Annotated in this window: 50 protein-coding genes and 2 pseudogenes (1 of these 52 running past the window's edge); 23 read left to right on the forward strand and 29 right to left on the reverse strand. The window is 71.5% G+C overall.

Annotated features, from left to right (window positions below; translation table 11 throughout):
• Positions 1-104 precede the first annotated feature (104 nt).
• From ABZU43_RS16330 to ABZU43_RS16340, 3 genes are all read right to left on the reverse strand, one after another.
• The gene (locus ABZU43_RS16330) at positions 105-497 is read right to left on the reverse strand and encodes an SCO5389 family protein (RefSeq protein ID WP_355007333.1); all 393 of its coding nucleotides are present in this window, start codon (positions 495-497) and stop codon (positions 105-107) included.
• A gap of 139 nt (positions 498-636) precedes the next feature.
• Positions 637-1,128 (reverse strand): SsrA-binding protein SmpB, encoded by a 492-nt coding sequence (gene smpB, locus ABZU43_RS16335; protein ID WP_355007334.1) that lies wholly within the window; start codon positions 1,126-1,128, stop codon positions 637-639.
• Between the two features lie 43 nt (positions 1,129-1,171).
• The gene (locus ABZU43_RS16340; protein WP_355007335.1) at positions 1,172-3,409 is read right to left on the reverse strand and encodes a hypothetical protein; all 2,238 of its coding nucleotides are present in this window, start codon (positions 3,407-3,409) and stop codon (positions 1,172-1,174) included.
• 151 nt (positions 3,410-3,560) lie between these two features.
• On the opposite strand from ABZU43_RS16340, the gene ABZU43_RS16345 reads away from it, so the two are divergent.
• The 3 genes from ABZU43_RS16345 (at position 3,561) to ABZU43_RS16355 (ending at position 8,724) form a co-directional block, all read left to right on the forward strand.
• Positions 3,561-5,219 (forward strand): FAD-dependent oxidoreductase, encoded by a 1,659-nt coding sequence (locus ABZU43_RS16345; RefSeq protein ID WP_355007336.1) that lies wholly within the window; start codon positions 3,561-3,563, stop codon positions 5,217-5,219.
• 28 nt (positions 5,220-5,247) lie between these two features.
• Positions 5,248-6,693 carry an ATP-binding protein gene (locus ABZU43_RS16350; protein ID WP_355007337.1) on the forward strand — a complete coding sequence of 482 codons (1,446 nt, stop codon included), beginning with the start codon at positions 5,248-5,250 and terminating at the stop codon, positions 6,691-6,693.
• Between the two features lie 75 nt (positions 6,694-6,768).
• Positions 6,769-8,724 (forward strand): ABC transporter ATP-binding protein, encoded by a 1,956-nt coding sequence (locus ABZU43_RS16355; RefSeq protein ID WP_355007576.1) that lies wholly within the window; start codon positions 6,769-6,771, stop codon positions 8,722-8,724.
• A 49-nt stretch (positions 8,725-8,773) separates the two neighbouring features.
• Here ABZU43_RS16355 and ABZU43_RS16360 read toward each other — a convergent pair whose 3' ends face one another.
• The 7 genes from ABZU43_RS16360 to ABZU43_RS16390 all read right to left on the reverse strand — a co-directional run bounded on the left by ABZU43_RS16360 (position 8,774) and on the right by ABZU43_RS16390 (position 14,864).
• Positions 8,774-9,583 carry an SAM-dependent methyltransferase gene (locus ABZU43_RS16360; protein WP_355007338.1) on the reverse strand — a complete coding sequence of 270 codons (810 nt, stop codon included), beginning with the start codon at positions 9,581-9,583 and terminating at the stop codon, positions 8,774-8,776.
• Between the two features lie 112 nt (positions 9,584-9,695).
• Positions 9,696-10,205, reverse strand: coding sequence for an NUDIX domain-containing protein (locus ABZU43_RS16365; RefSeq protein WP_355007339.1), 510 nt, complete (start codon positions 10,203-10,205; stop codon positions 9,696-9,698).
• Between the two features lie 59 nt (positions 10,206-10,264).
• Positions 10,265-10,906, reverse strand: coding sequence for an SRPBCC family protein (locus ABZU43_RS16370; protein WP_355007340.1), 642 nt, complete (start codon positions 10,904-10,906; stop codon positions 10,265-10,267).
• Positions 10,906-11,271, reverse strand: coding sequence for a metalloregulator ArsR/SmtB family transcription factor (locus tag ABZU43_RS16375; protein WP_355007341.1), 366 nt, complete (start codon positions 11,269-11,271; stop codon positions 10,906-10,908). Before ABZU43_RS16375 ends, ABZU43_RS16370 begins: the two co-directional genes overlap by 1 nt.
• A 28-nt stretch (positions 11,272-11,299) precedes the next feature.
• Positions 11,300-13,390: a xanthine dehydrogenase family protein molybdopterin-binding subunit gene (locus ABZU43_RS16380; RefSeq protein WP_355007342.1), complete on the reverse strand. Its 2,091-nt coding sequence runs from the start codon at positions 13,388-13,390 to the stop codon at positions 11,300-11,302.
• Entirely contained in the window at positions 13,387-14,424 is a 1,038-nt protein-coding gene (locus ABZU43_RS16385; protein ID WP_355007343.1) for a xanthine dehydrogenase family protein subunit M, read from the reverse strand. Before ABZU43_RS16385 ends, ABZU43_RS16380 begins: the two co-directional genes overlap by 4 nt.
• Complete coding sequence (locus tag ABZU43_RS16390) at positions 14,367-14,864, reverse strand: 2Fe-2S iron-sulfur cluster-binding protein (RefSeq protein WP_355007577.1); 498 nt, start codon at positions 14,862-14,864, stop codon at positions 14,367-14,369. Before ABZU43_RS16390 ends, ABZU43_RS16385 begins: the two co-directional genes overlap by 58 nt.
• 127 nt (positions 14,865-14,991) lie before the next feature.
• Here ABZU43_RS16390 and ABZU43_RS16395 point away from each other — a divergent pair, with 127 nt between their 5' ends.
• On the forward strand, positions 14,992-15,555 hold the full coding sequence (locus ABZU43_RS16395; protein ID WP_355007344.1) for a nucleotidyltransferase family protein: 564 nt from the start codon (positions 14,992-14,994) through the stop codon (positions 15,553-15,555).
• Between the two features lie 58 nt (positions 15,556-15,613).
• Here the strand turns inward: ABZU43_RS16395 and ABZU43_RS16400 are convergent, their stop codons facing one another.
• The 4 genes from ABZU43_RS16400 to ABZU43_RS16415 all read right to left on the reverse strand — a co-directional run bounded on the left by ABZU43_RS16400 (position 15,614) and on the right by ABZU43_RS16415 (position 20,213).
• Entirely contained in the window at positions 15,614-16,990 is a 1,377-nt protein-coding gene (locus ABZU43_RS16400) for a GH1 family beta-glucosidase (RefSeq protein WP_355007345.1), read from the reverse strand.
• A gap of 29 nt (positions 16,991-17,019) precedes the next feature.
• On the reverse strand, positions 17,020-17,859 hold the full coding sequence (locus ABZU43_RS16405; RefSeq protein ID WP_355007346.1) for a carbohydrate ABC transporter permease: 840 nt from the start codon (positions 17,857-17,859) through the stop codon (positions 17,020-17,022).
• The gene (locus ABZU43_RS16410; RefSeq protein ID WP_355007347.1) at positions 17,852-18,844 is read right to left on the reverse strand and encodes a sugar ABC transporter permease; all 993 of its coding nucleotides are present in this window, start codon (positions 18,842-18,844) and stop codon (positions 17,852-17,854) included. The genes ABZU43_RS16405 and ABZU43_RS16410 overlap by 8 nt, the downstream gene beginning before the upstream one ends.
• A gap of 70 nt (positions 18,845-18,914) precedes the next feature.
• On the reverse strand, positions 18,915-20,213 hold the full coding sequence (locus ABZU43_RS16415) for a sugar ABC transporter substrate-binding protein (RefSeq protein WP_355007348.1): 1,299 nt from the start codon (positions 20,211-20,213) through the stop codon (positions 18,915-18,917).
• Between the two features lie 235 nt (positions 20,214-20,448).
• On the opposite strand from ABZU43_RS16415, the gene ABZU43_RS16420 reads away from it, so the two are divergent.
• Complete coding sequence (locus tag ABZU43_RS16420) at positions 20,449-21,648, forward strand: ROK family transcriptional regulator (protein WP_355007349.1); 1,200 nt, start codon at positions 20,449-20,451, stop codon at positions 21,646-21,648.
• Positions 21,649-21,875: 227 nt separating this feature from the next.
• Entirely contained in the window at positions 21,876-24,101 is a 2,226-nt protein-coding gene (locus ABZU43_RS16425; RefSeq protein WP_355007350.1) for a discoidin domain-containing protein, read from the forward strand.
• A gap of 109 nt (positions 24,102-24,210) precedes the next feature.
• Here the strand turns inward: ABZU43_RS16425 and ABZU43_RS16430 are convergent, their stop codons facing one another.
• A complete protein-coding gene (locus ABZU43_RS16430; protein WP_355007351.1) occupies positions 24,211-25,533 on the reverse strand; it encodes an FAD-dependent oxidoreductase in 1,323 nt (440 codons plus the stop codon).
• 275 nt (positions 25,534-25,808) lie between these two features.
• On the opposite strand from ABZU43_RS16430, the gene ABZU43_RS16435 reads away from it, so the two are divergent.
• The 3 genes from ABZU43_RS16435 (at position 25,809) to ABZU43_RS16445 (ending at position 28,577) form a co-directional block, all read left to right on the forward strand.
• Positions 25,809-26,165, forward strand: coding sequence for a YciI family protein (locus ABZU43_RS16435; RefSeq protein ID WP_355007352.1), 357 nt, complete (start codon positions 25,809-25,811; stop codon positions 26,163-26,165).
• A gap of 2 nt (positions 26,166-26,167) precedes the next feature.
• A complete protein-coding gene (locus ABZU43_RS16440; protein WP_355007353.1) occupies positions 26,168-27,376 on the forward strand; it encodes an RNA polymerase sigma factor in 1,209 nt (402 codons plus the stop codon).
• 67 nt (positions 27,377-27,443) lie between these two features.
• Positions 27,444-28,577, forward strand: coding sequence for a glutamate--cysteine ligase (locus tag ABZU43_RS16445; RefSeq protein ID WP_355007354.1), 1,134 nt, complete (start codon positions 27,444-27,446; stop codon positions 28,575-28,577).
• A 27-nt stretch (positions 28,578-28,604) separates the two neighbouring features.
• Here the strand turns inward: ABZU43_RS16445 and ABZU43_RS16450 are convergent, their stop codons facing one another.
• Complete coding sequence (locus tag ABZU43_RS16450) at positions 28,605-30,389, reverse strand: N-acetylglutaminylglutamine amidotransferase (RefSeq protein ID WP_355007355.1); 1,785 nt, start codon at positions 30,387-30,389, stop codon at positions 28,605-28,607.
• 135 nt (positions 30,390-30,524) lie between these two features.
• Positions 30,525-30,956: a MarR family winged helix-turn-helix transcriptional regulator gene (locus ABZU43_RS16455; protein WP_355007356.1), complete on the reverse strand. Its 432-nt coding sequence runs from the start codon at positions 30,954-30,956 to the stop codon at positions 30,525-30,527.
• Positions 30,957-31,053: 97 nt separating this feature from the next.
• On the opposite strand from ABZU43_RS16455, the gene ABZU43_RS16460 reads away from it, so the two are divergent.
• Positions 31,054-32,832, forward strand: a complete 1,779-nt coding sequence (locus ABZU43_RS16460) for an ABC transporter ATP-binding protein (RefSeq protein ID WP_355007357.1) — start codon at positions 31,054-31,056, stop codon at positions 32,830-32,832.
• A gap of 44 nt (positions 32,833-32,876) precedes the next feature.
• Here ABZU43_RS16460 and ABZU43_RS16465 read toward each other — a convergent pair whose 3' ends face one another.
• Positions 32,877-33,782, reverse strand: coding sequence for a TetR family transcriptional regulator (locus ABZU43_RS16465; RefSeq protein WP_355007358.1), 906 nt, complete (start codon positions 33,780-33,782; stop codon positions 32,877-32,879).
• Between the two features lie 109 nt (positions 33,783-33,891).
• Between ABZU43_RS16465 and ABZU43_RS16470 the strand changes: the two are divergent.
• From ABZU43_RS16470 to ABZU43_RS16490, 5 genes and pseudogenes are all read left to right on the forward strand, one after another.
• Positions 33,892-34,797: pseudogene (locus tag ABZU43_RS16470) on the forward strand (ABC transporter ATP-binding protein); the annotation flags it as partial.
• 137 nt (positions 34,798-34,934) lie between these two features.
• Complete coding sequence (locus ABZU43_RS16475; protein WP_355007359.1) at positions 34,935-36,560, forward strand: anibiotic ABC transporter; 1,626 nt, start codon at positions 34,935-34,937, stop codon at positions 36,558-36,560.
• A 99-nt stretch (positions 36,561-36,659) separates the two neighbouring features.
• Positions 36,660-37,232 (forward strand): hypothetical protein, encoded by a 573-nt coding sequence (locus ABZU43_RS16480; RefSeq protein ID WP_355007360.1) that lies wholly within the window; start codon positions 36,660-36,662, stop codon positions 37,230-37,232.
• A 290-nt stretch (positions 37,233-37,522) separates the two neighbouring features.
• Entirely contained in the window at positions 37,523-37,780 is a 258-nt protein-coding gene (locus ABZU43_RS16485; protein WP_355007361.1) for a hypothetical protein, read from the forward strand.
• A gap of 309 nt (positions 37,781-38,089) precedes the next feature.
• Complete coding sequence (locus tag ABZU43_RS16490; protein WP_355007362.1) at positions 38,090-38,650, forward strand: peroxidase; 561 nt, start codon at positions 38,090-38,092, stop codon at positions 38,648-38,650.
• A 485-nt stretch (positions 38,651-39,135) separates the two neighbouring features.
• On the opposite strand, the gene ABZU43_RS16495 is transcribed toward ABZU43_RS16490, so the two are convergent.
• Together ABZU43_RS16495 and ABZU43_RS16500 are read right to left on the reverse strand one after the other, a co-directional pair.
• Positions 39,136-39,390 carry a hypothetical protein gene (locus ABZU43_RS16495; RefSeq protein ID WP_355007363.1) on the reverse strand — a complete coding sequence of 85 codons (255 nt, stop codon included), beginning with the start codon at positions 39,388-39,390 and terminating at the stop codon, positions 39,136-39,138.
• A pseudogene (locus ABZU43_RS16500) lies at positions 39,342-39,542 on the reverse strand (hypothetical protein); the annotation flags it as partial. The gene ABZU43_RS16495 and the pseudogene ABZU43_RS16500, both read right to left, overlap by 49 nt.
• A 23-nt stretch (positions 39,543-39,565) precedes the next feature.
• On the opposite strand from ABZU43_RS16500, the gene ABZU43_RS16505 reads away from it, so the two are divergent.
• Entirely contained in the window at positions 39,566-39,883 is a 318-nt protein-coding gene (locus tag ABZU43_RS16505; protein ID WP_355007364.1) for a hypothetical protein, read from the forward strand.
• Between the two features lie 229 nt (positions 39,884-40,112).
• A complete protein-coding gene (locus ABZU43_RS16510) occupies positions 40,113-41,063 on the forward strand; it encodes a DUF559 domain-containing protein (protein WP_355007365.1) in 951 nt (316 codons plus the stop codon).
• A 38-nt stretch (positions 41,064-41,101) separates the two neighbouring features.
• On the opposite strand, the gene ABZU43_RS16515 is transcribed toward ABZU43_RS16510, so the two are convergent.
• Positions 41,102-41,923, reverse strand: coding sequence for a hypothetical protein (locus ABZU43_RS16515; protein ID WP_355007366.1), 822 nt, complete (start codon positions 41,921-41,923; stop codon positions 41,102-41,104).
• A 288-nt stretch (positions 41,924-42,211) separates the two neighbouring features.
• Between ABZU43_RS16515 and ABZU43_RS16520 the strand changes: the two genes are divergently transcribed.
• Complete coding sequence (locus tag ABZU43_RS16520; RefSeq protein ID WP_355007367.1) at positions 42,212-42,649, forward strand: ribonuclease domain-containing protein; 438 nt, start codon at positions 42,212-42,214, stop codon at positions 42,647-42,649.
• A 97-nt stretch (positions 42,650-42,746) separates the two neighbouring features.
• The gene (locus tag ABZU43_RS16525) at positions 42,747-43,112 is read left to right on the forward strand and encodes a barstar family protein (protein WP_355007368.1); all 366 of its coding nucleotides are present in this window, start codon (positions 42,747-42,749) and stop codon (positions 43,110-43,112) included.
• Positions 43,113-43,268: 156 nt separating this feature from the next.
• Here the strand turns inward: ABZU43_RS16525 and ABZU43_RS16530 are convergent, their stop codons facing one another.
• The 8 genes from ABZU43_RS16530 to ABZU43_RS16565 all read right to left on the reverse strand — a co-directional run bounded on the left by ABZU43_RS16530 (position 43,269) and on the right by ABZU43_RS16565 (position 53,888).
• Positions 43,269-44,762, reverse strand: coding sequence for an FAD-binding oxidoreductase (locus tag ABZU43_RS16530; protein WP_355007369.1), 1,494 nt, complete (start codon positions 44,760-44,762; stop codon positions 43,269-43,271).
• Between the two features lie 150 nt (positions 44,763-44,912).
• Entirely contained in the window at positions 44,913-45,638 is a 726-nt protein-coding gene (locus ABZU43_RS16535; protein ID WP_091398550.1) for an HD domain-containing protein, read from the reverse strand.
• A gap of 82 nt (positions 45,639-45,720) precedes the next feature.
• The gene (locus tag ABZU43_RS16540; RefSeq protein WP_355007370.1) at positions 45,721-47,076 is read right to left on the reverse strand and encodes a pectate lyase; all 1,356 of its coding nucleotides are present in this window, start codon (positions 47,074-47,076) and stop codon (positions 45,721-45,723) included.
• 35 nt (positions 47,077-47,111) lie between these two features.
• Positions 47,112-48,326: a Gfo/Idh/MocA family oxidoreductase gene (locus ABZU43_RS16545; protein WP_355007371.1), complete on the reverse strand. Its 1,215-nt coding sequence runs from the start codon at positions 48,324-48,326 to the stop codon at positions 47,112-47,114.
• Positions 48,316-49,809, reverse strand: coding sequence for a mannitol dehydrogenase family protein (locus ABZU43_RS16550; protein ID WP_355007372.1), 1,494 nt, complete (start codon positions 49,807-49,809; stop codon positions 48,316-48,318). Before ABZU43_RS16550 ends, ABZU43_RS16545 begins: the two co-directional genes overlap by 11 nt.
• Positions 49,800-51,104: an enolase C-terminal domain-like protein gene (locus ABZU43_RS16555; RefSeq protein ID WP_355007373.1), complete on the reverse strand. Its 1,305-nt coding sequence runs from the start codon at positions 51,102-51,104 to the stop codon at positions 49,800-49,802. Before ABZU43_RS16555 ends, ABZU43_RS16550 begins: the two co-directional genes overlap by 10 nt.
• On the reverse strand, positions 51,101-52,534 hold the full coding sequence (gene uxaC / locus ABZU43_RS16560; RefSeq protein WP_355007374.1) for a glucuronate isomerase: 1,434 nt from the start codon (positions 52,532-52,534) through the stop codon (positions 51,101-51,103). The genes ABZU43_RS16555 and uxaC overlap by 4 nt, the downstream gene beginning before the upstream one ends.
• A gap of 25 nt (positions 52,535-52,559) precedes the next feature.
• On the reverse strand, positions 52,560-53,888 hold the full coding sequence (locus ABZU43_RS16565) for a Gfo/Idh/MocA family oxidoreductase (RefSeq protein ID WP_355007375.1): 1,329 nt from the start codon (positions 53,886-53,888) through the stop codon (positions 52,560-52,562).
• A 237-nt stretch (positions 53,889-54,125) separates the two neighbouring features.
• Here ABZU43_RS16565 and ABZU43_RS16570 point away from each other — a divergent pair, with 237 nt between their 5' ends.
• The 4 genes in view from ABZU43_RS16570 to ABZU43_RS16585 are tightly spaced (at most 31 nt apart) and all read left to right on the forward strand, a layout consistent with a single transcriptional unit that may run on beyond the window.
• Entirely contained in the window at positions 54,126-55,256 is a 1,131-nt protein-coding gene (locus ABZU43_RS16570; RefSeq protein WP_355007376.1) for a LacI family DNA-binding transcriptional regulator, read from the forward strand.
• Positions 55,257-55,275: 19 nt separating this feature from the next.
• Entirely contained in the window at positions 55,276-56,625 is a 1,350-nt protein-coding gene (locus tag ABZU43_RS16575) for an extracellular solute-binding protein (protein ID WP_355007377.1), read from the forward strand.
• A 31-nt stretch (positions 56,626-56,656) separates the two neighbouring features.
• The gene (locus ABZU43_RS16580) at positions 56,657-57,640 is read left to right on the forward strand and encodes a sugar ABC transporter permease (protein ID WP_355007378.1); all 984 of its coding nucleotides are present in this window, start codon (positions 56,657-56,659) and stop codon (positions 57,638-57,640) included.
• A protein-coding gene (locus ABZU43_RS16585; RefSeq protein WP_355007379.1) for a carbohydrate ABC transporter permease crosses the window boundary here: on the forward strand, positions 57,640-57,671 show its beginning. 856 nt of this gene lie beyond the right edge of the window; 32 of the gene's 888 nt are visible here — the first part of the coding sequence; it begins with the start codon at positions 57,640-57,642; the stop codon falls past the right edge of the window. Before ABZU43_RS16580 ends, ABZU43_RS16585 begins: the two co-directional genes overlap by 1 nt.

The raw sequence follows: 57,671 nt of genomic DNA on the forward strand, positions 1-57,671 counted from the left end.
ATCTCTTTATTTTGGGGTGTTTTTGGGGGGGGGGGGGGGGGGGGGGGGGGGGGGGGGGGGGCGGGGGGGGGGGGGGCCGGGGGGCCCCCCCCCCGCCACGGCGGTCAGCAGTTGCGGAGTTCGGGGGACTGGTTGAGCAGTTGGCCGCGGGTCGACACGAAGCGGCGGTAGCGCTCGCCGTCGACGGCCGATGGGCGGAACGCGGCGACGCGGTGGCAGTTCTGGAAGGCCAGGCGTACGCCGAAGTGTCGCTCCAGGCCACTGCGGATGGCGTCGCTGGCCAGTGCGCGGAGCAGTTGACCCCGGTCGGCGTCGGTGGGCGGCGGAACGACGTTGTCGGCCAGGTCGTCGTCGCCGGCCTCCAGTTCGGCGACCACCCGGCTGACGGTGGCCCAGGCGTACGGCAGCGAGTCACGGACGCAGGCGATGAACGCCTCGTCGTCGATAGGGCCGCGTTCGGCGGCGTCCAGCAGTGCGGGCGGGACAGTGAGCGACATGGTTCTCCTCCGTTACAGCTAATGATTACCGTTTTCAACAACGGCGCCGACTGAGCAGACCACGTCTCTCGCAGGACGTCAACGATGGCCCGGCGCGCCACGCCGCGACCCACCCCATGTCCTGGGACGAGCGGCGGCGTCAGGGCCGGCGGGGGTGGCCCTTGAGGTGCCGGCCCAGTTCGCGGGCGATCTCCCGGTTGGCGTCGCGCTCGGCCAGCGTCTGCCGCTTGTCGTAGGAGCGCTTGCCCTTGGCGAGGGCCAGTTCGACCTTGGCGAAGCCGTTCTCGAAGTACATCGACAGCGGAACGAGGGTCACCCCGCCCTCGCGGACCTTGTCCAGGATCCGGTCGATCTCGGCGCGGTGCAGCAGCAGCTTGCGGTTGCGGCGCGGGGCGTGGTTGGTCCACGTGCCGTAGGCGTACTCGGCGATGTGGAGGCCGTACAGCACGATCTCGCCGTCGCGCTCGTGCGCGAACGCGTCCACCAGCGAGGCCCGCCCCTCGCGTAGCGACTTGACCTCGGTGCCGACCAGCACGATGCCCGCCTCGTACGTGCGCAGCACGGTGTACTCGTGCCGGGCCTTCTTGTTGGAGGCGATCAACCGGCGGGTGGGTGGCTTGGACGGGGTCACCAGGCGACGATATCCGGCCGTCGGAGCAGTCGTACCGGCCGGCTCAGTCGGGTGCCGGGCGCGCGGGGCGTAGTCGCGCGGTGAGGTCCCGCACCGCGTCCCCGAACGCCTCCTGCGACTCGCACGGCCAGTGTCCGAGGATCGGTGGCGGAACGCTGTCGCTGGGTGCCGGCACCACGTCCTGCGGGTCGGTCAACCGCCGGTCCACCGTCGCCGGCGGACCGGTCAGCGTCTCGGCCTCCCCGGGACGGTGGGAGGCGAAGATCCATCCGCCGATCGGGTCGGTGTCGCGCCACAGGTTGATCCAGCGCCAGCCGACCCGTTCGCCGATCTCCCGCAGCGCCGGGTCGTCGGCGTACGCCGGGAAGAGCCGGGAGTAGAGCCGGCCCAGCGGTGATCCGTAGGTGAGCAGGGCGACCCGGTCGGTGATCCGGGTGGGCAGTTGCAGGACCGCGGCGGCGAGCAGTACCGAGCCGTGGCTGTGTCCGGCCAGCAGCACGCCCTGCCCCTGTTCCACCAGGTAGGTGATCCGCTTGGCCAACTCCGGCACGGCCCGCTCGGCGTAGCAGGGCGGCGCGAACGGGTGTGCCGCGCGGGGCCAGAAGGTGCCCAGATCCCAGAGCACCCCCACGTACCGACGGAACTGCGGTGTCCGGTACGCGAAGATGCCGCCCACCACCAGGCCGAGCAGGATCGCGGCGATCACGTAGCTACCGGACCCGATCAGGAAGTTGACCATGCCCTCGGGCACTCCGACGTAGCGCTGCGCCACGTCCCCGGGTAGGAGTTGGAGCAGGCCGAGCACGCTGGTGGCCAGGCCGAGCGCCGCCAGGCCGGCGTACACCACGGAGAGCGGCTCCAACCGTTCGGTGAAGCGGGCGCGGGCCACCGCCTGCTCGACCCGCCGCAGCCGGGCCGCCGCGTGCGGCGGCGCGTCCGGGAAGTCGGCGGCCACGATCGCCCGCGCGGCCCGCCGCCGCCCGCGCCGGGTCATCCTGGTGAGCAGGGCAGCCACCAGCAGGGCGGTCACCACGGCCAGGAAAAACCCGAAGATCGCCCATTTGTACGCCAGCGGAGGGCTGGTCTCCAGGCCGTCAGCGGTCGTCCCGTTGCGGTCGAGCAGGTCCGCCACCCGGTAGACCAGCTCGGCCGAGAACGCCACGGCGAGCCCGGCCGAGATCGTCATGAAGACCGGCGCTCCCAACGCGCGGATGGGTGACCCGCGCTGCCCGCCACCCCGCCGCCAGATCACCAGCACGGCGAGCGCGACCACCAGCACCGTCTGGCTGACGAACAGCCAGGCCACGATCGCGCCGTAACCGGGCAGCGCACCCCCTTGCGGCCACGGCGCCGGGCTTATGACGACGTGCACGATCACCAGCATCGTCACGCCGCAGGCGATGGTGCGCAGCCCGCGGAAGACCCCGTCCACCCGGGGTGACGGGTCGGTGCGGTCGATGCTCCGCACCACCGTGACCAGGACCAGGCAGCTCAGCAGGACCAACCCGGTGGCCGTCAGCAGGATCACCATCACCCACGAGCGGTGCTGGCTGGCTCGCGCGGCCAGCAGGCTGCCGCTCAGCGTGGCGAACGCCGCCGCGACGTGCACCGAGCGCAGTCGACCCACCAGCGGCTCACCGTCCCACTGGCCGACGGCGCTCAACTGGTGTTTCGACGTCGGAGTCGACGGCGTCCGGAACGCGTCGAACGAATGGCCCGGGCGAGCGCCTAACCACCAGAGGAGCCCGATGGCGGCGACCGGCACGAGCGCCAGCACACCCAGGCGCAGCCCGGTCGGACGCCCGCCGAGCCAGGACAGCCAGGTCCGACCGGCCAGGCACGACGGGGTGCCCATGCAGCGCCACGCGATCAGGTCAAGCGCCACCCCGACGATGGAGAGCACGTAGAGCATGGTGAGGGTGAGGGCGAGCACCCGGCACAGCGCCATGAAGCCGCGCTTCGAGACGGTGTTCGCCGGGCGCATCCACAGCGCCACGTTGCAGAGCATGAACGGCAGCAGGAAGACCAGCGACAGCGTCCGCACGGCCGTGCCGGACGGCAGGTCACTCCAGCGGTACGCCTCCAGCGTCACCCCGTCCGTCCCGGTGGAGTCCGGATAGCCGGGGCGCGGTCGGTAGAAACCTCCGCTGCGGTCCCCGGCGACCTGGTGCACGTACGGCCGGTCCAACACCTGGTCCGCGCCCGCGCCGGAGACACCGTGCACCCGCAGCTCCACGATCCCGCCCGCTGTCGGCGGTCCGGTCGGTGTCGCGTCGGCCATGGGCCCCCCGAGGTGTGCGCAGCAACCGGGCGGGTCGTCGATGTCCGGCCACCCGCGCGGCTCCCCGGCTTACCCGTCTGCGGGGCGGTCAACCGTGGGCCGGGCCTCGGCGATGGTGCGGTCGACCCTCGACAGGTGATTTCATGGCGCCATGGCGAACCCGGTGATCCTGACCGTCGACGACGACCCCGTGGTGTCCCGGGCGGTGGCCCGAGACATCCGGCGTCGCTACGGCGACCGTTACCGGGTGTTGCGGGCGTCCTCCGGGCCGGAGGCGCTGGACGCGCTGCGCGAGGTCAAACTGCGCGGCGAACAGGTGGCGCTGCTGCTGGCCGACCACCGGATGCCGGAGATGACCGGCGTCGAGTTCCTGGAAGCGGCGATGGACATCTTCCCGGCGGCCCGCCGGGTGCTGCTCACCGCGTACGCGGACACCGACGCCGCGATCGAGGCCATCAACGTGGTCGACCTGGACCACTACCTGCTCAAGCCCTGGCACCCGCCGGAGGAGAAGCTGTATCCGGTGGTTGACGGGCTGCTGGAGGCGTGGGCGGTCACTCCGGACGCGGCCAGCGCGGAGATCCGGGTCGTCGGTCACCGCTGGTCGGCGCCGTCGTTCAAGGTCCGCGACTTCCTGGCCCGCAACCTGGTGCCGTACCGGTGGCTGTTGTCCGACGATCCGGAGGGCGTCCGGTTGCTCGACGCGGCCGGGGCCACCGAGGCGGACGTGCCGCTGGTGGTGACGCCGGAGGGCAAGGCGTTGGTCGCCCCGAGCGAGGCCGAGTTGGCCGCGCTGGCCGGGTTGACCGTGGTGCCGGCGTGTGACTTCTACGACCTGGTGGTGATCGGCGGCGGCCCCGCCGGTCTCGGTTCCGCGGTGTACGGAGCGTCGGAGGGGCTGCGCACCGTGCTGGTGGAGCGACGGGCGACCGGCGGTCAGGCCGGGCAGAGCAGCCGCATCGAGAACTACCTGGGCTTCCCGGACGGTGTCTCCGGCGCGCAGTTGACCGATCGGGCCCGACGGCAGGCGGTCAAGTTCGGCGCCGAGCTGCTCAGCGCCCGGGAGGTGGTCGGTCTCAGCGAGGCCGGCGGTGCCCGACTGCTGCGTTTCGGCGACGGCACCGAGATCGCCGCGCACACAGTGGTGCTGGCCACCGGCGTGTCGTACCGGGTGCTCGACGCCCCTGGGCTGGCCGACTTCACCGGGCGGGGGGTGTTCTACGGCGCCGCCGCCACCGAGGCGCCGAGCTGCGTCGAGCAGGACGTCTACATCGTCGGCGGGGCCAACTCCGCCGGCCAGGCTGCCGTCCACTTCTCCCGGTACGCGTCGAGGGTGCACCTGCTCATCCGTGGTGCGGACCTGACCGCCTCGATGTCGCGTTACCTGATCGACCAGCTGGAACGGATCGACCGGATCACCGTGCACCCGTACACCGCAGTGGTCGGTGGGGCGGGGGAGGACCACCTGGAGCGGCTCACCCTGTGCGACACCCGCACCGGGGAGGCCCGCTCGGTCGACACCTCCTGGCTGTTCATCTTCATCGGCGCGGAGCCCCGCACCGACTGGCTGGACGGGGTACTGGTCCGCGACGGCCGTGGTTTCATCGTGACCGGTCCGGATCTGCTCGCCGGGGGGCGGCGGCCGGCCGGTTGGTCGTTGTCGCGCGACCCGTACCACCTGGAGACCAGCGTGCCGGGCGTGTTCGCCGCCGGGGACGTGCGGGCCGAGTCGGTCAAGCGGGTCGCTTCGGCCGTCGGCGAGGGCGCGATGGCGGTGTCGTTGGTGCACCGCTACCTGGAGGCCCAGTGAGCCGGCTTTTGCGAGCGAAGGAGTCCCTGTGACCATCGAGTCTGACCGGCTGACACCGGCGCAGTTGCGCACCCTGTTCCTGTTCGAGGCGCTCGACGAGGGGCGACTCGAGTGGCTGGCCGAACGCGGCCGGGTCGAGCAGCGTGCCGGCGGCACCCTCGTCTACGGCGAAGGCGAGCCCGCGACCTGCTTCTTCGTGCTGGTGCGCGGCGCGGTGGCGCTGAGCCGCCAGGTGCGCGGCGACGACGTCGAGGTCAGCCGCACCGACCAGCGCGGCGTGTACGGCGGGGCGGTCCAGGCTTACCTGGGTGACCAGGTCGACCAGATCTACCGCAACACGATGCGGGCGGTGGTCGACTCGGACTTCTTCGTGCTGCCGGCGGAGGACTTCGCGTACGCCCTGCGGTCCTGGTTCCCGATGCCCATGCACCTGTTGGAGGGGCTGTTCCTCGGCCTGCGGGACAGCCAGGCCATCGTCGGCGAACGGGAGCGGCTGTTGGCCCTCGGTTCGCTGTCGGCGGGGCTGACCCACGAGCTGAACAACCCGGCGGCGGCGGCGGTGCGGGCCACCTCTGTGCTGCGGGACCGGGTCGCCGGGATGCGGCACAAGCTCGCCATGGTCGCCGACGGCCGGCTCGACGGCAGGGCGCTGCACGGCCTCGTCGGGTTGCAGGAGGAGGCGGTTGCCCGGGTGGCCACCGCGCCGAAGCTGACCCCGATGGCCACGGCCGACGCCGAGGACACCCTCACCGACTGGCTGGAGGACCACGGCGTCGGCGGGGCCTGGGACCTGGCGCCGATCCTGGTCGGCGGTGGGCTCGACGCTGCCTGGTTGGCGCAGGTGAAGGCCGCGGTCGGTGCCGCGGACCTGGAGGCGGCGGTGCGCTGGCTCACCTACACGGTCGACACCGAGCTGCTGATGCGGGAGATCGGCGACGCTGTCACCCGGATCTCCGGGCTCGTGGACGCCGCCAAGCAGTATTCGCAGCTGGACCGCGCGCCGCACCGGGTGGTGGACGTGCACGACCTGCTCGACGCGACGCTGGTGATGTTCAAGGGCAAGATCCCCGCCGAGGTCAAACTGGCCCGCGAGTACGACCGGAACCTCCCACCGGTCCCGGCGTACGCGGCCGAGCTGAATCAGGTGTGGACCAACCTGATCGACAACGCGTTGGGCGCGATGGGGGACAAGGGTGTGCTGACCGTCCGCACCGGACGGATCGGTGACCAGTTGGCGGTGGAGATCACCGACACCGGGCCGGGCATCCCGCCAGAGGTGCGTCCGCGCATCTTTGAGCCGTTCTTCACCACCAAGCCGGTCGGCGCGGGCACCGGTCTGGGGCTGGACATCTCGTACCGGATCGTGGTGCACAAGCACCACGGCGACATCCGGGTGGAGACCGAGCCGGGCCGCACCACCTTCCGGGTCCTGCTGCCGATCACGGACGAGCCCCGCGACGCGCCGATTACCTAGAGACAGCAGGTGGTCGCGGGCAGTAGTCTCGGGCGGCGTTTGTGATCCCCGTCCGGAGGAGGGTCCGTGGAGTCGATGGCCCGCCAGCGCACCGCTGCTGAGGACGACGACCAGCCGATCGACCCGCCCGGCGACAGCTCAGTGCTGCCGGAGCTGGAGGATCGGGACTGGCTCCACCACGCGCAGGAGTTCGCACACACCAGCTTCTGGGCGGTGGCCCGGCGGCTGCCCCGGCTGGTCCGGGAAGCGGTCGGCCTGGCCTGGTCCACAAACCAGCGCGACACCGTCGCCTCCATCGGCCTGAACATCGCCGCCGGGGTGATGACCACGTTCGGCCTGCTCGCCACGACGAGCGTGCTGCGCGAGTTGTTCGCCGCCGGCCCCACCCCGGACCGGGTCCGCTCGGCCCTGCCGGCGCTGATCGTGGCCGCGGCGGCGGTGTCGGCGCGCGGCGGCCTGACCATCGCGGCCGGTTGGGCCCAGGCCCGGCTGACCCCCCAGATCAACTACCAGGTGGAGTTACGTCTGTTCGAGGCCACCACGGCGGTGGACCTGGCCGCGTTCGACGACGCCGGCTTCGCCGAGGAGATGGACCGCGCCCGCGACCGGGGGATGGGCGAGGCGGCGTGGATCGTCGACCACACCGTCAACCTGGTCACCGGCGTGGTCGGCATGCTCGCCACCGCCGTGGCGGTGACCGTCATCCAGCCGCTGCTGCTGCCCTGCCTGCTGCTCGCCGCGGTGCCCCAGGCGATCACGGCGGTGCGGATGGCCCGCCGGGAGTACCTGGCGATGCTGGCCCGGATCACCCGGCGCCGCCGGATGTGGATGCTCGCCCACCTGATGGCCAACCGGCACACGGCCGCCGAGGTGCGCGCCTACCAGATGCGCGACTTCCTGCTCGCCGAGTACCGCGGCGTGATGGCCGTCGAGACCCGTGCCCAGCTGCGGCTGGTCCGCTCGCAGACCGGCACCCGGGTGGTCGGTGCCACGGTGGCGGGGCTGGCCACGTTCGGCGTGTACGCGGTCCTCGGTGGTCTGCTGCTCAGTGGGATGGTCGCCCTCGCCGCCGCGGCCACCGCCCTGCTCGCGTTGCAGTCCGCGCGGACCAGCCTGGGCGTGGCGGTCGTCGCCACCAACTCACTGTACGAGGACGCCCTCTACTACCAGGACTACCAGGACTTCCTGGCCCGCGCCCGGGCCCGGGTGCCGGTCGGAGGCAGTCGGGTGGCCGACGGCGTGGACGTGATCGAAGTGGACGACGTGAGCCTGCGCTACCCCGACACCGACGCACCGGCGGTGGACCGGGTCAGCCTCACCGTCCGCCGGGGCGAGGTGATCGCGCTGGTCGGCGAGAACGGCTCGGGCAAGACCACCCTGGCCAAACTGATCGCTGGCCTCTACCAGCCGACCGGCGGGGTGATCCGCTGGGACGGCGTCGACGCCGCCGAGTTGGACCCGCGTGCCCTGGGCGCCCAGGTGGCCGTGATGACCCAGGAGTGGTGGAAGTTTCCGTTCACCGCTGGGCAGAACATCCGCGTCGGCCGGCACGACCGCCCGCCGGACCGGTCCGGTCCGAGTGTGCAGGAGGCGGCCCGCGCGGCCGCCGCACACGACATGATCGTTGGCCTGCCGCACGGCTACGACACGTTGCTCGACCGGGAGTTCAAGGACGGCCACGAGCTGTCCGGCGGGCAGTGGCAGCGGCTCGTCGCGGCTCGCGGCCTCTACCGGGACGCCGCCCTGCTGATCTGCGACGAACCCTCGGCCGCCCTGGACGCGCGTGCCGAACATGCCCTGTTCCAGCACCTGGGCCGTCGCCCCGACCGGGCGGTCGTGCTGATCACCCACCGGCTGGCGAACGTCCGGCACGCCGACCGGATCTTTGTGCTGGAACGGGGTCGACTCGTTCAGCACGGCAGTCACGATGAGCTCATGACCGCCGGTGGCCTCTACCGCGAGCTGTTCAACCTGCAGGCCAGCGGTTACCTGACCGGGGTCGACGGACGCCGTCCCGCCGACACCCGCTGACCAGACTGCGCGGAGCCCAGCCGTGCGGATCGGCCTGGCAGTCCCCGCGTCAGAGCACGCGGGCGACCCCGCAGTAGCCATCCACCACGGCCGCGGGCCTGCTGTCAGTCCGCCAGTGCCCCAGCGGCACGACACCCGGCTCGACGAGGTCGAGGCCGTCGAAGAACGCGGTGAAGTCCGCGACCGCACGCAGGTGGTACGGCAGAGCACCGCTTTCGTTGTACTGCCGATGCGACTCGATGACCCGCTCGCTGGTAGCCGTACCGTCGGACATCGCCAGAAAGCTGCCCGATGGTAGGGACGAGACCAGAGCGGTGACGATGGCCTGCGCCTCGGCCGGCTTCTCGACGTGGCCCATGACGCCCAGCATCATCAGTGCGATCGGCTCATTGAAGTCGAGTGTTTCGCGGGCGTCCTGGACGATCTTCTCCGGGTCGCGCAGATCGGCGTCGACATACTGGGTGGCACCCTCCTGGCTGCTGCTCAGCAACACCCGGGCGTGCGCGAGAACCATCGGGTCGTTGTCGACGTAGACGACGCGCGCCCGCGGCGTGATCCGTTGGGCGACCTCGTGGGTGTTGTCGGCAGTGGGCAGGCCCGTACCGACGTCGAGGAACTGGCCTACCCCCGCCTCCGCGGCGAGATAGGTCACCGCTCGTCTGAGAAACGCGCGCGAATACCGTGCCGCCTCGACGATTTCCGGGAAGACCGCCCGTACCTGTTCACCGACCTCGCGATCCGGGGCGAAGTTGTCCTTACCGCCGAGCCAGTAGTTCCACACCCGTGCCGAGTGGGGCGCTGTCGTGTCCAGCTTGGCGGCCGAACCTCCCACCGGCTGCTCAGCTCGATCCTGCGACATGGTCGTCTCCCCTCACCAGCCGTACGGCGTCGGGGCCGTAGCCTAGCGGCGCGGCGGCGCCCGCATGGTCCTGCGGATCGACGAAGCCCTTGTCCCCTGGCCGAGCGCGGGGTCAGGAGGTGGGTGTCAGGAACTCAGCCAGGATCCGCGTGTGGGTGGAGAACGCCAGCTCGACCGGGTCGGTGAGCACCAGCCACTCGGTCGCCTCCTCGGTCGGCGCCGACGGTGGCAGGTCCTCGGCCGCCCGCTCGGGCAGCACTCCGAAGACCATCATCGTGCCGCCCGTCGGTGAGCCGTGCACAGCGAACAGGCGGGCGTCCCCGGCCGCCGCGATCAGGCCGGTCTCCTCCCGAAGCTCCCGCACGAGCGCGTCGGACCACTCCTCGCCGTACTCGATGAAGCCGCCGGGCAGCGCGAGCAGGCCGCGGGCGGGTTCGATGTCCCGGCGGACCACCACCACTCCCAGGCCCTCGGCGGTGCGGACCGGCAGCACCGCTACCGCCACCGGCAGTGGGTTGCGCCAGACGGTCTCGCCGCAGGCCGCGCAGACTCGCGGCCATCCGACGGCCGGCGGGTAGGCGGCGCCGCAGTGGGAGCAGTGCGAGTACGGCGTGCCGGTCATGCCGCAGCACGTTACTCCGATCGCTGCTCAGGCTGCCGCGCCGCCGCCTCGCCGCGCGCTCAGGCTGCCGGTTCGCCCGTGTAGAAGGCGGTCGTGCGTTCGGCGGCGGCCTTCGCCTCGTCGGCGTCGGTGCCGGCGGCGATACTCGCTTCGCACCACAGTTGACTGCTCAGCTCCATGGCCCGTCGTCCCTCGGCGGAGGCGGTCCACTCGGCGCCCTGTTCCGGCGTGATCCCGCTGCCGTCGGCGGCCAGGTGCGAGGCGAGGCCGAGCAGCCCGAGGTCCCACCCGACACCGACCGCGCCCGGTCCGAACTGGGCCCACCGGTCCTGGTCGACGTGCGCGATGTGGTCCAGGTCGAGGCGGGCCCGCTCGTCGCCGACCGCTGTGACCCGCACCTCGATCCAGCTCACCTCGCCGCCCATCTCCCAGGTGGCGGTGAAGCGGTGCGGCGGCTCGCAGCTCTCGACGGTGCCGTGGGCGTTGCCCTGGAGCTGGTACGTGCCGCCGAGCCGCAGGTCGCCGGAGATCGGCAGGAACCAGCGCGGGATGCGCTCCGCGCTGGTGCAGGCGTCCCACAGATCCTCGGCCGTCGCCTGGTAGGTCTGGCTGATCGTGGTGACCCGCGCCTCGCCGGCTTCCAGGGTGCGGCTGCCGACCTTGCGCTGGGCGGCGTTGATCTGCTCGGTGGCGTCGAACATCAGGTGTTCCTCTCGTCGGGTGGGTCGGCGGGGCCGCGCAGCCGACGCTCGCGTCGGCCCCGGGCCAGCTCGGTGGCGAGTGCCGCCAGGGGCGGGGTCCAGAACCGGCGGAAGTGCTCCAGCCAGCCGTCGACCTCGCGCAGTGGGCGTGGGTCGACCGCGTAGAGCCGCCGGGTGCCCTCCGGCCGCACGGTGGCGAAGCCGCTGTCGCGTAACACCTTGAGGTGCTGGGACACGGCGGGCTGGGAGATGCCGAACTCCTCGCGGATGACAGTGCTGACCGCGCCGGCGGTCTGCTCGCCAGCGGCGAGCAGTTCCAGGATGCGGCGCCGGACCGGATCGCCCAGCACGTCGAAGGCGTGCACGACGACAGTTGTATCACTGACGGCTTATTTAAGCCAGGTCTGATACTCCGACGAGCTTGTCCAGCCGGATCGGCAGCTCCCGGATCCGTACGCCGGTCGCATGGTGCACGGCGTTGGCGACCGCCGCCGCGGCGCCCACGATGCCGATCTCGCCGATGCCCTTCACCCCGGCCGGGTTCAGCTCGTCGTCCCGCTCGTCCAGCCAGTACGCCTCGATCGACTCGACGTCGGCGCAGCCGGTGATGTGGTAGGTGGCCAGGTCGTGGTTGACCCAGTCGCCGTAGCGCTCGTCGAGCAGGCCCTCCTCGTGCAGCGCCATCGACAGCCCCATCGTCATGCCGCCGATGAGCTGACTGCGGGCCGTCGTCGGGTTCACCACCCGCCCCGCCGCGAACACCCCGAGCATCCGGTTCAGCCGTACCTCGCCGGTGTCCGCGTCGGCCCGCACCTCGACGAACTGCGCCCCGTAGGCGTACCGGGGGAGCGCGGGCTGCTCACCCACCTCCTCGGTGGTGTCCGCCTCGGCGGTCACCTCGTCGGTCGGCGGCCCGCCGTCGCGCAGCTTCTCGCGCAGCGCCTGGGCCGCGCGTATCACCGCCCAGCTCCAGCTGGCGGTCCCCATCGAGCCGCCGGCCAGCGGTGCCGTCGGCAGCGCGGTGTCCCCGATGCGGATCTCCACCCGTTCCGGCGGCACTGCGAGGGCGTCGGCGGCCACCTGCCAGATCGCCGTCCGGGCGCCGGTGCCGATGTCGGTGGCGTTGATCTGGACCAGGAAGCTCCCGTCGGGCCGAGCGGTGGCCGTCGCCGAGGAAGGCCGGGCCCGGGCCGGGTAGCTCGATCCGGCCACCCCCGTCCCGATCAGCCACCGCCCCTCGCGCCGGGACCGGGGCGACGGATCACGGCCGGCCCAGCCGAACCGCTCTGCACCCTCACGCAGGCAGGCCACCAGATTGCGACTGGTGAACGGGCGTCCCTGGTCGGGGTCGACAGCGGTGTCGTTGCGGATACGCAGCTCCACCGGGTCGATGCCGACCGCGATGGCCAGCTCGTCCACCGCGGACTCCAGGGCGTACGCGCCGGGGCACTCGCCCGGGGCGCGCATCCAGAACGGAGTGGGCACGTCGAGGCGGACCAGCCGGTGGGTGGTGCGGCGGTGCGGTGCGGCGTACATGCTGCGGGTGTAGACGGCGGTCTGCTCGGCGAACTCCCTGATCGTGGAGGTCTGGCTGATCGCGTCGTGGCAGATGGCGGTGAGTCGGCCGTCGGTGTCGGCGGCGAGGCGGACCCGCTGGATGGTGGGGGTGCGGTAGCCGAGCGGCCCGAACAGTTGCTGGCGGGTCAACGCCAGCTTGACCGGGCGGTCCACGTGCCGGGCGGCGAGGGCGGCCAGCACCACCGACGCCTTGGCGTATCCCTTGCTGCCGAAGCCGCCGCCGACGTGCTCGGCGACGACGCGGATCGACTCCGGCGGCAGCTCGAACAGCTCGGCGAGGGTGGCGCGTACCGGCGTCGCGCCCTGGGTGGAGTCGTGCACCAGGAGCCGCCCGTCGTGCCACTGCGCGATGGTGGCGTGCGGTTCCATCGGGTTGTTGTGGTACGCCGGCGTGCGGTAGGTGACGTCCACCCGCACCGGGGCGGCCGCGTACCCGGCGTCGAAGTCGCCCTCGGCGGTGTCCGTGGGATAGCTGGGGTTCACCTGGTCCGGCTTGTACAGGCCGGGATGGTCGTCGGTGAGCACGGTGCTGTGCGGGCCGGTGTCGTAGTCGATGCGGACCAGTCGGGCGCCCTCGCGGGCCGCCTCCAGGCTGGTGGCCACCACCACGGCGACGTACTGCCCCCGGTAGTGCACAGTCGGCTCCTGCAACAGCCGCAGCTCCGGCTGTGGGCCGGGCGCCATCCGGGGCGCGTTGCCGTGGTGCACCACGGCCAGCACGCCGGGCGAGGCCAACGCCTCCGTCGTGTCGATCCGGGTGATCCGGCCCCGCACCACTGTCGATGGCACCGCCCAGCCGTAGGTGACCCCGTCCACCGGGTACTCCACCGCGTAGCGGGCCGCGCCGGTGACCTTCGCCGGGCCCTCCAGCCGGGGGTACGCCCGGCCGACCGCCCCGGTGCTCACGACGACGCCAGTTCGGTGAGCGCCCGCACGGTGATGGCCCGGGTCAGCGGCAGCTTGAAGCCGTTGTGCCGTAGCGGACGCGCCTCGGCCAGCTCCGCGTCGGCGGCCCGTGCCGCCAACTCGGGGCTGAACGGGCGTCCGCGCAGCTCCTCCTCGGCCCGGTACGCCCGCCACGGCCGGTGCGCCACCGCCCCGTACGCCAGTCGCACGTCGCGGACCACGTCCCCGTCGAGGTCCAGCACCGCGGCCACCGAGCCGGCGGCGAAGGCGAACGAGGCCCGGTCGCGCACCTTGAGGTACGTCGAGCGGCGCGCGGCCGGTAGGGGCGGCAGTCGCACGGCGGTGATCAGCGCGCCCCGGGCCACAGTGGTCTCCCGTTCCGGGTGGCTGCCGGGGGAGCGGTAGAAGTCGGCGATCTGGATGTCACGGGGGCCGTCGGCCTCGTGCACCTCCACCACTGTGTCGAGGGCGGCCAACGCGACGGCCAGGTCGGACGGGTGGGTGGCCACGCACTGCTCCGACCAGTCCAACACCGCCAGGTCGCGGTTCTGGCCGTGCAGAGCGGCGCAACCGCTGCCCGGCTCCCGTTTGTTGCACGCCTTGCCGGTGTCCTGGAAGTAGACGCAGCGGGTGCGCTGCAACAGATTGCCGCCGGTGGTGGCCATGTTGCGCAGCTGTCCGGAGGCGGCGGCGAGCAGGGCGCGGGCCAGCACCGGGTAGTCGCGGCGTACCACCGGGTGGGCCGCGAGGTCGCTGTTACGGACCGTCGCGCCGATCCGCAGCCCACCGTCGGGCAGTTCCTCGACGGTGTCGAGTGGAAGCCGGGTCACGTCCACCAGCACGTCGGGGCGCTGCACCCCGAGCTTCATGAGGTCCACCAGGTTGGTTCCGCCGCCCAGGTAGGCGGCCTGTGGTTCGGCCGCCAGCACGGCGACAGCCTCGGCCACGTCGGCGGGCCGGTGGTAGCGGAACGCCTTCACGAGGACGCCGCCGTCTCGCGTACGGCCGCCACGATGTGCGGGTACGCGGCGCATCGGCACAGGTTGCCGGCCATCCGCTCGCGGATCTCCGCGTCGGTCAGCTCGGCGGGCGTGTTCAGGTCGCCGGTGACCGCGCTGGGCCAACCCCGGGAGACCTCGTCGAGCATGCCCCGCGCGGAGCAGAGCTGCCCGGGAGTGCAGTAGCCGCACTGGAAGGCGTCGTGCGCGACGAAGGCGGCCTGCAACGGGGACAACTCGTCCGGCCCGGCCAGCCCTTCGACGGTCACCACCGACCGGCCGTCCACCGTCACCGCGAAGACCAGGCAGCTCTTCACCCGCCGGCCGTCGAGCAGCACCGTGCAGGAGCCGCACTGGCCGTGGTCGCAGCCCTTCTTCGCCCCGGTCAGGTCGAGGTGCTCGCGCAGCGTGTCGAGCAGTGTGGTGCGGTTGTCCAGGGTCACCTCACGGGACGCGCCGTTGACCTCGACCGTCACCCGGGACGAGTGGCGCTCGTCGATCGTCGTCGCGTTCTCCGGTCCGCCCTGCACCGGCCCAGACTAGCTTTGTCGGTATATCTCGGGGCGAATAACGCAAAGCCCCTTCGTACGGGAGGTGACGACGGTGACCGCCGGACTGCTGCTCGCCGCTGGCGCCGGGCGGCGCTACGGCCGGCCGAAGGCGCTGGTCGAGCTGGACGGCGAGCCGCTGGTGCGGCGCGCGATCCGGCTGCTCGGCGATGGCGGCTGCGCACCCGTGCACGTGGTGCTCGGTGCGGGCGCCGATCAGGTGCCCGACCTGCCCGGCGCGGTGCCGGTCCGGCACGATCGCTGGGCGGACGGGCTGGGCTCGTCGCTGCTGCGAGGTCTGGCCTCGCTGCCGGCCGCCGTGCCGGCCGCCGTCGTGGTCCTCGTCGACCAGCCACTGCTCAGCCCGGTCGCGGTGCGCCGGGTGCGCGCGGCCTACAACGGCGGCGCCCTCGTCGCGGTCGCCACCTACGCCGGCCGACCCGGGCACCCGATCCTGCTGGGCCGGGAGACCTGGCCGCTGTTGAGCGGGTACGCCGTCGGCGACCGGGGAGCGCGCGACCTGCTGCGCGACCGGCCGGACCTGGTGGTGGAGGTGCCCTGTGACGACGTCGGCTCCCCGGCCGACGTGGACACCCCGGCCGACCTGCGCCGGATCTGATCGATGCAAACGGCCGCCCGGGGTCGAGACCCCGGGCGGCCGCTCGCACCGCCCCCGTTCAGGCCACCGGCGTCGCGGTTCCGGTGGTGCGGTCGAGCCGCTGGTGTGCGCGGATCACCTCGGCGTAGCGCAGACCGCTGGCCTTCACCGTCCGGCGCTGGGTGGCGTAGTCGACGTGCACCAGCCCGAAGCGCTTGTCGTAGCCGTACGCCCACTCGAAGTTGTCAAGCAGCGACCAGACGAAGTAGCCGTCCAGGGGGACCCCTCGGGCCACCGCCGACGCGCACGCGGCCAGGTGCTGCTCCAGGTGGTCGGTGCGTTCCTTGTCCTCGACAGTGCCGTCCGGGGTGACCTCGTCCGGCCACGCCGAGCCGCTCTCGGTGACGATGATCCGGCCCGGCTGGTACTCCTCGTGCACGTCGACGAGCAGCCGCTCCAGGCCCGCCGGGTACATCTCCCAGCCCATCGCGGTCTCCACCGAGCCGGGCACCGGCACCTGCTTCGCGAACGGCGCCGGACCTGTCGGATCGTCGACCACCAGCTGACGGAAGTAGTAGTTCACCCCGAGGAAGTCCGTCGGCGTGGCGATCACCGCCAGGTCGTCGCCGCGTACCGGCGGCTCGACCCCGTACGTGGCGATCATGTCGGCGGGGTAGCCGCGCCCGTGGATGGGGTCCAGCCACCACCTGTTGACGTGCCCGTCGGCCCGCCGGGCCGCCGCGACGTCCTCGGGTCGGTCGGTCGCCGCCTCGATCGGGCTGAGGTTGACAACCAGGCCCACCGAGGCCGGCCGGGCGGCGTTGGCGCGGATCGCCTGGGTGGCCAGGCCGTGCCCGAGCAGCACGTGGTGCGAGGCGTGCACGGCGCGGGTGAGGTCGCGCTCGCCGGGGGCCATGTTGCCCTCCAGGTGCCCGATCCAGCACACGCAGAGCGGCTCGTTGACGGTGCACCAGTCGGCCACCCGGTCACCGAGGCGGCCGGCGACCACCGCCGCGTAGTCGGCGAACGCCTCGGCGGTGGCCCGCTCCGGCCAGCCGCCGGAGTCCTGCAGAACCTGCGGCAGATCCCAGTGGTAGAGCGTGACGAACGGTCGGATCCCGTCGGTGAGCAGCGTGTCGACGAGCCGGTCGTAGAAGTCCAGCCCGGCGGCGTTGACCCGCCCGACGCCGTCGGGCATGACCCGGGGCCAGGCCACCGAGAAACGGTACGCGTCCACGCCGAGTCGGCGCAGCAGCGCCAGGTCCTCCGGCCACCGGTGGTAGTGGTCGCACGCCACCGCGCCGGTGTCGCCGTTGTCGACAGTGCCGGGGGTCGCCGAGAAGGTGTCCCAGATGGACGGTGCCCGGCCGTCGACGTCGACGGCCCCCTCGATCTGGTACGCCGCCGTGGCGACACCCCAGAGGAAGTCGGGTGGCAGCTTGGACAGGTCGGGCACGGGTCGGTTCTCCTCTGGGGTTGGATGACTCACTTGACCGCACCGGCGGTGAGGCCGGCGACGAAGTAGCGCTGCAGGGCCAGGAACCCGACGACGACCGGGATGCTGACCACCAGCGAGGCGGCCATGATCTGGTTCCAGTAGACGTTGAACTGGGTGGAGTAGCCCTGCAGGCCGACGGCCAGGGTGCGGCTGCCCTCGTCGGTCATCACCGAGGCGAAGAGCACCTCACCCCACGCGGTCATGAACGCGTACACGGTGACCGCGACCACGCCGGGCACGGCGGCCGGCAGGATGACCTGGAACAGGGTGCGCAGCGGACCGGCGCCGTCGACCTGCGCCGCCTCGTCCAGACCCCGGGGGATCGAGTCGAAGTAGCCGACCAGCATCCAGATCGAGAACGGCAACGAGAAGGTCAGGTACGTGATGACCAGGCCGGTGCGACTGGCGTACAGCTCGATGCCGGTGGCGTTGCCCAGGTTGACGTAGATGAGGAACAGCGGCAGCAGGAACAGGATGCCGGGGAACATCTGCGTGGACAGCACGGTCACCGAGAAGACACCGCGACCGCGGAACCGGTAGCGGCTCACCGCGAACGCGGCGAAGATGGCGATCGCCACCGAGCAGACCGCCGCGACGCTCGACACCACCAGGCTGTTCACCAGGTACCGGGCCAGCGGCACGGTGCTCCACATGTCGATGAACGGTTGCAGGGTGGGCCGGCTGGGCCACCAGGTGAAGCCGTTCTGCACGTCCTGCAACGGCTTCGCCGCCGAGGTGACCATCACGTAGAGCGGGATGACGACGAAGAGGGTGAGCAGGGTCAGCACGATGCGCCGGCCCCAGCGCTCGCCGGCGGTCTCACGCATGGTCGTCCCTCCGACGGTTGGTGATCAGCAGGTACGCGGCCGAGACGACCAGCAGGAACAGCAGCAGCGCCACCGACATCGCCGACCCGGAGCCGAAGTCCCAGGTCTTGAAGGAGCTGCGGTAGATGTGGATGGAGATCAGGTCGGCCTGCTCCGGCGCGGAGCCGCCGAACAGCACGAACGGGGTGTTGAAGTCGTTGAACGTCCACAGGAACAGCACAAGCAGCAGCACCAGGTTGACCGGCCGCAGCATCGGCAGGGTGACCGAGCGCAGTCGGCGCCAGAACCCGGCGCCGTCGATCGCGGCGGCCTCGTACAGCTCACCGGGCACGTTCTGCAACCCGGCCATCAGGCACAGGAACGCGAACGGCCAGTTACGCCAGACCGACACCACCAGCAGCGACCAGAAGCTGTTGTCGCCGATCAACCAGAACGGCCGTTCGTTCATCAGCCCGAGCTGGTCCACGAGCACGTGGTTGACCAGGCCGGTGTCGCGTTGCAGCAGGAAGCTCCAGGTGATCACGGCGGCGTAGACCGGCAGCGCGTACGGGGTGAGGAACAGCGCCCGCAGGATCGCGCGTCCACGGAACGGCCGTTGCAGGACGACCGCCGCCGAGATGCCGAGCAGCCAGGCGAACCCGACCGAGAGCAGGCTGTAGGCCAGGGTGACCCAGAACGAGTGCAGCAGTTCCTTGCCGGCGGCGCTGTTCAGGTCGAGCGTCGCCCGGTAGTTCTCCAGCCCGATGAAGGGCGCGGTGGACCAGTCGCGGATGTGGAACTGGGTCAGCTCCAGCAGGCTCATCCAGACCCCGACGACCATCGGGATCACGTGGATGGCGAGTTCCAGCACGACGGCCGGTGCGAGCAGCAGGTACGGCAGAAGTGAGCGGCGGGGGCCGCGGGGCCGGCGGGCCGGCTTCCGGGCCGGCGACCCGGCCCGGGGTTCGCGTCGGTCGGCGTCCGGCGCGGTGGTGCTGGTTGCCATCAGGGTCCTCTCGGAGGCGGTGGCCGTGGTCGGGTTCAGCACCCGACCACGGCCACCGGTCACGCCTCGGTCAGCGCATCTTCTGCTGCGCGTCGGTCAGCTTGGCCTTCACCGAAGCCTCGGTGACCGGCTTGCCGCTGGCCGCGTCGGCGAACAACTCCTTCATCGCGGTGCCGACCAGGGTCTCGAAGGTGCTCTCATCGGGCACCTGCGGCAGCGGGGCCGCGGTCGTGACCAGGGTCTCCTGGATGGTCTTCTGCTCCGTCGCGCTGAACGCCGGGTCGGAGGCCGCGGTCTTCACCGCCGGCAGCGAACCGTACGTCTTGTTGAGGAGCGTCTGCTCCTCGTCGCTGGTCATGAACTTGACGAAGCTCAGCGCGCCGTCCTTGTTCTTGGTGTGCTTGAAGACCGCCATGTTGATCCCGGCGACCATGCTGTTGACCTTCTTGCCGCCGGCCGGCGGGCTGGCCAGGAACGGCACCGGGGCCACCCCGTACGCGTCGGCGGGCATGTTCTGCGTCTTCAGGTTCGACCCGGCGGACTGCCACAGCAGCATGGCGGCCTTGCCGTTGGCGAAGTCGGAGACCGACTGGTTCTGCGCGTACTCGGCGTTGCTCGGGTTGGTGATCTTGTCGGCGGCCATGAAGTCGATGTACCGCTTGATCGCCGACACGTTCTGCGGGGTGTCGAAGGTCGGCTTGCCCGCCGAGTCGAACCACTCGCCGCCGTACTGCTGGCTGAAGGTGAACGCGTGGTGGGCGTTCTCCGACGGGTTGGCGCCCTCGATCGCCAGGCCCCACTTGCCGCCGGTGCTCAGCTTCTTGCCGTACTCGACGACCTGCTCCCAGGTGGTGGGCGGCGCGGTGATGCCGGCGTCGGCGAACGACTTCTTGTTGTAGTACAGGCTGTACGCCATGCTGTAGAGCGGCACGGCGGCCGGCGGCTTGCCCGGGGCGCCGGCGGCGGCGAGCGCGGCGGGCACGATGCGGTCCTTGCCGCCGACGGCCTGCAGGGCGGCGTCGTCGAACTCGACCAGCGCGCCGGTGGCCTGCAACGACGCCGACCAGGTGTTGCCGATGTTGACCACGTCCGGGCCCTTGCCGGAGGCGGCGGCGGCCAGCAGGCGGTTGAGCAGATCCGACCAGGGGACCACCTCGACGGTGACCTTGATCCCGGTCTGCTTCTCGAACTTGTCCAACTCCGGCTGGAGGATGGTCTTGTCGGCCTCCAGGCTGGCGCCCTGGTTGCTGGCCCAGTAGGTGAGCGTCTTGGGCGATGCGGCGGAGTCGTCGCCGGAGCCTCCGCAGGCGGTCAGCGATGCGGCCGCCAGTACGGCGGCGGTGAATATCCCGAGGTGTCGTCTCGACACGGGTCAGCCCTTCCGGTGCGTGGTGGGGGTCCGCCGGCCTTCGTCACCGATAGGGGTCGGGCGACGGGGGCCGGCTGCGGACAGGGTTCGGGGGTGCGCCGTCGGGGTCCGTCGGCGTTTCCCGGGAGTTACATCACGGCTTAATTTATGTCGTCATTAAAGTTGCTGGCAGGTGGGTCGTCAAGCACGAGGCGGTTACAGTCGCCTCGAACGGCCGACGGGAACGAGGTGACGAGTGGAGCTGGCGCGTGCCACCAACCGCAGCGTGCGGTTGCGCAACCGGTCCGCCCTGCTGACCAAGCTCTTCCTGGACGGCCTGCTCACCCGGCAGGACCTGGTGCGCAGCACCGGGCTGAGCCAGCCCGCGGTCAGCAACGTGGTGGCCGACATGATCGACGAAGGGCTGGTCGCCGAGGCCGGCGCCGCCGAGTCCGACGGCGGCCGGCCCAGCATGTTGCTGCGCATCGCGCCCCGCTTCGCCTTCGTGATCGGCGTGGACGTCGGCGAGACCCGGGTCCGGGTGGAGCTGTTCGACTTCGCGATGACCCTGCTGGCCAGCATCGAGTACCCGCTCGACCCGGCCCGTACCGAGCCCGACCTGGTGGCCGGGCACGTGCTGGCCGGCATCGACGCGGTCACCGGCCAGGCCGGGGTGACCCCCGGCGACGTGCTCGGCGTCGGCATCGGCGTCTCCGGCGTGGTCGAGCAGGGCGCCGAGGCCGTCGTGCACGCCCAGGCCCTCGGCTGGGACCGGGTGCCGCTGGAGCGGCTGATCGGCGCCGGCACCGACCTGCCGCTGCACATCGACAACGGCGCGAAGACCCTGGGCCAGGCCGAGATGTGGTTCGGTGCCGGCCGGGGCGCCCGGCACGCCGTCTTCGCGCTGGTCGGCTCCGGTGTCGGCGCGTCGGTGGTGACCAACGGCGCCACCTACCGGGGCGCGTCCAGCAGCGCGGGGGAGTGGGGGCACACCACCCTGGTGTACGGCGGACGGGTCTGCCGGTGCGGCGCGCGCGGTTGCCTGGAGGCGTACGTGGGGGCCGAGGCGATCATCGACCGCTACCGCGAGGCGCGCCGGGGCCGACAGGTGCCGGGCGAGGACGAGGAGTCTCAGATCGCCGCGCTGGTCGCCGCCGCCGAGACCTCGGCCACCGCCCGACGGGTCCTGGAGGACACCGCGGGTTACCTCGGTGCCGGGGTGGCGAACCTGATCAACCTGTTCAACCCGGAGCGCGTGGTGCTCGGCGGCTGGGCGGCGATGGCTCTCGGTGACCTGCTGCCGGCCGTGCGGGAGGCTGCCGGTCGGCAGGCGCTGCGCCAGCCGTACGAGCAGGCGTCGATCGAGCTGTGCCGGCTCGGGGTGGACGCGGTGGCGTTGGGCGCGGCAACCCTCCCGATCGCCCGCTTCCTCACCGAGGGTGGCGTCCGACGCTGACGGAGCACGACTCCGCAGGCCGACGGCAAATTACCCAAAAAGAATCCTCGGGATAAATAACGAAGTTATAGATCGATGTCTTGACGCCGCCGCAATCTCGCCGCAACACTCCTACGAGAGCGCTCTCCTCCCCGCGGCACCGCGTCGGCGGCACCATCCACGGCGTCACGGGCGAGTCCGATCCCATCCGTGCGGCAACCCGTAACCCCCTATCGACAGGCGATGTCATGACATCTCGTGCTACATCCGTACGCCCGCGTCCCCGGGTCGTGCGCCACCTGCTCGTCGGGCTCACCGTGGCCCTGGTCGCGGCGCTCACGCCGACCGGAGCCACCGCACCCGCGCAGGCCGCCCCCGTCCTGCTGTCCCAGGGCCGTACGGCCACCGCCTCGTCCACCGAGAACGGCGGAACCCCCGCCGCCGCCGCTGTCGACGGCAACACCGGCAGCCGTTGGTCCAGCGCGTTCAGCGACCCGCAGTGGCTCCAGGTCGACCTGGGCGCCCGCGCCACCATCACCCAGGTCAACCTGCTCTGGGAGGGCGCCTACGGCCGGGCCTTCCAGCTCCAGACCTCCGACAACGGGTCCACCTGGACCACGATCTACTCGACCACCACCGGCACCGGCGGCACCCAGAACCTCACCGTCTCCGGCGCCGGCCGCTACGTCCGCATGTACGGCACCGCCCGGGGCACCGGCTACGGCTACTCGCTCTGGGAGTTCCAGGTCTACGGCGAGACCGGCGGCGGCACCAACGAACCCCCGGTGACGCCCACCGACCCGTACAACCCGAACCTCGGCGCGAACACCTTCGTCTTCGACCCGAGCACCCCGACGTCGACCATCCAGAGCCGACTGAACACCCTCTTCACCCAGCAGGAGACCAACCAGTTCGGCCCGCAGCGCTACGCGGTGCTGTTCAAGCCCGGCACCTACACCGCCGACGTCAACCTCGGCTTCTTCACCCAGGTCGCCGGCCTCGGCATGAGCCCCGACGACGTCAACCTCAACGGCCACGTGCGTGCCGAGGCGTTCTGGTTCGGCGGCAACGCCACCCAGAACTTCTGGCGGGCCGCCGAGAATCTGTCGGTCACCCTGCCCGCCGGGCAGACCGTGGAGCGCTGGGCGGTGTCCCAGGCGGCGCCGTACCGGCGGATGCACCTGCGCGGCGCGCAGAACCAGATCCAACTCTGGAACGGCGGCGACGGCTGGTCCAGCGGCGGCCTGTTGGCCGACACCCGCATCGACGGCCTCGTCGTCTCCGGCTCGCAGCAGCAGTGGTACTCCCGCAACAGCGAGTTCGGCAACGGCTGGACCGGTTCGGTGTGGAACATGGTCTTCCAGGGCGTCAACGGCGCTCCCGCGCCGAGCTTCCCCAACCCGTCGCACACGGTGATCCCGCAGACCCCGCAGGTACGGGAAAAGCCGTTCCTGTACGTGACCGGAAGCGGTGAGTACCGGGTCTTCGTGCCCGCGCTGCGCACCAACTCCACCGGCACCAGCTGGTACAACAAGACCCCGGCCGGCTCGTCCCTGTCGCTGTCGCAGTTCTTCGTCGTCCAGCCCGGCACCAGCGCCGCCACCATCAACACCGCCCTCGCCCAGGGCAAGCACCTGCTCTTCACCCCGGGCGTGCACCGGATCACCGAGCCGATCCAGGTCAACCGGGCCGACACGGTGATCCTCGGCCTCGGCCTGGCCACCATCCAGGCCGACAACGGCACGGTGGGCATGCGGGTGGCCGATGTGGACGGCGTGAAGGTGGCCGGCATCATGTTCGAGGCAGGCACCACGAACTCGCCGGTGCTGATGGAGGTCGGGCCGTCCGGCTCGTCCGCGAGCCACGCCTCGAACCCGACCTCACTGCACGACGTGTTCTTCCGCATCGGCGGGCCGCACGTCGGCAGGGCCACCAACACGCTGACGGTCAACAGCGACAACGTGATCGGCGACCACATGTGGTTGTGGCGGGCCGACCACGCCGCCAGCGGCGTACCGACCGGGTGGACGCTGAACACCGCCGACACCGGGCTCACCGTCAACGGCGACAACGTCACCATGTACGGCCTCTTCGTCGAGCACTACCAGAAGTACCAGACCGTCTGGAACGGCAACGGCGGGCGGACGTACTTCTACCAGAACGAGCTGCCCTACGACGTGCCGAACCAGGCGGCCTGGATGAACGGGTCGACCCGGGGTTACGCCGCGTACAAGGTCGCCGATTCGGTGACCAGTCACCAGGCGTACGGGCTGGGTAGCTACAGCTACTTCAACGTCAACCCGGCGGTGGTCGAGGAACGGTCCTTCGAGGTGCCCACCAACCCGAACGTGCGCTTCACCAACATGGTGACCGTCTCGCTCGGTGGCGTCGGCACCATCAATCGGGTGATCAACAATGCCGGTGGCACCGCGAACACGGCCAACCAGACGGTGTACCTGACCACCTACCCCTGACCGGGGCGCCCGCGCCGGGCCGGTCCGCTGTGACCGGGTCGGCCGGGTGGCACCCAGGGCCGTGGCCGGCCCGGTCCCGCCGAGACCGGGCCGGCCGCGGTCGTGCCGCTCAGCCGGCCAGCACCTCGGCCGCCGCCCGTTCACCAGCGCGCACCGCGCCCTCCAGATAGCCACTCCAGCGGGTGGCCGTCTCGGTGCCCGCCCAGTACACCCGCCCCACCGGCGTCCGCAGGTGCGGGCCGTACGTCCGCCAGGTGCCCGGGGTGAGCGCACCGGAGAAGCAGCCCCTGGTCCACTCGTCGGCGGACCAGTCGTACTCGACCAGATCCACCGGGTCCTCCGCTCGTGGCCCGACCACGTTGGCGAACGCTTCCAGCAGGCATCGCCGACGCCCAGCGGGGGACATGCCGCGCAGCGTGGCGGCATCGGTGGAGTAGCTGAACCCGGTCAGCACCCCGATCGGCGAGGTCGGGGTGGAGTTGTCGACCGTCTCGGTGAGCGGACCGGCGCTGGTGGTGGCCACCCCGGAGCACCCGTCGGCACGCCAGAACGGCTCTGGGTAGACGGCATGCACCTTCAGCGCCGAACCCATCGGCATGCGCTGGGTGAGCCCGTCCCGCAGCGGGGGCAACGGCGGGTCGTACCGGATCCGGCCGGCCAGCGCCGGGGCCAGCGCGACCACCACGGCGTCGCCGTCGACGCGCCCGGTGTCGGTCCACGCCGTCGCGCCGTCGACTGTCTGTTCGATGGCCCGCACCGGCGCGGCCAGCGTGAGCGCGCCCGGTGGTAGAGCGGTGGCCATCCGTTCGGCCAGCGCCGGCGGCCCGCCCACGATCCGGTCCTGCTGTGCCCCGCCGGCCATCCCCAGCAACGGTCCGGTCCCGCCGGCACTGTGCAGGTAGAAGAGTAGGTGCAACAGGGACAGCTCGTCCGCGCCGGTGGCGAGCAGCCCGCCGGCGAGCACCCGCCCCAGGTAGTCGGCGGTCTCGTCGTCCCCGGCCGTGGCGGCGAGCCACCCGCCGAGGGTCGTCCGGTCCCACAGTGCGGCCTCCGGCGTCGCCCAGGGTTCGGCCGGGTCCAGTCGTGCGGCGTACTCGTCGAGCAGCCCCAGCACCTGGCCCACCCGCGCCGGCGGCTCGGCCCGGCGCGCACCGGCCCAGAGCACTGTGGGCGCGCCGGTCGATGCCGAGGCGAAGGTGGCCAGCCCGTGCTCGGCGACCAGCGCGTACATCCGGTCCTGGGTCGGACCGATCCACTGCGCGCCCAGGTCGAGTTGCGTGGGCTCGGGCAGCCACCGGGTCAGCACCCGACCCCCCACCCGGTCGCGGGCCTCCAACAATCGCACCTGGGCGCCGGCACGGGCGAGCGCCAGCGCGGCGGCGAGCCCGGAGAAGCCGGCGCCGACCACGACCACCCGCAAGCCGTCGGTCACACCGGGGTCTACCCAGAACCGTCGCAGGCATGGCTACCGGCCCCGGTCGCGGCACCGGCGGACCGTACCCCCGTCCCTCGTCCTTTGCTCTGCACCCGCCGACGCACCACCCGGGCCTGGGCGCCGTCGCCTCCGCGGGTGCAGAGCAAAGGGCAGGCCAACACCGGGGCCGGGTCGGCCGCGAAAACTTTCTGCCGGCCTGTCGATTCGGGCGGCGGCCGATCGTGTGGAGGATGAGAGGTCGGCGACGGGCCGACCGTCAGTGAGGAGGAACCATGGCGCGCTACCTGCTCAGCATCCACCAGCCGCAGGGTGAGCTGCTGCCGGAGCCGGAGTTCCTGGCCGGGGTGATGCGTCAGCTCGGCGAACTGCGCGACGAGTTGGCGTCCACCGGTTCGTGGGTCTTCGGGCAGGGCCTGCACGGCCCGGAGACCGCCACCGTGCTGCGGCCCCGCGACGGCGAGGTGCTCATCACCGACGGACCGTTCGTGGAGGGCAAGGAGTACCTGGGCGGCATCACCATCATCGACGTGCCGGACCTGGACGCCGCCCTGCACTGGGGTCGCCGCTACGCGCTGGCCACCACCCTGCCGATCGAGGTACGCCCCTTCCACGGCGGGGCCGGCGACTGACAGTGCCCGACGTGGAGGCGGTGTTCCGCGCCGAGTACGGCCGTGCGGTCGCCGTCCTGGTCCGCCTCCTCGGCGACATCGACCTCGCCGAGGAGGCCGTCCAGGAGGCTTTCGTGGTCGCGGTGGCGCGCTGGCCGACGACCGGCCTGCCGCCCAGTCCGGCCGGCTGGATCATCACCACCGCCCGGAACCGGGCGATCGACCGCCTGCGCCGCGATGCGTCCCGGGTCGACCGGCACGCCCAGGCGGCCCTGTTGTTCGCCGCCGACAGTCCCGTCGAGGAGGGACCGGTGCACGACGACCGGCTACGGCTGATCTTCACCTGCTGCCATCCGGCGCTCGCCCCGAGCACCCGGGTCGCCCTCACCCTGCGGCTGCTCGGTGGCTTGAGCACCGCCGAGATCGCCCGAGCCTTCCTGGTGCCGGAGCCGACCATGGCGCAGCGGCTGGTCCGCGCCAAGTCGAAGATCCGCAACGCCGGGATCCCGTACCGGGTGCCCCGCGACGCTGACCTGCCCGACCGGCTGCACGCGGTTCTCGCGGTGCTCTACCTGATCTTCAACGAGGGGTACACGGCCAGCGCCGGCCCGCACCTGGTCCGGACCGAGCTGTGCGCCGAGGCGATCCGGTTGACCCGGCTGCTGGTCGAGCTGATGCCGGACGAGGCGGAGGCGCTCGGTCTGCTCGCGTTGATGCTGCTCACCGAGTCCCGCCGCGACGCGCGGACCAACGCCGAGGGTCAGCTGGTGGCGCTGCCGAGCCAGGACCGGGCCCGGTGGGACGCCGAGCTGATCACCGAGGGGCAGGCGCTGGTGCGCCGCTGCCTGCGCCGCGACCGGCCGGGCCCGTACCAGATCCAGGCCGCGATCGCCGCCGTGCACAGCGCCGCGCGGCGCCCCGCCGACACGGACTGGGCGCAGATCCTTGCGCTGTACGACCAGCTGACGGTCGTCGCCCCCAGCCCGGTGGTGGCGCTGAACCGGGCCGTCGCGCTCGCCGAGCTGTCCGGACCGGCGGACGCGCTGACCGAGGTGGACCGCCTCGACCTGGTCGGCTACCACGTCTACCACGTGGTCCGCGCCGACCTGCTGGCTCGGCTCGGCCGGGGCGGGGAGGCCGTCGAGGCGTACCGGATGGCTGTCGCCCTGACGGACAACGCGGCCGAAAAGGCCTTTCTCACCGCACGCGCGACGGCCCTGGCGACGCCCTGAGGGCGCGTTTGCCGCAGGGGCGGCCGGGAACCCGAGGCACCGCCGCAGCAGGGGATGGGGAGGGGCCATGGCGTACCGACCGACCGCCGTCGACACCGCGCCCGACCTGTCCACCCTCACGCTCGGCGTGGAGGAGGAGTTCCTGCTGCTCGACCCGGACACTGGCCGGAACCTACCGGTGGCCGACCAGGTGCTCGCCGCGCTGCGCGGCCCCGCCCGGGAGCAGAGCCGCCAGGAGTTCCGGCACAGCATGGTGGAGATGGTCACCCCGGTCTGCGCCGACCTCACCGAACTGCGCGCGCACCTGGTGGCGTTGCGCCGCTCCGCCGCCGACGCGGCCACGGCGGCCGGGGCACGGCTGGTGGCGGTCGGTGCCACCCCGGTGGCCGAGCCGCACCGGACGGTCCCCGACGAACCGCGCTACCACGCGATGTCGCGCCGGTACGGGCCGGTGGCGCACGACCCGGCGGTGTGCGGCTGCCACGTGCACGTCGGCCTGCCCGACCGGGATCTGGCCGTGCAGGTCTGCAACCACCTGCGGGTGTGGCTGCCCGTGGTGCAGGCGATCACCACCAACTCGCCGCTGCACGACGGGTACGACACCGGGCACGCCAGTTGGCGCTCGATGCAGTTGGAACGCTGGCCCAGCATCGGACCGACGCCGTACTTCGACTCCGTCGCCGACTACGACAGCACCGTCGACGAGCTGATCGCCGCCGGGATCATGCTCGACGCGGCGATGGTCTACTGGTACGCCCGGCCGTCGTCGACCTACCCGACGGTGGAGGTGCGGGTCGGTGATGTCTGCACCGAGGTCGACGACGCGGTGCTGGTCGCCGCGCTGGTCCGGTCCCTCGTCGCCACCCTCGCCGACGACGTACGCGCCGGGGTGGACGCGCCGAACGTCCGGGACTGCCTGGTCGCCGCGGCACACTGGCGGGCCGCCCACGACGGTCTCGACGGCGAGCTGATCGACCTGCGTGCCGGCGGTACCCGGCCCGCCTGGGCGCTCGTCGACGAGATGATGGCGGTGATCGCCCCGGCCCTGCTGCGCCACGGCGACCTCGGGTACGTGTTGGCGCAGCTCGCCCGGCTGCGTCGCGACGGCACCGGCGCCACCCGGCAGCGGCGGGTGCTGGAGCGCGCCGGAGACCTGCACGTGGTCCTCGACGATCTGATCGCCCGCACCGCCGCCAGCTGACCGCCCGTCCGTCAAGGCCCACCGGGGTCAGCGGATGTCGTGGGTCTGGAGCCACAGCTCCAGCAGGCCGAGTTGCCACAGCTTGTTGCTGCCGGCCGCGGCCTCCGCCCGGTCCGGCTCGGCCAGCAGATGTGCCACGTACTCCGGGCGGAAGAGCCCGCGCTCGCGCGCGGCCGGCGCCTGCAACGCCTCGGCGACCAGCTCGCGCACCGGGCCGTCCACGTTGCGCAGCGCCGGCACCGGGAAGTAGCCCTTGGGCCTGTCGATCACCTCGGCCGGCAGCACCTCCCGGGCGACCTCCTTGAGCACGCCCTTGCCACCCTGGCCGACCTTGTGCTCCGGCGGGCAGTGCGCGGCCAGGGTGACCAGGTCCTGGTCGAGGAAGGGTGTGCGCACCTCCAGACCCCAGGCCATGCTCATGCTGTCCACCCGCTTGACCGGGTCGTCGGGGAGCATCAGGTGGGTGTCCAGGCGTAACACGGCGTCCAGCGCGGTCTGCGCCCCGGGCGCGGCGAGGTGCCCGGTGAGCAGGTCCCGGCTGGCGTCGTGCTCCAGCGCGTACGCCGGGCCGACGATGCGGCGCAGCTCGTCGTGGTCGCGGTCGAAGAACGCGGCGGCGAACGTTTCGGCGGCGCCGTGCCGGGGTGCCTCGACCAGTGGCTGGTGGTAGCCGTAGCCGGCGAACACCTCGTCGGCGCCCTGCCCCGACTGGGCCACCTTCACGTGCTGCGCCACCTGCTCGGAGAGCAGGTGGAAGGCGACCACGTCGTGGCTGCCCATCGGCTCGGTCATCGCCAGCACGGCCCGTCGGACGGCGGGCACCAGGCCGTCGTCGGCCAGTCGGATCCGATGGTGGTCGGTGTCGTACGCGCGGGCCACCAGGTCGGAGTAGTGGAACTCGTCGCCGGACTCGCCGTCGCGGCTGTCGAAGCCGATGCTGAACGTCCGCAGGTGTTGCTGACCGGCCTCGGCGAGCAGCGCCACGATGAGGCTGGAGTCCAGTCCGCCGGAGAGAAGCACCCCCACCGGCACGTCGGCGACCAGCCGTCGGCGGACCGCCGCGCGCAGCGCGTCGCCGATCGCGGCCCGCCAGTCGGCGGCGTCCATCCCCGCGTCGGCGGGCTCCCGCAGGTAGTCGGGTCGCCAGTAGACCTCCTCGCGGCTGGTCCCGTCGGCCTCGATCACCCGCAGGGTGGCCGGCGGGAGCTTGCGCACGCCGCGCAGCACGGTCCGCGGCGCGGGCACGATGGAGTGCCAGGACAGGTAGTGGTGCAGCGCCACCGGGTCGATGCCGGTGTCGACGTCGCCGGCGGCCAGCAGCGCGGGCAGGGTGGAGGCGAACCGCAGCCGGCCGGGTGTCTCGGCGAGGTAGAGCGGTTTGATGCCGAGCCGGTCGCGGGCCAGGATCAGCCGCCGCCGGACCCGGTCGACCAGCCCGATCGCGAACATGCCGACCAGGTGGTCGACGAAACGCTCACCCCAGTGGGCGTACGCCACCAGGATCACCTCGGTGTCGCTGGTGGAGTGGAAGGCGTACCCGGCCCGGCGCAACTCCTCGCGCAGCTCCGGGTAGTTGTAGACGCAGCCGTTGAAGACCAGCGCCAGGCCCAGGTCGTCGCGGACCATCGGCTGCCCGCCCGCGTCGGACAGGTCGATGATGGTCAGTCGACGGTGCCCGAGGGTCACCCAGCCCTCGGCGAACAGGCCCTCGTCGTCCGGCCCTCGTGAGCGCATCGCCTCGGTCATCCGGGTGACCGCCGCCGCGTCGGGCGAGCGACCGTCGAATCGCGCCTCCCCGCTGATCCCGCACATCAGCCGGGGTGGTGGTGGTTCAGGGCAGACATGCGCGTCCTCCTGTGGCGTCTCCCCGACTGGTGGTGGCGGGGGCCCCGCCGTGCGAACGGGGCCGCTGGCTACCCGGGTGTGGGGCGGACAAACCCGCAGGTCTCAGGTACGCAGGGTGCGCAGGATGCGGGCCAGTTCGGCGCGGTCGGTGTCGTCGAGGTGGCCGAAGAAGCGGTCCGCCTCGGCCCGGCGCGCGGCCCGGATGGCGGTGCTGACCCGGTCGCCCTCCTCGGTGAGCGCCACCAGTGTCGCCCGGCGGTCGGCCGGGTCGGGCCGGCGTTCGACAAGCCCTCGGGTCTGGAGGTCGTCGACGACCTCGGTCGCCGAGCGGGGCGCGATGCGCAGGTGCTCGGCGAGGGTGCCGGGGCGTACCTCGCCGTGCCGGGCCAGCACGCCGAGGGCCCGGGACTGGCTGGGGGTGACGTCCCAGGGCACCAGTGAGTCCCGGGTCTGCCGACGCAGACGGGACGCCACCGCCCAGAACGTCTCCGCCAGGCTCTCGTCGTCGGCGCTGTCGACGGTGTGCTCGGTCACCGGAATACGGTAGCAGGAGATGTGGTTGCTACCTCATGATGAGGTAACCTCAGCAATATCGCCGACGAAGGGTAGTGCCCCCTTGGAACCCACCCCGATGGGCCGCGACCGCGGCCACCGCACCCTCAGCACCGAAGAGAAGACGCAGGCCCGTCAGGTGTCGCTGCGCCGCATCGGCCGCCTGTTCACCCCCCACCGACCCGCGCTGGCCGCCGTCATCGCGATCATCGTGGTCTCCTCGATCATCGCGATGGCCACCCCGTTCCTGCTGCGGGCCGTGATCGACCGGGCCCTGCCGCAGGGCGACGTGACGCTGCTGGTCTGGCTGGTCGTCGGCATGGTGGCCGTCGCGGCGGTGACCTCCGCCCTCGGCGTCGTGCAGACCTGGATCTCCACCCAGGTCGGCCAGCGGGTCATGCACCGGCTGCGCACCGACGTCTTCAGCCACCTCCAGCGCCAGTCACTGAGCTTCTTCACCCGCACCCGCACCGGCGAGGTGCAGTCCCGGATCACCAACGACATCGGCGGCATGCAGTCGGTGGTCACCTCCACCGCCACCGCCGTCGCCGCCAACCTCACCACTGTGGTCGCCACCACGGTCGCCATGGTCGCGCTCTCCTGGCAGCTCTCCCTGGTCTCGCTCGTGGTGCTGCCGCCGGCCATCTGGCTGACCCGTCGGGTCGCCCGGATGCGCCGCGAGATCACCGCACAACGGCAACGCGAACTCGCCGACCTCAACGTCACAGTGGAGGAAGGGCTCTCGATCAGTGGCGTACAGCTGGCCAAGACCCTCGGCACCGGCCCGGCGCTGATCGACCGGTTCACCGCCTCCTCGGCCCGACTGGTCGACCTGGAGCTGCGCAGTGAGCTGGCCGGCCGCTGGCGGATGGCCTCGATGAGCATCATCTTCGCCGCCGTACCGGCGGTCATCTACCTCGCCGCCGGGCTGCCCGGCACCGCCGGCACGCTGAGCATCGGCACCCTGGTCGCCTTCACGGCCCTGCAGGGCGGCCTGTTCCGACCGTTGATGGGCCTGCTCAACGTGGGTGTCTCGCTCACCGCCTCGCTGGCGCTCTTCGCCCGGATCTTCGAATACCTGGACCTACCGGTCGACGTGGCCGACCCCACCGAGCCGGTCCGCCTCGACCCCGCCCGGGTACGCGGCCACCTGCGCCTGGAGGACGTCACCTTCGGCTACCCGGGCAGCGACACCGCCGCCCTCGCCGGGATCACCCTCGACGTGCCCGCCGGCACCAGCCTCGCCCTCGTCGGCGAGACCGGCTCCGGCAAGAGCACCCTCGCCGGGCTGGTCAGCCGGCTGCACGACCCGACCGCCGGCCGCATCACCGTCGACGGCGTCGACCTGCGCGACCTGCGCCTGGCCGACCTGGCCGCGATCGTCGGCGTGGTGAGCCAGGAGACGTACCTGCTGCACACCACAGTCCGGGAGAACCTGCGCTACGCCCGCCCGGAGGCCACCGACACCGAGATCGAGGACGCCGCCCGCGCCGCGCAGATCCACGACCTGATCGCCGGCCTGCCCGACGGGTACGACACCATGGTCGGCTCACGTGGGCACCGGTTCTCCGGCGGTGAGAAGCAGCGCCTCGCCATCGCCCGGACGCTGCTGCGCGACCCGCGCATCCTGGTCCTCGACGAGGCCACCAGCGCGCTGGACACCGAGACCGAGCGCGCCGTACAGCGGGCCTTCGACGTGCTCGCCCAGGGGCGCACCACGATCACCATCGCGCACCGACTCTCCACCGTGCGCGACGCCGACCAGATCGCGGTGCTCGACCACGGTCGGATCGTCGAGGCCGGCACTCACGACAGCCTGCTGGACCGCAACGGCCGCTACGCCACGCTGGCGGCCTGAACGCCGAATCACAACCGTCTCGAAACAGTCTCGGAACTGTCTCGTTATTGCACGGTCAGGTGGCGGTAGACGGTGGCCCGCGAGACACCCAGCTCGGCGGCGATGGCGTCCACCGAGTGGGTGCCCGCCGCGTGCATCCGTCGGGCCGCCTCCACCTGCTCCCGACCCAGCGCGGGCGGCCGCCCCGGCCGCCGACGCCGGCTCCCCGCGCCGCTCGCCGCCCCGCCGGCCGCGCCCGCCGGCAGCGTCGGGGTCGCGCTCCCTGAGGCCGCGTCCCGCGCGCTCACGTGCGTCGGGGTCTCCCGCGTCGGCGGCGGTGCCGTCGCGGTCGTGCGCGACCCGACAGCGGCGTCCGTTCGCGCCCCGGCCGCAGCGTCCAGGTGCGGCGCCGCCGCCGGGTCCGCGGGCAGCGGGGCCAGCAGTCGGCGTGCGCCGTCGAGCATGTCGGCGCGCAGCACCTCGTCGGGCACGTCGGTGAAGAAGACGACCGGATCGCTGCACGCGCCCACCGCCTGCACCGCGAGGACCCGCTCGCGGCGCCCCGCGTTCGGCCCGGCGATGAGGTCGTTGGCCCGCATCGCGACCTCCATCAGGCGGTGGTACGTGTCGCCCCGACCGATCAATGCGATGTCGTGAAAGAGCATGCCGAGCGGCCGGCGGTGGGTGAGCATGACGTCCAGCCAGCCCTCCAGCACCGTCCACCGGGCCTGCTCGGTGGGCTGTGTCTGAGCCGAGTCGAGCAGCGCCTCCAGGTCCGCCACCAACGGCTCGACCAGTGCGGCGAGCAGATGCTCCTTGGCCGGGAAGTGGTACAGGATCGCGGTCTTGGTGAGCCGCAGCCGCTCGCCGATCTGACGCAGCGAGGTGCGCTGGTAGCCGTGTTCGGCGAACAGGTCGAGCGCGGCGCGCAGGATCCGGGTGCGGGTGTCGTCCGCGGGATCGGCGGTCATGCCGGCCAGCCTAGCGACGTCCTGACCGGTGGGCACGATCACCGTTGATTCTACTGACCGTTGGTCAGTACAGTGGTGACTGTCGACGTAGCCAACGGCAGGAGGGGTCATGCCCGTCATCTCGATCGGCAACCTGGTCAAGACGTTCGGCGCCATCCGGGCACTCGACGGGTTGGACCTGCACGTCGAGCAGGGGGAGGTGCACGGCTTCCTCGGGCCCAACGGCTCCGGAAAGTCCACCACCATCCGGATCCTGCTCGGGCTGCTCCGCCGCGACTCCGGCGACGCCCAGGTGCTCGGCGCCGACCCGTGGCGCGACGCGGTCCGCCTGCACCGCCGACTGGCGTACGTCCCGGGTGACGTCAACCTCTGGCCCAACCTCACCGGCGGGGAAGCCATCGACCTGCTCGGTCAGCTGCGCGGCGGCCTCGACCGGCGTCGCCGCGACGAGCTGCTGCACCGCTTCGACCTGGACCCGACCCGCCGTTGCCGCACCTACTCCAAGGGCAACCGGCAGAAGGTCGCCATCGTCGCCGCCTTCTCCTCACCGGTGGAGCTGTACGTGCTCGACGAGCCGACCTCCGGCCTAGACCCCCTCATGGAGGCGGTGTTCCAGGACGAGGTCCGGCGGGTCAAGCAGGCCGGGGCCACGGTGCTGCTCTCCAGCCACGTGCTCGCCGAGGTCGAGGCGCTCTGCGACCGGGTCAGCATCATCCGCGAAGGCCGCACCGTCGAGTCCGGCACCCTCACCGAGCTGCGCCACCTCACCCGCACGGCGGTGACCGTCGAGACCGCCCGCCCGGTCACCGGCCTGGACGCGCTGCCCGGTGTGCACGACGTGCACGAGGTCGACGGCCGCACCCACCTGGAGGTCGAGCCCGCCCACCTCGACGAGCTGCTCGGCCAGCTCATCCGCTTCGGCGTCCGCGCGCTGACCAGCACACCACCCACCCTGGAGCAGCTCTTCCTCCGCCACTACGGCGACGACCCCGCCGCCGCTGCTGGGTCGGGCGCTGGTCCTGCCGCCGGTGCCGCGTCGGCCGATGGCTACGGTGCCGATGCTGGGTCGGCCGACGGTCCTGGCGCCGCCGCCACGTCGGCCGATGGATCTGCCGCCGGTGTGCAGGCTGACGCGCCGCAGGGCGGTGCCCGATGAGCGCCCTCACCGGCACGACCCGGCTGGCCCGGCTCGTGCTGCGCCGCGACCGGATCCGCCTTGCCATCTGGATCCTCGGCACGCCCCTGCTCGGCTACGCCCTGGCCGGCAGCGTCGCCGGCATCTACCCGGACGAGGAGGCCCGGCTGGGCTACGCCACCACCTCGGCGTCCAGTCTGGTCGCCCGCGCCTTCAACGGCCCCATCCACGGCACCGACCTCGGTGCCGTGATCGTCGCCGAGACGTACGTGACGTTGGCTCTGATCGTCGCGCTGATGAGCACCTTCGCGGTGACCCGGCACACCCGCCAGAACGAGGAAACCGGCCGCGCCGAACTGCTCGGCGCCAACGTGGTCGGCCGGTACGCGCCGCTCACCGCCGCGCTGCTCGTCATCGGCGCGGCGAACACCCTGGCCGCCGTGCTGCTCGCGGTCGCCCTGGTCGGCGCCGGTCTGCCGCTCGCCGGCTCCGTCGCGGCAGCGGCCGCGATCGGTGGCGTCGGGGTCGCCTTCACCGCGATCGCCGCCGTCACCGCCCAGCTCTCCGTCACCTCACGCGGCGCCAACGCGCTCGCCGCCGCCACCGTCGGGCTGTCCTTCGTCCTGCGCGCCGCCGGCGACGTGCTCGGCGAACAGAGCGTCGACGGCACCCGCGTGCGCAGCGCCTGGCCGTCGTGGATCTTCCCACTCGGCTGGGGCAACCAGGTACGAGCCTTCGACGGTGAACGCTGGTGGGTGCTCGCCCTGCCCGTCGCGCTGCTGCTCGCCGGGGTGGCGCTGGCGTACGCCCTCGCCGAACGGCGCGACCAGGGCGCCGGGCTGATCGCCCCCCGACGCGGCCCGGCAACCGGCGCGCCACGGCTGCTCAGCCCCACCGGGTTGGCCTGGCGGACGCAGCGCGGCACGCTGCTCGGCTGGGCGGTCGGGGTGGCGGCGCTCGGCCTCCCCATGGGCGTCGCCGCCGACGAGTTCAACGACATGATCGACGCGAATCCGGCCGCCGCCGAAGCGATCAACGCGATGGGTGGCGGAGACGACCTGATCAACGCGTACCTGACCGCGATGCTCGGCCTCTTCGCCCTGACCATCGGCGCGTACGTCGTGCAGGCCCTGCTGCGCGTACGCGGCGACGAAACCGACGGGATACTGGAGGCCGCCCTCGCCACGGCGGTCAGCCGAACCCGCTGGCTCGGCACCCAGGTGCTCGCCGCGACGCTAGGCGCGGTCGCCCTGCTGCTCCTCGCGGGCGTGACCACCGGCCTCGGCTACGGCATAGTCACCGGAGACCCACTCGGTCAGGCCGTCGAGCTGGGCGGCGCCGCGCTGCTGCGCCTGCCCGCCCTGCTCGTGATCGCCGGGGTGGTGACCGCGATCTTCGGGCTGCTGCCCCGCTGGTCGGTGGTGCTGTCCTGGACGGCGCTGCTGGTCTTCCTGCTCCTCGGGCAGCTCGGCGCGGTGCTGGAGCTGCCGCAGGCCGCGCTCAACGTCTCGCCGTACACCCATGTGCCGGCCGTGCCCGCTGTCGACCCGGCGGCGCTTCCCCTGGTGGTGCTGGCGGCGGTGGCCGCGGCCCTGCTCGCCGTCGGCGTGGCCGCCTTCCGCCACCGCGACGTCCCCTCCTGACCCGCGTTCGTGCGTCCCGATGATCGTTGGCAGCTCAGGCAGTCAGCGGGCGTGGGCCGGGGCTGACGGCAGTTGCCCGGGGCTGACAGCCTCGACCGCGTGAGCGATCTCCTGACGCAGCTTCCGGCCCTCCTCGGCGTCCTGGTTGGCACCCTGGGCACGATCCTCGCCACCTCCCTCGCGGACCGTGCGCGGTGGCGGCGCAGTCAGAGCGTCCGCTGGGACGAGCGGCGGCTCGACGCGTACGTCGACTACGCGCACGCCCTCAAGGAGAGTCACGCCGTGGCGCTGCGACTCACAGCCGACCATCGGCCGGGTTCGCGGAGCCACCCCATCGACCGCGAGGAGGGGCTGGTCCGGCTGGCTGAGGCGGACGCCCGGCGCACCATCGTCTGGGAGAACCTGCTGTTGCTCGGCGACCAGCCGACGGTCGCCGCCGCCGCCACCTGGCGGGACGCGATCTGGCAGGTCGAACGGCTCGCCCGGGGAATCGTCGAGCCGCCGTTGGACGTGATGGAGATGCTGACCCGCGTCGACGAGGCCCGCGACGGGTACTACCGGGCGGCCCGGCACAGTCTCGGGGTACGCGGGGGGTCGGTGGAGCAGTCCGCGATGCTGCGGCAGGCGTTGGTCGACCGGTCCACCGCGATGCCGGAGGTACCCACCACCTGAGTGCGGCGGTCCCGTTGGCCCGATGCGGGCGGGTGTTGGGCCGTCCACAATCGGCCCATGCGACGTCGCGGTGGAAGTGGGATCGCTGGGCGTCGCCGTGGCTGGCCCGTGTTCAGGGCGGATGCCCATTCGACGGAGATCGCGCTGGCGGATCATCGCGGTGGCGCCACCCGTTGTCGGGAGCGGGACCACACGCGCCCATGCGAGCCTTTGCGTTGACGAACTTCGATGTCCCGGTCTCGGTTCAGCGCGGAGCCGCCATGCGCCGTGGACAGTGATGAGGAGGCTTCATGCGCGGACGCAGATGGGCGACCCTGGCGACGGCGGTGGCCCTGGCACTGGGCGGAGTGGTCGGGTTCAGCGCCACTCCGGCTGCGGCGGATCCACCAGGCGGCACGCTGCGCAACGTTTACTCCGACGGTCAGTTCTGCAACAGCTACGGCAGTGAGGGTGTTCGGACCGGTCTCTGGAGTTGGTACTACTGCGAGTACCGCCAGTACGGCCCCAGCGCCCCCGGCTTCTACTTCCTCTGGACCTTCACCTACTAGCGCGCGCACCTGTCTTGACGGGCGCTTTCGGGGCCGATTGGCCGCCGTCGGGTCGACCAGCCGGCGGCGGCCATTCGCCATGGAATAGGTGTGGCTACGTAGCTGATCCGGCAGCGGGCATGGCTCGGGCGCAGCGATGGCTCGACGAGCGGATTTCCGGGCGGGTCCGCGACCAGGTGTGGATCGGGCGTGAAGAAGAGCCGTCACCTGACGATGTCGGACCCCGTGTACGACCGATTTCCTGACAGCGTCCGCAGGCCCCACGGCGTACCGTCCGGGTCAGGCATGGGGAGGAGCCGGATGAGTTTCTTGCAGCAGGCAGAGCAGTCGCTGGGCACCGAGCGGATGTTCGATGCCGACACGAAGGCGATGGGCTACCTGCCCAACTACACCAGGTTGTTCGCCCAGAGCCCAGCGGTGTACCTGGCATGGCAGCAGCTCAACGGTTCGGTGAAGGCCGGCATGGAGTTGCGCCGCTATGAGTTGGTGACGCTCGCCGCAGCCCGGGCCCTGAAATCCTCCTACTGCGGCCTGGCGCATGGAAAGGTCCTACGCGACAAGTTCTTCGACGCGCCAACCGTCGCCGCCATCGCGTCAGACACTGGCAGCGCCGGTCTCTCCGCGCAGGAGGTCGCAGTCGTCGACTTTGCAGCAAAGGTCGCGGTCGATGCGAACTCCGTCACCGAGGCCGACGTCGAGAGCCTGCGTGGTCACGGTCTCGATGACACGGATATCTTCCACGTGATCCTCGCCGTCGGCGCCAGATGCTTCTTCAGCACTGTCCTCAGCGCTGCCGGGGCTGAGCCCGATCCGCAGTACAACGAGAGCCTGGACGTGGATCTGCGGCAGGCGCTGAGCTTCGGCGGTTAGACCCACCGAATAACGTTGAGCAGGAACAGTTCGTCGGCCATCCGAACCTGCAGAACGTTGCGACCACGGTGCAGGCGAGGCGCGCACCCGTCTGGCTGCAGGCAATCTCGCTGGAGCGGCAAAATGCCTGATCTTCAGCGACAGGACCGATTGGCAGCGACCAGCCGGGTGTTTAGGGTTATCAGTGCTTCACCCTGAGCGACGGCGAGCCGATTGGCGGACTGTGGATGGCTGGGAACACGCACAGAGCGAACTGCGCCAACGCCCAGAACCCGGGCTGCACGTGCTCCGGCTGTGGTGGCTCGCTGCATGGCTGGGACGGGTGGGCGAAGCTCGCCGTCGAGCGTCCAGCCGTGCGTGACGAGCGGAGAAGCGCGCTCAAGAGCGACATCGGCAAGGACCGCACTGGGGCACTGGCATTCAACGCCAAGAACCGGCAGAAATCCCTGGACCTCGCCCGTCTGGACCTCGCCAACCACCTGTGGTCAGCGGACCCCCGCCCCAAGGGCGACGCGCCGCTGCCGCGTCACTTCGACGTCGGCGACCGAGCGGCGGTGGCATTCGACAACGGCCGGATCAACATCCTCGCCGATTCGATCATGGTTGACCCGTGGGACGAAATATCGGAGGGCATCGACGACCTCGTCCAGAACAAGCAGACCGCCCGGGAGGTCAAGAAGGGCCTGGCCAGTCACGGCTGGTGCAGGCTGCTTGTCGCGCTGATCCAGTTGATCGAGCACTCCCGCGCGTGCATGGTCTGCCAGTCGCGCAAAGCCCGCTTGATCCGGTCGTTCTCCTGGCTGAGCAGCCGTACCGTCTCGTTGAGCATGGCCAGCTCGTCGGCCACCCGAGCCTGGAACTCGCGTACCTCATCGGGGTCGACGCCGCGCCGGCACGCGGCGAATGGTCAGGGCAATGCGCGATGTGCTGCTCGGTGCCGACCCACCGGTCACCCTCACCGGTCGAGCGAAGAGCAGACTCGCTGTTCTACGAGACGACGCGGCCTCTGTCGTCCATCCCGCGGGCCCGGTGCTGGTCAGGGACGGCGCCGCTCCGGCTGCGGCGGACCCGCCAGGCGGCACGCTGCGTAACGTCTACTCCGACGGTCAGTTCTGCAACAGTTACGGCAGTGAGGGTGTTCGGGCCGGCCTGTGGAGCTGGTACTACTGCGAGTACCGCCAGTACACCCCCAACGCCCCCGGCTTTTACTTCCTGTGGAACTCCACCTACTAGCCAGCGCACCTGCTCGGACGGGCGCTCTCGGACCCGATTGGCCGCCGCCGGGTCGACTCGACTGGCGGTGGCCTTTCGCCATGGGTGGGTGGCTGCCCAACTGTTCCGTCGGTGTGCGGAGCTCAGCAGCGCATACCACAGCTGGGTAGGACTCGGGCCGTCATCCACAGGTGCTTCTGCCGTCCACAGCGACCCCCGCGAGGGCGACGCTCGACGGCAGGGTGGGCCGGTGGACGCACGCTTGCAATCCCTGCTCGACCGAGGCGGTGGCCTGGCTACCCGGCGGGACGTGCTCCGCGTGGCGCCGCCGTGGACACTCCAGGGCGCGTACCGAGCCGGTCGAATAGTCCGGGTCCTGCCGGAGGTCTACGTCGATGCGGCGCTCGTCCGGGATACCCACGCTGATCTGCCACCTTTCGCGCGGATCGAACCGGAGCTGGCTCGTCGCGCCGCGCTGGCGTACGCGGGAGGGCGCGGGGCGCTCAGTCGACTGAGCGCGCTCGACGTGTGGGGCGTACGCCGTCAGCCGCCGGGTGAGCCGGTGCATATCGACCTGTCTACCGAATCGGGCATGAGGAGTTCGCCGCATCTCATGGTGCGGCACCGGCCGGGTTTAGTGATTGAGCCACCGCACGTGGTGATGCGGCGCGGGTTGCCGGTTACCCGGCTTGATCGGACCCTGGTGGACTGTTGGCCCCTGTTGCCGTCGGTCGACCGATCCAGCCTGCTCATCCGCGCGGTCAACGACCGGCTGACCACGCCGCAGCGCCTCGCCGCCGCTCTTGCCGAGGTGCCGAGGTTGACCGACCGCGCGGCGGTGCGCGGCTTGGTGGGTCGCCTCGCCGCTGGGTGCCGCAGCCCCTTGGAGGTCTGGGGGCACGACCACGTCTTCACCGGCCCGGGAATGCCGAGGTTCACCCGGCAGGCGCGGGTACGGGTCGGTGCCCGGACGATCTACCTCGACATGTTCGCCGAGGCGGAACGGGTCAACATCGAGCTGGATGGCGCGACCAGCCATGGCGATCCGGCCGAACGCGAGATTGACCTCCGTCGCGACGCCCTGCTCGCCACCGTTGGGATCCTCGTCGTCCGCTTCAGCCACCGTCGTCTCACCACGGATCCGGCCAAGGTCCGCCAGGAGACTCTGACCATCCTCGCCAACCGGCACGGCTGCCCATGATCACTTGATGCTTAGTAGTTCTCGACAGCCCCAAACAACTACTCCCCATCAAGTGATCTTGGAGAAGCTTGTTGGGGGACCTGGACGGTCGGGTCGCGTGAGGGGTTGGCGTGGCGGTGGAGGAGGTCGGCGATCCACCGTGCGGCTTCTCGTTGCGCCGTGAGCATGTGGTCGCGGGCGTCGGCCAGGTCGTCGTCGTCTGTGTGATCATCCAGGATGGCCGTCCACCGACGGCTCAGCTCCTCGGCGTACCGGGCCTTTCGGATCTGCTCGTCGAACTGGTATTCCAGCTTGACCAGGCGGTCGACGTGCGGCTGGAGCGCCGGCAGGATCCGCTCGTCGAGTCGTACGGCGGCGTCGGGATGGCAGGTGAGCGTGATGTCGCCCCGTTGGTAGTGCCACACGGGATCCTCGGCAAGTGCCCGCTGCAACGCGACCTCCAGGTCACCGGCCCGGTGTGGGGGCAGGTCCCTGGCGGCGTCGGCGGCCAGCCGGGTCAGCCGCTGGACCGCGTTCGGTTGGAAGTACTGCACGTACCAGCTCAGCACCTCGGACCGCAGACTCGCCGGTGACGACCAGGCGAAGGTGGCGCGGATGTAGAACGAGTACACGTATCCGCGTGCCGGGACCGCGATCAGCCGGGGTGCGTCGCGCTGTTCGACGAGTGGACCGGACGGCGACGGCGGGGCCGCAGAGCCGACGGGCGCCTCGTCCTGGAGCGCGGCGACCAGCCGATCCCAGCTACGAGCCCACCACCGCCAGCCTTGCACGGCGGCGTCGCGGGCGATGGTCAACCCGCGTACGCCCCGGTGTCGCGACTGGTTCGCGGGCCTGGGCCTCCCGTCGGGGGCGTCCGTCATGGCACCCCTCCACGGTCACGGATCCGCGTTTCACGCTAACAACCGGTGACCGATATGTCCGCCGCCACGCCGTCACCGAGCGGACGGCATGTCGACACGATCCAGGCCGTGCGCGTCGGGTGGCGCTCAACCGCGCACGAGCGCTGAAACAGATGATCGTCCGCGGTTCACCGAGCATTGTGGAGCAGTTGGGACACTGAGGGGTGTTGCCGTCGACCGGCAACGGTGAGACTGGGTCCGGTCCGACAATCACGCGGATCGATCGATTGGATGGTCTGGAGGCAGCCTGTGTCCACCCTCGTGTCCCCGCTGGCCACGCTCGGCGCGATCCGCCGGCGTACCACCACCCTCGCCCTGCTCCTCGCCACGCTGGTCGGCCCGTCCGTGGTCTCGCCTCGACTGACCGACCCGGCCTCGGCGGCGGTCTACAGCTCCTGCACCATGAGCCGCTGCGCGGACGCCCGCACCGCCCGCTCGGGCTGGTCGGCCAAGGGGTTCCCGACCAGCCGAGGCTGGTACTCCTGGAGCGGCGGGAAGTCCAACTTCGCCGGCGGCCAGTTCTACAACTACGAGGGTCAACTGCCCACCAACGCCACCTACCACGAGTACGACGTCTACCCGCGCACCCAGGGCGCCGCGCGGGACGCGTACCGGATCGTGGTGAACCGCAGCACCGGCGTCACCTGGTTCTCGCCCAACCACTACACCGACTTCTACCGGCTCTGAGTGGCCTGGGGCCGGCCGGCCGCGACGGTCGGCTGGCCCCGCCCGGGGCGTCGTCGTCCCGGTCAGATGTAGCCCCGGTCAGATCAGGAGGAACGTCATGGTCGACGAGGACGCGGGTCGGGTGTCCGATTGGCTGATCGTCTGCCGGGACGGAGCCCTCGACGTGCCCGGCGCGGTGGTGCTCGCCGGAACGACGACGCGGACCAGGGCCGGTCTGTTCGCCGCCCTCGCCGCCGTGCTGGCCCTGCCGACCTACCTGGGGGACACCTGGGACGCCCTCTCCGACGTGCTCCGCGACCGGCTCGACACCGGTCCGCTCACAGTGCTGATCACCGACGCCGGCCAGCTGCTGGTCGACGAGCCGTCCGATCAGTACCGTCTGCTCCTCGCCGTGCTCGGCGACCTCGCCGCCAGCGCCCCGCATCCGTTGCGCGTCGTCCTCGACGAGGCAGTGCGGTCGTGACCGCTGCCCACCCTGCCGGCAGCGGCAGCGGCAGCGGCAGCGGCAGTGGCAGTGGCAACGGCAACGGCAACGGCAGCTGCAGCTGCAACTGAGACTCACGATGAGTGACGGCCCGGCGGTGCGGGTCGGAGTCACCCGCACCGCCGGTCCTTCGGGTCAGTGCGTCGCGGGCGGGATGCTCTGCTCGTACTGGAAGACGTTGTGCGGGTCGTACTTCGCCTTGATCTTGCGTAGCCGCGGGAAGTTGCGCCCCCAGTAGGCCTTCTCCCACTCGGCCATGCCGATGTTCGGCACGTTGACGTAGGCGCCGTCCACGTAGGGCCGCAGCGCCTGGCTGAACTCGGCGATCCAGGTCTGGGCGATCGGCGTGATGGCATCGTCGCTGTCGGGTTCGCCGCGTTTGCCCCAGCCGACGCCTGGCTCGGAGTAGAAGAGCGCGTCGCGGTGCGGGAAGGCAGCGCCACCGAAGGGCTCCTGCCGTTGCGCCCCGCGGCCGAAGGCCTGGGTGAAGAAGTTGCTGTCGGGCGAGGGCGCCTTCTCCATGAACTCACGGACGATGCTGACCGCCTTCTCCGGGAATGGCTCGCGAGTGAACTGGGAGAAGAACTTCCACTTCGCGGGTTCGTCCTCGTTCGGGATCTGGAAGCCGGCGTAGACGTCGCCCCAGCCGCCGATCTGCACTGTGACAGTGGGGTTGCCGATCGACAGGATCGGCGCCAGCAGCTTCCTGGCCTCCGCCTCGGATCCCTCCGCGAGCACCGCGAACAGCAGGATCTCATCCGGGTGGACCTCGACCTGGGTGCCGAGGCGCGGGTCGGTGAAGGGCGCGACACGCTGCCAGGCGTCGAAGACCTCGTGCAGGTCGCCGAGACCGGGCCAGGTCACCTGCAGGTAGGCGACGCTGGTGAGCGGAGCGACCTGGTAGGTCAGGGAGGTGACGATCCCGAAGTTGCCGTTGCCCGCGCCGCGCAGCGCCCAGAGCAGGTCCGGGTAGTTCCACGGGTCCACCTCGAGCACCTTGGCTCCGTCGGCGCCCGCCGCGACGACGATCTCCGCGCCGATCAGGTTGTCGCAGGCCATCCCGAGGTAGCGGGTGAGGAAGCCGAAGCCGCCGCCGAGGGTGGCCCCGGAGAGGCCCACTGTCCCCTCCGTGCCGGTCGTCGCCGCGAGGTCGTGTTCCCCGAGGGCGGTCACCGCCTCCGACTGGTTGAGCCCCGCGCCGACCTTCGCCGTGCGGGCGGCGGTGTCGATGTGGACGTCCTTGAGCTCGCTGACGTCGATCACGATGCCGTTGTCGACGTTCGACCAGCCTTCCAGGTTGTGCCGGCCACTGCGTACCCGCAGCGCGACGTCGTGCTGCCGCGCCCAGGTGAGGGCGTTGACCACGTCCTGGGTCTCCTGAGCGAAGACGATGACCAGCGGATAGTGCACGAACAGCTCGTCCCAGCCGAGGCTGGCCTCCGCGTAGTTGGGGCTCTGCGGGCGGACGATCCGGCCGGTCAGCTGTGCCGGCGGGAACGTCGTGTCGGAGGGCCACCCGGGACCGTCGGCCGCGATGGCCGAGCTGCCGGCGATCACGCTCGGGATGGCGACCGCTCCGGCGCCGACGGCCGTCGCCCTGAGCAGGTCACGACGGGAAAGGTCGCGCATGGTCCGAATCCTCTCGATTGGTGACACGCCCGAAAAATGAACCGAGAGGGGCACTTCCTCTCATCTGGCGCAAACCAACCGTAATGCCCGAGGCTTCGGGGTAGATCTGAGAACTTGTCACGGAACCCGGTCGGGTGATCCGGGGACGGGTCAGTTCGGGGCGGGCTGGTCCAGGATGGCGCTGAACCGCTCCTCGGCAAGGTCCAGCTGGCCGAAGATGTGCCGCTTCACCGCTGGCGACAACGGGGTGTCCGGCCGGCCGATCAGGTCCCGGAACAGCGGCACCAGCGGTCGGTACTTCCGAGCCGACGAGATCACCTTCGGCCCGACCGTGTGGATCACGCCCACCCCGTTGTCGGTGAAGTCCGACACCTTGATCACCCGGGCCCAGGGCTCCCGGTCCAGGCTGACCGCCAGATGCTCCCGGTACTGCGCGTTGCGGTCCCGCTCGGGGTCGTACACCGGATTGGTGACCGCGGCGACCAGGGTGGCCACCCGTGGCCCGAACCGCGCGGCGAGCGCGGCCAGCGCGGCCCCGGTCGGGTCGGTGCCCGGGTCGCCATCGGCCAGCTCGACCGGATGGTCCTCCACCGCGTCGTGCAGCAGACCGGCGACGATCACGTCCACGTCCCGCACCTGGTAGTGGTGCATCAGCCGGATCGCCACCCGCAGCAGGTGGTTCAGGTACGGCTCGCGGACCCGTCGATCGTCGCGGTGCAGCTCGGCGGCGAGGTCGAGCGCGGCGGTCAACCGCGCCCGGGCGGCGTCGTCGAACTGCTGAACCTCCAACCGGAAACGTTCCAGCAGGCCCGGTTCGCCGTGGATCTCGGTGATCGCGTGCATTGGCATGCTGCCCAGGTGCGGCGGGAAGTCCATGCGTCACTTATAGCCGATCTTCACCAGATCGATGAGCCCGTACGTCGCCGACCCGACCGCGAGTCGCGGGCGCGCCGAGCCGTCAGATCGGCAGCCGATCGGCGCCGGCGAGCGGGCCCACCAGGAGGGGGACCAGCGGCGCTGGCAGCACGGGGTCGCGGCGCAGGGTGGGCGTCCAGCCCGCGTCCGCGGCCAGGTCGGGGTCATGTGTCGCGTTGTACGCCGCCAGCAGGTCGACCGGTCGGGCCGCGCCGCCGCCCTGACGGACCCAGGATCCACGCTCGGTCACCGCGGTGCCGCCCCAGTCGTAGAGCAGGTCCGCCGGGTCGACCGCCGCGTCCACAGTGAAGAAGTTGTTCTGCGCGTAGATCGCCGACTGGACACCGATGCCGAGCGCGTACTGGAAGTCGTCCCCACCGAGCCGGTAGTGGTTGTTGTAGACGTCGACCTGACCGAAACGCACCCGGGGCAGCCGTTGCAGGACGCCGTCGAAGAGGTTGTGGTGCACTGTGACCTTCAGCCGGCCCACGTCCGGCCCGACCGTGTTGGACGAGCCGATCAACAGCAGCTTGTCCCGACCGGTGAAGCGGTTCCAGGAGGCGGTGACCAGGCTGGCGGTGTGCGTGACGTCCAGCGACCCGTCGTGCACCTGGTACGGCCGACCGAAGTGGACCGGCTGGGCGCTGTCCGGGTTGTCGCCGTCGGTGAAGGTGTTGTGGTCGACCCAGACGTTCTCGCTGCGGCGTACCGAGATCTGGTCGTACTGGCTGTTCCAGTTGCCGGCGTCGCCGTCGGTCGGCGACCAGGCGGGGAAGCAGTCCCGGGCGTCGACGAGGGTCAGGTTGCGGACGATGACGTTCGACGCCCGGTCGATCATGAGGGTGAGGCCGGTCAGTCGAGCGCCGCGCAGGCCGACGATGGTGGTGTTCGGCCCGACGTTGATCTGGGTCTGCCGGGTCTGGTTGGTCACCGAACGCACCCGAGCCTCCTCCAGCGGCCCGCTCGGTGGCACCCGTCCCCACACCGCCGGGTCGTACGCGGCCAGGTAGGCGTCCAACCGGTATCCGGGGTCGGCCAGGTCGGCGCAGCTCAGCGGCGTGCCGTCGGGCCCCTCGAAGCCGTCGATCGCACCGTCGACGTAGATGAGCTTCGGGGTGGCGTCGGCGGCGTTGCCGGCGTTGTCGCCGCCCAGCGCGGCGACCAGTTCCGCGCGGCTGTGGACCACCCGGGTCCGCTCGGGAGTGGCCGCCGAGCCGCCGGTGGTGCCGGGGCCGTCGGCCGCCCAACCATCGCGCTCGGGCAGTGTCTGCCGGCCGAGGCGGTCGGCCAACCAGGAGAGCCGGTCGGCGGGCGGGACGTCCGGACGGGCAGCGGCGGCGGCCGGGGCGGCGCCGAGAAGAAGGGCGACAACCGTGGCGCCGCCGAGGACTCTGCGCATCGACACTCTCCGTTCGTCGGTGGTGGAGGTTTCGTCTATCCGGCCAGCTCGGCGCGGTACGCGCCAGACGCCCACGGCACCCCCAGCTCGCTCGGCAGCGCCCCCCGCTCAGCCGCCCGGCGCAACACGTCGACGACGCCCCGCAGGTGGCGGACCCGCTCCCCGCCCTCGCCGAGGGTGGTCACCAACTCGCCGTCGAGCAGCCGGGGCTCCGGCGCGGGCCGCAACGCGTCCAGCAGCGCGGTGAACGGCGCGGTACGGGCCAGCGGCGCGATCAGTGGCACCCCCGACGGATCGACCCGGTGGGCGAGCAGGTTCTCCAGCAGCCCCAGTCGCCCCGGCACCCGGCGGGTCACCACGTCCCCGGGCAGGCGCAGCCGGTCGGTCGGGTACTCCAGCACCGCCTGCCCCGTCGTACCGGTCACCACCACCTCGCCCGCCACGAACTCCTCGGCAGCCAGGGTCACCGCCACCAGCACCGGCGGCCCGGCGCGGAACCGGACCCGCAACACGGCGGTGTCCTCCACCTCGATCGGCCGGACCCGATAGCGTTCCACCTCGATCGCGACCGGCCACGGCGTCGCTCCGGCGAGCGCCTCGGCGATCGCCAGGCACTGCATCACCGCGTGCGCGAGCGGGTTGACGAGCGCGCCGTCCAGCACCGGCCGGCCGTCCAACGTCCGTCGACCGGCCCAGGGGGAGCGGGCGTAGTAGGCGTCCGGCCGAAGCCACGCGGCGATGGTGGAGATGCCGGTGACAGTGCCCAGCCGGCCGGCGGCCAGCGCGTCGGTCAGCGCGGTGAGGGCCGCCGAGCCGAGCGCCTGGAAGCCGACCTGGGCCACCCGACCGGCCGCGGTGAGGGCCCAGGTCAGCTCCTCGTGCTCGGCCAGCGACAGCACCGGCGGCTTCTCCAGCAGCAGATCCGCGCCGGTGGCCAGGGCGTCGCGGGCGATCGCCAGATGGGTGTGCGGAGGCGTGCAGATCACCACCACCTCCGGTCGGGTGGCGGCGAGCATCGTCCGGTGGTCGGTGAACACCGCCACCCCCGGCGGCACCGGGGCGGCCGGGTCGTCCTCCACCGGTCGGACGTCGACCAGGGCGACCAACCGCAACCGACCGGCGGCGTGCAGGGGCGCGATGACCCGCCGGTGCCAGCGACCGTGCCCGTTCGCCCCGATCACCGCCACCCGGGGCGGCGGGGTGGCCCCGCTCACCGCCGACCGGCCCGGACGGACCCGCTCACCGCGCACCGGCCAGGGTGGCCTCGACGCCGTGCCGCTCCAACGCGGTCAGCCAGGCGATCACATCGGCGCGGACCTCGTCGTCCTCGGCCACCTCGACCGGGATGACGTCGCGCAGCGCGAAGACCGCGTCGACAGCGCCCGCCGGGCTCTGCGACCCGGCGTCCAGGGCGGCCCGGATCGGCCCCGCCAGTGGGTCCTGGAACGGCAACGGCCGGCCGTCGTCGGCGTACCCCAGCGCGAAGCGCAACCAGGACGCCACGACCAGCGCGCCCCAGCGCGCGGACCGACCGGTCGCGCGCAGGTCGGCGATGGTGTGCAGGACGCGCTGCGGCAGCTTCTGCGAGCCGTCGATAGCCACCTGGAGGGTGCGGTGGTGGATTGCCGGATTACCGAAACGGGCGAGGGCCTGCTCGCCGTAGTCGACCACCCGCACCCCGTCCGGCGGGGTGAAGCTGGCCGCCACGTCCTCGGCGATCAGCCGGCGCAGCACGTCACGCAGGTGCGGGATCTCCAGCGCGTCGGCGATCGTCTCCCGACCGGCCAACGCTCCGAGGTAGGCGATGGCGGAGTGCACCCCGTTGAGGGCGCGCAGCTTCAACCGCTCCCACGGGCCGGCGTCGTCGGTGAGCACCGCCCCGGCGAACTCCCAGCCGGGCCGACCACCGGGGAAGTCGTCCTCGATCACCCACTGCGCGTACGGCTCGGCGGCCACGGCGGCCAGGTCGGTCACGCCGAGCGCCCGCCGGGCCGCCTCGATCGTCTCCGGGGTGCTGGCCGGCACGATCCGGTCCACCATGGTGCCCGGGCAGGTGACGTTGCCGGCCACCCACTCGACGAGCCCGGCGGGCACCCCGCCGGCCCGGCCGACCGCCTGGTCGAGCATGCCGCGCAGTCGACGACCGTTGGCCGGCAGGTTGTCGCAGCTCACCAGAGCCACCGGCCCGGCGTCCGCGGCGGCCCGGGCGGCCAGCCCGCGCAGCAGCAGCCCCGGCACCGTGGTCGGCGCTCGGCCGCCGGCCAGGTCCGCGGCGAGCGCCGAGTCCGGGGACAGCCGGCCGGTCACCGGGTCGAGGTGGTACGCCTTCTCGGTGACGGTCAGGGTCACCACGCGGACCGCCGGGTCGGCGAGCAACGCCACCACGGCGTCCGGGTCGCTGGGCGCGTGCCGGACCCCGCTCAGTGCACCCACCACCCGGGTGGAGCTGCCGGCGGCGGAGAGGGCGCTGACGCTGAACAGGTTGTCCTGCGCGGCGATCGCCTCGACCACCGCCGTGCTGCGCGGCGCGACGGCCACGATGCCCCAGTCACCCCCGGCCGCGCCGACCGCCGCCTCGGTGAACACGGCCTGGTGGGCCCGGTGGAACGCGCCCAACCCCAGGTGTACGACGCCGGTCGGCACGGTACCCGGCCGGATCAGCGGGCGGGCCTCGGCGGGCAGCCGGCGCAGCATGCCCAGGCCGAGCCGGGAGGCCCCGACGGTCACCGCCATGCCGGGCCGTCCGGGAAGCGGAACTCGGCGATCGACGCGGGTTTCATGGTGGCGCTGTAACCGGGCCGTTCGGGCAGCAGGTATCGGCCACCGCGGGTCCGCACCGGATCGACGAAGTGCTCGTGCAGATGATCGACGTACTCGATCATCCGACCGTCCAGACCGGCGCCCACCCGCAGGTAGTCGAAGATCGCCAGGTGCTGGACGTACTCGCAGAGGCCCACGCCGCCGGCGTGCGGGCAGACCGGCACGCCGAACTTCGCCGCCAGCAGCAGCTCGGCCAGGACCTCGTTGACGCCGCCGACCCGGGCGGCGTCGACCTGCATCACCCCGATCGCCTCGGCCTGGAGCAGCTGCTTGAAGATCACCCGGTTGGCGGCCACCTCACCGGTGGCCACCCGGCAACGACCGCTGGTCAACTCGCCCACCGCGCGGGCGATCCGGGCGTGCCCGAGGATGTCGTCGGCGTGGGTGGGCTCCTCGATCCAGTACGGGTCCACCTCGGCCAGCGCCGCCATCGCGGTGATCGCCTCGTCGACGTCCCAGACCTGGTTGGCGTCCATCATCAACAGCGCGTCCGGGCCGATCTCCTCCCGGATGATCCGGGCCCGCCGCAGGTCGTCGGCGAGCGGGCCGCCGACCTTCATCTTCATCGCCCGCCAGCCGTCGGCGTACGCCTGCCGGGTCAGCGCCCGCACCTTGTCGTCGGGGTAGCCGAGCCAACCGACCGATGTGGTGTACGACGGGAAGCCGTCACGTTCGAGGGTGGCCAGCCGGTCGGTCAGCCCGTCGCGTCCCTTGTCGAGGATGGCCGCGGCCTCGTCCGGGGTGAGCGCGTCGGTGATGTGCTTGAAGTCGACGCTGGCCACGAGCTCGTCCGTGGGCAGGTCGGCGAGGAAGCGCCACATCGGCTTGCCGGCCAGGGTTGCCCGCAGATCCCACACCGCGTTGACCAGCGCGCCGGTCGCCATGTGGATGACGCCCTTCTCCGGGCCCAGCCAGCGCAGCTGCACGTCGGCGCTCAGCGAGCGCCAGAACGCCACCGGCTCGGCAGTGATCTCCTCGATGGTGCGCCCCTGGACGTGGTGGGCCAGGGCACGCACCGCCGCGCAGGTGATCTCGTTGCCCCGGCCGTTGGTGAAGGTGAACCCGGCGCCGCTCGGGCCGGCGTCGGTGCCCAGCTCCACGTACGTCGCCGAGTAGTCGCCCCGGTTGATCGCGTCGGAGCCGTCGCCCCGGGCGGCGGTGGGGAACCGCACGTCGTGCACCTCGACGGAGGTGATGGTGACGGTCACTGGTCAGCCCTTCCGAAGTTGAAGACCCGCTTGGGCAGCCGGTACGCCAGGTCGACGATGGTCTCCGCGGCCTCGTCCATGGGCAGCCGGTGCTCGGCGACGAGCCGGGCCAGGAAGCCGGCGTCCACCCGGCGGGCCACGTCGTGGCGTACCGGGATGGAACAAAACGCCCGGGTGTCGTCGACGAACCCGGTGGTGTTGTAGAAGCCGGCGCTCTCGGTCACCGCCTCCCGGAACCGGCGCAGCACCTCCGGGGAGTCCAGGAACCACCAGGGCGCGCCGAGCAGCAGCGCGGCGTACCCGCCCGCGAGGGGCGCCAGCTCGCGGGTGAAGGTGTCCTCGTCGAGGGTGTAGAGCACCAGCCGCAGCCGGGGGTCGTTGCCGTAGCGCTCCAGCAGCGGGGCGAGCGCGCGCACGTACTCGGTGGCCTGCGGGATGTCGCCGCCGACGTCGCGGCCGTGCCGGGCGTGCAGCCACCGGTTGTGGTTGCGCACCGCGCCGGGGTGCAGCTGCATGACCAGGCCGTCGTCGAGCGACATCCGGGCGAACTCCACGAGCATGTGCGCCCGGAACGCCTCCGCGTCAGCGGCGTCGGCCTCGCCGCGCCGGCCCCGGTCGTAGAGCCGCTCGGCCTCGGCCGGGGTCAGATCCAGGGTGCGCGCGGTGGGGTGGCCGTGGTCGGCGGAGGTGGCGCCGGCGGCGATGAACGCGGCGCGTCGGGCCCGCAACGCCGCCAGGTAGCCGGCGTAGGTGCCGGTGTCCTCGCCGGCCCGGTCGCCGAGACGGTCCACGTTGGTCGACCAGCCCTCGAACTCCATGTCCACCACGTCGTCCGGGCGGAACGTGGTGACCACCCGCCCGCCCGGCCCGCCCCACCCGTCGGCGGCGAGTTTGGCGTGCTGCGCGAGGTCGTCCAGCGGCGACTCGGTGGTCGCGAGGACCTCGATGTTGAACCGCTCGAACAGCGCCCGGGGTCGGAAGTCCGGCTCGGCGAGCCGGGCCGCGATCTCGTCGTAGATGGCGTCGGCGGTGCCCGGGCGGAGCGGGGTGTGCACCCCGAAGACGGTGCGGAAGGTCTGCTCCAGCCACAGTCGCGACGGGGTGCCCCGGAACAGGTGCCAGTGCGCGGCGAAGCGTCGCCAGATCACCCGGCCGTCGGTCTCCACCGGGCTGCCGTCGCGGGTGGGCACCCCCAGATCCGCCGGGGGTACGCCCTGACTGAGCAGCATCCGGGTCAGGTAGTGATCGGGCACGATGAGCAGCTGCGCCGGGTCCGGGAAGGGTCGGTCCTCGGCGAGCAGGGCCGGGTCGACGTGCCCGTGCGGCGAGATGATGGGTTGCTCCGCCGCCAGGGCGTACAGCTCCCGGGCCAGCGCGCGCTGGCCCGGCTCGGGCGGCAGGAGCAGGTCGGTGTGGTCGAACGTGGGCACGGAGTGGGGCTCCTCGTCTCCTGTGTCAGCGGGGGGTGAGCAGGTCGGCGACGCGGACGGGTTGGCCGGTCTCGAAGGATCGGTTGGCGGCCAGGCCGGTGAGCAGGGCCAACGCGCCGTCGTCGGCGGTCGCGGCGCGGCCCAACGGGTCGGGTTGACCGCCGAGGAGCACCCCGGTCATCCGGGCGTCCGCGCCGCCGTGCCCGTGCCGGCTGCGGCCCTCCACCGGGATCTGCCGGGGCGGGGCCCAGAACGGGCGCAGGGTAAGCGTCGCACCACCGCCCTCGGCCGGCGCCTCGGCACCGTGCAGCGCGGCGCCCTTGACCGCGCCGGCGGTGCCCCGGTCGACGTAGTCGTTCTCGGCCACGTTCAGCTCCAGTCGGCCCCGGCTGCCGTTGACCATCACCCGGTAGCCCTCCCAGGGCGCGTACGCGGTGAGGTGGTAGGTCATGGTGGCGCCGGTGGAGTAGCGGGCCAGCACCGCCATGTCGTCCTCGATGCTCACCCCGGGCGCGAAGACGTTGCGGTCGCGCTGGTAGCCGTCCTCGGCCTCGGCGTCGAGGTACAGCTCGCGCAGCCGGGGATGCGCGTCCAGCCGCAGGGCGAACGGGTCGTCGGCGGCGGCGGGGGAGCCGTGCGCCCGGTCGTAGTCGCGGGCGTACCCGTGCCGGCGACCGTCCTCGCCGTAGAAGAAGAGTCGGCCGGCCGCGTACACCTCGACGGGCGTGGCGGCCAGCCACCAGTTGACCAGGTCGAAGTGGTGACTGGCCTTGTGCACCATCAGCCCGCCGGAGGTGGCCTTGTCGCGGTGCCATCGGCGGAAGTAGTCGGCGCCGTGGCGGACGTCGAGCAGCCACTCGAAGTGCACCGAGCCGATCTCGCCGACCGCGCCCTCGGCGAGCAGCCGGCGAACCTGTTCGTGCAGCGGGTTGTAGCGGTAGTTGAAGGCGACTGTCACTCGCCCGCCGGTCTCGGTGACAGTGTCCAGGATCCGCCGGCAGCGGGCCGCGTCCACTGTCATCGGCTTCTCGGTGACGACCTCCCGGCCGGCGCGCAGCGCTGCCACCACGTACTCGTCGTGGGTGACGTCCACGCTGGTGACCAGGACGACGTCGACGCGTTCCTTGTCCAGCATCGTGGCGAAGTCACCGGCCGGGTACGTGGGCACCTGGCGTTGACCCAGCTCGCCCAGCCAGCGGTTGTGCGCGTCCATCCGGGCCTGGTTCACGTCGGCGAAGGCGACCAGCTCGGTGGTGTCGGCGTGGTCGAGCACCAGCGCCCGGACGAACATCTCGGCCCGCGCCCCGGTGCCCACGACGGCGTACCGGACCCGTCCGGCGGCTCTCGGTGACATGCGGTCGCCTCCCGTGAGTGCTGCAAAGGTTTGCAGTGAAGTAATCACGATCGATGCGTTCACGTCAACGAAGACGGCGTGATCGGTGTCATTTGTCGGCGTTTGAGGGGTTGCAGGTGACCAAGGGGAGTGTGGGTGCAACGAAGCCGTAATCATTGACCGTTGACACTGGCGCAACCGTTTGCATTAATGGGCCACACCTGCGTGACCGCCACCACATCGGACGAAGGGGCCGCCGTGCCAGTCACCATCCGGGACGTCGCCCGAGCGTCCGGTGTGCACATCTCCACCGTGTCCCGCACCTTCTCCGCTCCCCACCTGGTCAACCCGGAGACCCGGGTCCGGGTGCTGGCCTGCGCGGAGGACCTGGGCTATCGGCCCAACCGCGCCGCCCGGGCCCTGATCACCGGGCGGACGCACAACATCGGGCTGATCATCGCGGACATCGCGAACCCGTTCTTCCCGCCGCTGATCAAGGCGGCGGAGAGCCAGGCCCGGCACCGCGACTACCACGTCTTCGTGGCCGACACCAACGAGGACCCGACCGCCGAGGAAGAGCTGGTCCACGCGCTGGCCAAGCAGGTGGACGGGGTGCTGCTGTGCAGCCCCCGGATGAGCAACAGCCTGATCGAGCAGCTCAGCCGCGAGGTGCCACTGGTCGTGGTGAACCGCCAGGTGACCGGCCTGCCCTGCGTGCTGATGGACGTCGGGCAGGGCGCCCGGTCGGCGATCGAGCACCTGGTCGGCCTGGGGCACCGCAGCATCGCGCTGCTCGGTGGACCGCGCAGCTCGTGGACCAACCGGGAGATGCGCCGTGCCGCCAGCGCGGCCGCCCGAGCCGGTGGCGCGGAGCTGACCATGCTCGGCCCCAACGCGCCCACCGAGGTCGGCGGCTCCGCCGTCGCCGAGCAGGTGCGACGCAGCGGCGTGTCGGCAGTGCTCGCCTACAACGACCTGATGGCGATCGGCCTGATCGAGGGGCTGGACGCGCTCGGGGTCCGGGTGCCGCAGGAGGTGAGCGTCGTCGGGGTCGACGACATCACCCTGAGCCGGCTGACCCGCCCCAAACTGACGACGGTGGCCACACCCACCGGGGCCGCCGGCCGGACGGCCGTCGACATGCTGCTGCAACAGGACATCGAGTCACCGCGCGGTGCGCGGGGGTCCGGTGCCGGCACGGCGCTCGGCGTCCGTCGTACCACCGCACAGGTAATGCTCCAGACCGACCTGGTCATCCGCGACTCGACCGGTCCGGGCCCGTACGCCCGACCGGCACGTCCCCTGGCCGCACCACGTGGCCCGGGCCCGCATTGCCCTGCGGACCCGGGCATCCCGACTGCGACCACCGGTGACGCCGTCGCCTCCTAATGCCGAGGAGTGAGCGCACATGCACCCCGCAACGCCCCCCACCACTGACGCGTCCGTCGGGCGCGCCCACCGTACCCCGCTGCCCCGGCGGCACCTGCTGCGTGGCCTGCTCGCCGTGACGGTCGCCGCACCGCTGATGTTCGGCGCTGCCGCCTGCGGAGACGACGGCGGCGACGCCGCCGACCCGAACGCGCCGGTGAAGCTCTCGATCTTCTGGTGGGGCGGCGACGCCCGGGCCAAGCTGACCGAGGACGCGCTGGCGCTCTACACCAAGAAGCACCCGAACGTGACCTTCGAGAAGACCTGGCAGGCCAACCAGGGCTACTTCGACAAGCTGGCCACCCTCACCGCCGGCGGCAACCCGCCGGACCTGTTCCAGATTGACGACAACTACCTCGCCGAGTACGCGGCCCGCAACACCACGCTTGACCTGACCTCGTACCAGGAGTCCGGGAAGCTGGACACCTCCAAGTTCCCCGAGAGCCTCTGGCAGTACGGCGTCGTCGACGGCAAGCTCGCCGGGCTGGCCGCCGGGGAGAACACCCAGGGCCTGGTCTACAACAAGACGCTGCTGACCAAGAACAACCTGCCCGAGCCGACCACCGGGATGAGCTGGGAGCAGCACATCGCCTGGGCCGAGCAGGTCACCGCGAAGACCAAGGTGCCCGGCACCCAGGACCCGAGCGCCGACTACAAGGCGTTCTGGGTCTGGCTGCGCCAACAGGGCAAGGACCTCTACCAGGGCAAGGAGCTGGGCTTCACGGCCGAGGACGTGACCAAGTGGTTCGACCTGTGGAAGGGCGCCCGGGACCGCAAGGCCACCCCGAGCGCCGACGTCATCCACGAGGGCAACTCCAGCGACGTCACCAAGCAACTGGTTGTCACCGGCAAGTCGGCGACCTCCTGGGTCTGGGCCAACCAGATGCCGGACCTGAAGAAGAACACCAAGGACGAACTGGGCGTGATCGCCTACCCCGGTGACCCGAGCGCGCAGTGGGCCCGTGCCTCGATGTACTGGTCGGTGTTCAAGGGCAGCAAGAACAAGGACGTCGCCGTCGACGTGATCAATTTCCTGAACAACGACGTCGAAGCGGTCAAGCTGCTCGGCACCGACCGTGGTCTGCCGTCCAACCTGGACCTGCGCCGGGTGGTCAGCGACGACACCACCGACCCGGCCATGAAGCAGTCCATCGCCGTCGAGGCGGAGCTGACCCAGAAGTTCGGCAAGTCACCGCAGGTGCCGATCAAGGGCCACAGCAAGGTGAAGTCCGAGCTGATCAAGGCCGCCGAGAACGCGCAGTACGGCCGGGCCACCCCCGCCGAGGCCGCCGCCCAGTTCATCGAGGCGTGCAAGTCCGCCATCGCCTGACCGCCCGAACAGGCGAGGAGAGGAGCTGTTCGTGGCGTTGACCACGGCACCCGACCCGACCCGACGCGGCCCCGGACCCGACCGGGCCCATGCTGACAGGCGTGGGCCCGGACGCTTCCGGCACAGCGAAGGTCTGGCGGGGTACGTCTTCCTGTCGCCGTGGCTCATCGGCCTGATGGGTGTCACGGCGATCCCCATGCTGCTGTCGCTCTACCTGAGCTTCACCAACTACGACATCCTCACCCCCTTCTCCGAGGTGGAGTGGGTGGGGTTGGCCAACTACGAGCGGATGTTCACCGCCGACCCGTCGTACTGGCACGCGGTGCGGGTCACGCTGACCTTCGCGCTGATCGCCGTACCGCTGAAGCTGGCCGCGGCGCTCGGCGTGGCGTTGCTGCTCAACCGCGCCTGGCGCGGCGTCGGGTTGTTCCGCGGGCTGTTCTACCTGCCGTCCCTGCTCGGCGGCAGCGTCGCGCTGGCCATCGTCTGGGTCAACATGTTCAACCGCGACGGCGCGTTCAACTCGCTGCTCAGTCTCTTCGGCATCACCGGCAAACCGTGGGTCAACGACCCCGACTGGGCCCTCGAAACACTGATGGTGCTGGCCATCTGGCAGTTCGGCGCACCGATGGTGATCTTCCTGGCCGGGCTCAAGCAGGTGCCCACCGAGCTGTACGAGGCCGCGTCCGTCGACGGGGCCGGCCGGTTCCGCCAGTTCCGCAACGTCACCCTGCCGATGCTCTCCCCGGTCATCTTCTTCAACCTGGTGCTGGAGACCATCAACGGCTTCCAGGGCTTCACCGCCGCGTTCGTGCTCAGCAACGGCACCGGCGGGCCGGTCGACTCCACCCTGATGTACACGCTGAACCTCTACATCACCGGCTTCACCGACCTCAACATGGGCTACGCCTCGGCGATGGCCTGGGTGTTCCTGCTCGCCATCGCGGTCATCACCGCGATCTTCTTCAGCACCGGACGGTTCTGGGTGCACTACTCCGACGGGGAGGACCGGTGATGGTGGCGGTGACCCCGACGACCGCAGCGCC

This window comes from Micromonospora sp. NPDC005205 (assembly GCF_040608275.1).
Classification (GTDB): domain Bacteria; phylum Actinomycetota; class Actinomycetes; order Mycobacteriales; family Micromonosporaceae; genus Micromonospora.

Coding starts and splice junctions, on each gene's coding strand:
- ABZU43_RS16330 (WP_355007333.1), bottom strand. CDS start 497: ATGTCGCTCACTGTCCCGCCCGCACTGCTGGACGCCGCCGAACGCGGC.
- ABZU43_RS16340 (WP_355007335.1), bottom strand. CDS start 3,409: ATGGCCGACGCGACACCGACCGGACCGCCGACAGCGGGCGGGATCGTG.
- ABZU43_RS16345 (WP_355007336.1), top strand. CDS start 3,561: ATGGCGAACCCGGTGATCCTGACCGTCGACGACGACCCCGTGGTGTCC.
- ABZU43_RS16355 (WP_355007576.1), top strand. CDS start 6,769: ATGGCCCGCCAGCGCACCGCTGCTGAGGACGACGACCAGCCGATCGAC.
- ABZU43_RS16360 (WP_355007338.1), bottom strand. CDS start 9,583: ATGTCGCAGGATCGAGCTGAGCAGCCGGTGGGAGGTTCGGCCGCCAAG.
- ABZU43_RS16365 (WP_355007339.1), bottom strand. CDS start 10,205: ATGACCGGCACGCCGTACTCGCACTGCTCCCACTGCGGCGCCGCCTAC.
- ABZU43_RS16370 (WP_355007340.1), bottom strand. CDS start 10,906: ATGTTCGACGCCACCGAGCAGATCAACGCCGCCCAGCGCAAGGTCGGC.
- ABZU43_RS16385 (WP_355007343.1), bottom strand. CDS start 14,424: ATGCGCCGCGTACCCGCACATCGTGGCGGCCGTACGCGAGACGGCGGC.
- ABZU43_RS16405 (WP_355007346.1), bottom strand. CDS start 17,859: ATGCGTGAGACCGCCGGCGAGCGCTGGGGCCGGCGCATCGTGCTGACC.
- ABZU43_RS16410 (WP_355007347.1), bottom strand. CDS start 18,844: ATGGCAACCAGCACCACCGCGCCGGACGCCGACCGACGCGAACCCCGG.
- ABZU43_RS16425 (WP_355007350.1), top strand. CDS start 21,876: ATGACATCTCGTGCTACATCCGTACGCCCGCGTCCCCGGGTCGTGCGC.
- ABZU43_RS16435 (WP_355007352.1), top strand. CDS start 25,809: ATGGCGCGCTACCTGCTCAGCATCCACCAGCCGCAGGGTGAGCTGCTG.
- ABZU43_RS16445 (WP_355007354.1), top strand. CDS start 27,444: ATGGCGTACCGACCGACCGCCGTCGACACCGCGCCCGACCTGTCCACC.
- ABZU43_RS16450 (WP_355007355.1), bottom strand. CDS start 30,389: ATGTGCGGGATCAGCGGGGAGGCGCGATTCGACGGTCGCTCGCCCGAC.
- ABZU43_RS16460 (WP_355007357.1), top strand. CDS start 31,054: ATGGGCCGCGACCGCGGCCACCGCACCCTCAGCACCGAAGAGAAGACG.
- ABZU43_RS16465 (WP_355007358.1), bottom strand. CDS start 33,782: ATGACCGCCGATCCCGCGGACGACACCCGCACCCGGATCCTGCGCGCC.
- ABZU43_RS16475 (WP_355007359.1), top strand. CDS start 34,935: ATGAGCGCCCTCACCGGCACGACCCGGCTGGCCCGGCTCGTGCTGCGC.
- ABZU43_RS16485 (WP_355007361.1), top strand. CDS start 37,523: ATGCGCGGACGCAGATGGGCGACCCTGGCGACGGCGGTGGCCCTGGCA.
- ABZU43_RS16505 (WP_355007364.1), top strand. CDS start 39,566: ATGCGCGATGTGCTGCTCGGTGCCGACCCACCGGTCACCCTCACCGGT.
- ABZU43_RS16515 (WP_355007366.1), bottom strand. CDS start 41,923: ATGACGGACGCCCCCGACGGGAGGCCCAGGCCCGCGAACCAGTCGCGA.
- ABZU43_RS16525 (WP_355007368.1), top strand. CDS start 42,747: ATGGTCGACGAGGACGCGGGTCGGGTGTCCGATTGGCTGATCGTCTGC.
- ABZU43_RS16530 (WP_355007369.1), bottom strand. CDS start 44,762: ATGCGCGACCTTTCCCGTCGTGACCTGCTCAGGGCGACGGCCGTCGGC.
- ABZU43_RS16535 (WP_091398550.1), bottom strand. CDS start 45,638: ATGGACTTCCCGCCGCACCTGGGCAGCATGCCAATGCACGCGATCACC.
- ABZU43_RS16540 (WP_355007370.1), bottom strand. CDS start 47,076: ATGCGCAGAGTCCTCGGCGGCGCCACGGTTGTCGCCCTTCTTCTCGGC.
- ABZU43_RS16550 (WP_355007372.1), bottom strand. CDS start 49,809: ATGGCGGTGACCGTCGGGGCCTCCCGGCTCGGCCTGGGCATGCTGCGC.
- ABZU43_RS16565 (WP_355007375.1), bottom strand. CDS start 53,888: ATGTCACCGAGAGCCGCCGGACGGGTCCGGTACGCCGTCGTGGGCACC.
- ABZU43_RS16575 (WP_355007377.1), top strand. CDS start 55,276: ATGCACCCCGCAACGCCCCCCACCACTGACGCGTCCGTCGGGCGCGCC.